61 protein-coding genes and 2 pseudogenes (2 of these 63 running past the window's edge) are annotated in these 56,003 nt (G+C 61.0%); 51 read left to right on the top strand and 12 right to left on the bottom strand.

Going from position 1 to position 56,003, the window contains the following annotated elements; genetic code table 11:
* The 43 genes and pseudogenes from rpoB to R3F07_09820 all read left to right on the top strand — a co-directional run.
* A protein-coding gene (rpoB, locus tag R3F07_10030) for a DNA-directed RNA polymerase subunit beta (protein ID MEZ5276706.1) crosses the window boundary here: on the top strand, positions 1–653 show its end. It extends 3,127 nt beyond the left edge of the window; 653 of the gene's 3,780 nt are visible here — the last part of the coding sequence; the start codon falls outside the window, past its left edge; it ends in the stop codon at positions 651–653.
* 17 nt (positions 654–670) lie between these two features.
* Positions 671–4,789, top strand: a complete 4,119-nt coding sequence (gene rpoC, locus R3F07_10025; GenBank protein MEZ5276705.1) for a DNA-directed RNA polymerase subunit beta' — start codon at positions 671–673, stop codon at positions 4,787–4,789.
* 103 nt (positions 4,790–4,892) lie between these two features.
* Positions 4,893–5,135 carry a hypothetical protein gene (locus R3F07_10020; protein ID MEZ5276704.1) on the top strand — a complete coding sequence of 81 codons (243 nt, stop codon included), beginning with the start codon at positions 4,893–4,895 and terminating at the stop codon, positions 5,133–5,135.
* On the top strand, positions 5,132–5,308 hold the full coding sequence (locus R3F07_10015; protein ID MEZ5276703.1) for a hypothetical protein: 177 nt from the start codon (positions 5,132–5,134) through the stop codon (positions 5,306–5,308). The genes R3F07_10020 and R3F07_10015 overlap by 4 nt, the downstream gene beginning before the upstream one ends.
* Before the next feature lie 368 nt (positions 5,309–5,676).
* Positions 5,677–6,054, top strand: coding sequence for a 30S ribosomal protein S12 (gene rpsL, locus R3F07_10010; protein ID MEZ5276702.1), 378 nt, complete (start codon positions 5,677–5,679; stop codon positions 6,052–6,054).
* 2 nt (positions 6,055–6,056) lie between these two features.
* Complete coding sequence (gene rpsG, locus R3F07_10005; GenBank protein ID MEZ5276701.1) at positions 6,057–6,530, top strand: 30S ribosomal protein S7; 474 nt, start codon at positions 6,057–6,059, stop codon at positions 6,528–6,530.
* Between the two features lie 10 nt (positions 6,531–6,540).
* The gene (fusA, locus tag R3F07_10000) at positions 6,541–8,703 is read left to right on the top strand and encodes an elongation factor G (protein ID MEZ5276700.1); all 2,163 of its coding nucleotides are present in this window, start codon (positions 6,541–6,543) and stop codon (positions 8,701–8,703) included.
* 14 nt (positions 8,704–8,717) lie between these two features.
* A complete protein-coding gene (gene rpsJ / locus R3F07_09995; protein ID MEZ5276699.1) occupies positions 8,718–9,026 on the top strand; it encodes a 30S ribosomal protein S10 in 309 nt (102 codons plus the stop codon).
* Positions 9,027–9,120: 94 nt separating this feature from the next.
* Positions 9,121–9,759, top strand: a complete 639-nt coding sequence (rplC, locus tag R3F07_09990; protein ID MEZ5276698.1) for a 50S ribosomal protein L3 — start codon at positions 9,121–9,123, stop codon at positions 9,757–9,759.
* 13 nt (positions 9,760–9,772) lie between these two features.
* Positions 9,773–10,408, top strand: coding sequence for a 50S ribosomal protein L4 (gene rplD / locus R3F07_09985; GenBank protein MEZ5276697.1), 636 nt, complete (start codon positions 9,773–9,775; stop codon positions 10,406–10,408).
* On the top strand, positions 10,405–10,689 hold the full coding sequence (gene rplW, locus R3F07_09980) for a 50S ribosomal protein L23 (GenBank protein ID MEZ5276696.1): 285 nt from the start codon (positions 10,405–10,407) through the stop codon (positions 10,687–10,689). The genes rplD and rplW overlap by 4 nt, the downstream gene beginning before the upstream one ends.
* Positions 10,690–10,706: 17 nt before the next feature.
* On the top strand, positions 10,707–11,561 hold the full coding sequence (rplB, locus tag R3F07_09975) for a 50S ribosomal protein L2 (protein MEZ5276695.1): 855 nt from the start codon (positions 10,707–10,709) through the stop codon (positions 11,559–11,561).
* 2 nt (positions 11,562–11,563) lie between these two features.
* Positions 11,564–11,839 (top strand): 30S ribosomal protein S19, encoded by a 276-nt coding sequence (gene rpsS, locus R3F07_09970; GenBank protein MEZ5276694.1) that lies wholly within the window; start codon positions 11,564–11,566, stop codon positions 11,837–11,839.
* Positions 11,840–11,857: 18 nt separating this feature from the next.
* Complete coding sequence (gene rplV, locus R3F07_09965) at positions 11,858–12,202, top strand: 50S ribosomal protein L22 (GenBank protein ID MEZ5276693.1); 345 nt, start codon at positions 11,858–11,860, stop codon at positions 12,200–12,202.
* A 3-nt stretch (positions 12,203–12,205) separates the two neighbouring features.
* A complete protein-coding gene (gene rpsC, locus R3F07_09960; GenBank protein ID MEZ5276692.1) occupies positions 12,206–12,838 on the top strand; it encodes a 30S ribosomal protein S3 in 633 nt (210 codons plus the stop codon).
* 14 nt (positions 12,839–12,852) lie between these two features.
* Positions 12,853–13,266: a 50S ribosomal protein L16 gene (rplP, locus tag R3F07_09955; GenBank protein MEZ5276691.1), complete on the top strand. Its 414-nt coding sequence runs from the start codon at positions 12,853–12,855 to the stop codon at positions 13,264–13,266.
* A gap of 18 nt (positions 13,267–13,284) precedes the next feature.
* Positions 13,285–13,500 carry a 50S ribosomal protein L29 gene (gene rpmC / locus R3F07_09950; protein ID MEZ5276690.1) on the top strand — a complete coding sequence of 72 codons (216 nt, stop codon included), beginning with the start codon at positions 13,285–13,287 and terminating at the stop codon, positions 13,498–13,500.
* Between the two features lie 13 nt (positions 13,501–13,513).
* Positions 13,514–13,777 (top strand): annotated as a pseudogene (gene rpsQ, locus R3F07_09945) (30S ribosomal protein S17).
* A gap of 77 nt (positions 13,778–13,854) precedes the next feature.
* Positions 13,855–14,220, top strand: coding sequence for a 50S ribosomal protein L14 (rplN, locus tag R3F07_09940; GenBank protein MEZ5276689.1), 366 nt, complete (start codon positions 13,855–13,857; stop codon positions 14,218–14,220).
* The gene (gene rplX, locus R3F07_09935) at positions 14,220–14,498 is read left to right on the top strand and encodes a 50S ribosomal protein L24 (protein ID MEZ5276688.1); all 279 of its coding nucleotides are present in this window, start codon (positions 14,220–14,222) and stop codon (positions 14,496–14,498) included. The genes rplN and rplX overlap by 1 nt, the downstream gene beginning before the upstream one ends.
* A 53-nt stretch (positions 14,499–14,551) precedes the next feature.
* Positions 14,552–15,115: a 50S ribosomal protein L5 gene (gene rplE, locus R3F07_09930; GenBank protein ID MEZ5276687.1), complete on the top strand. Its 564-nt coding sequence runs from the start codon at positions 14,552–14,554 to the stop codon at positions 15,113–15,115.
* A gap of 5 nt (positions 15,116–15,120) precedes the next feature.
* Complete coding sequence (rpsN, locus tag R3F07_09925; protein ID MEZ5276686.1) at positions 15,121–15,426, top strand: 30S ribosomal protein S14; 306 nt, start codon at positions 15,121–15,123, stop codon at positions 15,424–15,426.
* A 77-nt stretch (positions 15,427–15,503) separates the two neighbouring features.
* The gene (rpsH, locus tag R3F07_09920; GenBank protein ID MEZ5276685.1) at positions 15,504–15,899 is read left to right on the top strand and encodes a 30S ribosomal protein S8; all 396 of its coding nucleotides are present in this window, start codon (positions 15,504–15,506) and stop codon (positions 15,897–15,899) included.
* Positions 15,900–15,914: 15 nt separating this feature from the next.
* A complete protein-coding gene (gene rplF / locus R3F07_09915; protein MEZ5276684.1) occupies positions 15,915–16,451 on the top strand; it encodes a 50S ribosomal protein L6 in 537 nt (178 codons plus the stop codon).
* A gap of 40 nt (positions 16,452–16,491) precedes the next feature.
* Positions 16,492–16,854, top strand: a complete 363-nt coding sequence (gene rplR / locus R3F07_09910; protein ID MEZ5276683.1) for a 50S ribosomal protein L18 — start codon at positions 16,492–16,494, stop codon at positions 16,852–16,854.
* A 6-nt stretch (positions 16,855–16,860) separates the two neighbouring features.
* Positions 16,861–17,397: a 30S ribosomal protein S5 gene (gene rpsE, locus R3F07_09905; protein ID MEZ5276682.1), complete on the top strand. Its 537-nt coding sequence runs from the start codon at positions 16,861–16,863 to the stop codon at positions 17,395–17,397.
* Between the two features lie 24 nt (positions 17,398–17,421).
* On the top strand, positions 17,422–17,871 hold the full coding sequence (gene rplO / locus R3F07_09900) for a 50S ribosomal protein L15 (GenBank protein ID MEZ5276681.1): 450 nt from the start codon (positions 17,422–17,424) through the stop codon (positions 17,869–17,871).
* Between the two features lie 24 nt (positions 17,872–17,895).
* Entirely contained in the window at positions 17,896–19,389 is a 1,494-nt protein-coding gene (gene secY, locus R3F07_09895; GenBank protein MEZ5276680.1) for a preprotein translocase subunit SecY, read from the top strand.
* Positions 19,386–19,940 carry a nucleoside monophosphate kinase gene (locus tag R3F07_09890; GenBank protein MEZ5276679.1) on the top strand — a complete coding sequence of 185 codons (555 nt, stop codon included), beginning with the start codon at positions 19,386–19,388 and terminating at the stop codon, positions 19,938–19,940. Before secY ends, R3F07_09890 begins: the two co-directional genes overlap by 4 nt.
* On the top strand, positions 19,937–20,722 hold the full coding sequence (map, locus tag R3F07_09885) for a type I methionyl aminopeptidase (protein MEZ5276678.1): 786 nt from the start codon (positions 19,937–19,939) through the stop codon (positions 20,720–20,722). The genes R3F07_09890 and map overlap by 4 nt, the downstream gene beginning before the upstream one ends.
* 49 nt (positions 20,723–20,771) lie before the next feature.
* The gene (gene rpsM / locus R3F07_09880; GenBank protein MEZ5276677.1) at positions 20,772–21,146 is read left to right on the top strand and encodes a 30S ribosomal protein S13; all 375 of its coding nucleotides are present in this window, start codon (positions 20,772–20,774) and stop codon (positions 21,144–21,146) included.
* A gap of 216 nt (positions 21,147–21,362) precedes the next feature.
* Positions 21,363–21,749, top strand: a complete 387-nt coding sequence (gene rpsK, locus R3F07_09875; GenBank protein MEZ5276676.1) for a 30S ribosomal protein S11 — start codon at positions 21,363–21,365, stop codon at positions 21,747–21,749.
* Positions 21,750–21,782: 33 nt separating this feature from the next.
* Positions 21,783–22,394, top strand: a complete 612-nt coding sequence (gene rpsD / locus R3F07_09870; protein ID MEZ5276675.1) for a 30S ribosomal protein S4 — start codon at positions 21,783–21,785, stop codon at positions 22,392–22,394.
* 69 nt (positions 22,395–22,463) lie between these two features.
* Positions 22,464–23,465 (top strand): DNA-directed RNA polymerase subunit alpha, encoded by a 1,002-nt coding sequence (locus tag R3F07_09865; protein ID MEZ5276674.1) that lies wholly within the window; start codon positions 22,464–22,466, stop codon positions 23,463–23,465.
* Between the two features lie 19 nt (positions 23,466–23,484).
* Positions 23,485–23,835 (top strand): annotated as a pseudogene (gene rplQ / locus R3F07_09860) (50S ribosomal protein L17).
* 297 nt (positions 23,836–24,132) lie between these two features.
* A complete protein-coding gene (locus R3F07_09855) occupies positions 24,133–24,369 on the top strand; it encodes a hydrogenase nickel incorporation protein HypA (protein ID MEZ5276673.1) in 237 nt (78 codons plus the stop codon).
* Positions 24,370–24,456: 87 nt separating this feature from the next.
* The gene (gene guaA, locus R3F07_09850; protein ID MEZ5276672.1) at positions 24,457–25,995 is read left to right on the top strand and encodes a glutamine-hydrolyzing GMP synthase; all 1,539 of its coding nucleotides are present in this window, start codon (positions 24,457–24,459) and stop codon (positions 25,993–25,995) included.
* Between the two features lie 29 nt (positions 25,996–26,024).
* Positions 26,025–26,786 (top strand): hypothetical protein, encoded by a 762-nt coding sequence (locus tag R3F07_09845; protein ID MEZ5276671.1) that lies wholly within the window; start codon positions 26,025–26,027, stop codon positions 26,784–26,786.
* 51 nt (positions 26,787–26,837) lie between these two features.
* The gene (hisD, locus tag R3F07_09840; protein ID MEZ5276670.1) at positions 26,838–28,127 is read left to right on the top strand and encodes a histidinol dehydrogenase; all 1,290 of its coding nucleotides are present in this window, start codon (positions 26,838–26,840) and stop codon (positions 28,125–28,127) included.
* The gene (gene hisC / locus R3F07_09835) at positions 28,124–29,218 is read left to right on the top strand and encodes a histidinol-phosphate transaminase (protein ID MEZ5276669.1); all 1,095 of its coding nucleotides are present in this window, start codon (positions 28,124–28,126) and stop codon (positions 29,216–29,218) included. The genes hisD and hisC overlap by 4 nt, the downstream gene beginning before the upstream one ends.
* Positions 29,200–29,799 carry an imidazoleglycerol-phosphate dehydratase HisB gene (hisB, locus tag R3F07_09830; protein ID MEZ5276668.1) on the top strand — a complete coding sequence of 200 codons (600 nt, stop codon included), beginning with the start codon at positions 29,200–29,202 and terminating at the stop codon, positions 29,797–29,799. The genes hisC and hisB overlap by 19 nt, the downstream gene beginning before the upstream one ends.
* A gap of 35 nt (positions 29,800–29,834) precedes the next feature.
* The gene (gene hisH, locus R3F07_09825) at positions 29,835–30,470 is read left to right on the top strand and encodes an imidazole glycerol phosphate synthase subunit HisH (GenBank protein MEZ5276667.1); all 636 of its coding nucleotides are present in this window, start codon (positions 29,835–29,837) and stop codon (positions 30,468–30,470) included.
* Between the two features lie 163 nt (positions 30,471–30,633).
* Entirely contained in the window at positions 30,634–31,929 is a 1,296-nt protein-coding gene (locus R3F07_09820) for a citrate synthase (GenBank protein ID MEZ5276666.1), read from the top strand.
* Between the two features lie 131 nt (positions 31,930–32,060).
* On the opposite strand, the gene R3F07_09815 is transcribed toward R3F07_09820, so the two are convergent.
* Positions 32,061–32,789, bottom strand: coding sequence for a VC0807 family protein (locus R3F07_09815; GenBank protein ID MEZ5276665.1), 729 nt, complete (start codon positions 32,787–32,789; stop codon positions 32,061–32,063).
* Positions 32,790–32,864: 75 nt separating this feature from the next.
* Between R3F07_09815 and R3F07_09810 the strand changes: the two genes are divergently transcribed.
* From R3F07_09810 to dprA, 3 genes are read left to right on the top strand one after another with little or no spacing between them, the layout of a single operon-like run.
* A complete protein-coding gene (locus R3F07_09810) occupies positions 32,865–33,629 on the top strand; it encodes a pyridoxine 5'-phosphate synthase (GenBank protein ID MEZ5276664.1) in 765 nt (254 codons plus the stop codon).
* On the top strand, positions 33,616–35,235 hold the full coding sequence (locus R3F07_09805) for an NAD(P)H-hydrate dehydratase (protein MEZ5276663.1): 1,620 nt from the start codon (positions 33,616–33,618) through the stop codon (positions 35,233–35,235). The genes R3F07_09810 and R3F07_09805 overlap by 14 nt, the downstream gene beginning before the upstream one ends.
* Positions 35,225–36,346 (top strand): DNA-processing protein DprA, encoded by a 1,122-nt coding sequence (gene dprA / locus R3F07_09800; protein ID MEZ5276662.1) that lies wholly within the window; start codon positions 35,225–35,227, stop codon positions 36,344–36,346. Before R3F07_09805 ends, dprA begins: the two co-directional genes overlap by 11 nt.
* A gap of 18 nt (positions 36,347–36,364) precedes the next feature.
* Here the strand turns inward: dprA and R3F07_09795 are convergent, their stop codons facing one another.
* From R3F07_09795 to R3F07_09780, 4 genes are read right to left on the bottom strand one after another with little or no spacing between them, the layout of a single operon-like run.
* Complete coding sequence (locus tag R3F07_09795) at positions 36,365–36,709, bottom strand: histidine triad nucleotide-binding protein (GenBank protein MEZ5276661.1); 345 nt, start codon at positions 36,707–36,709, stop codon at positions 36,365–36,367.
* 11 nt (positions 36,710–36,720) lie between these two features.
* Positions 36,721–37,191, bottom strand: a complete 471-nt coding sequence (locus tag R3F07_09790; GenBank protein MEZ5276660.1) for a hypothetical protein — start codon at positions 37,189–37,191, stop codon at positions 36,721–36,723.
* A gap of 53 nt (positions 37,192–37,244) precedes the next feature.
* Positions 37,245–37,706 carry a transcriptional regulator NrdR gene (gene nrdR / locus R3F07_09785; protein MEZ5276659.1) on the bottom strand — a complete coding sequence of 154 codons (462 nt, stop codon included), beginning with the start codon at positions 37,704–37,706 and terminating at the stop codon, positions 37,245–37,247.
* Between the two features lie 14 nt (positions 37,707–37,720).
* Complete coding sequence (locus R3F07_09780) at positions 37,721–38,284, bottom strand: aminodeoxychorismate/anthranilate synthase component II (GenBank protein MEZ5276658.1); 564 nt, start codon at positions 38,282–38,284, stop codon at positions 37,721–37,723.
* A 221-nt stretch (positions 38,285–38,505) separates the two neighbouring features.
* Here R3F07_09780 and tgt point away from each other — a divergent pair, with 221 nt between their 5' ends.
* Complete coding sequence (gene tgt / locus R3F07_09775; GenBank protein ID MEZ5276657.1) at positions 38,506–39,642, top strand: tRNA guanosine(34) transglycosylase Tgt; 1,137 nt, start codon at positions 38,506–38,508, stop codon at positions 39,640–39,642.
* Between the two features lie 29 nt (positions 39,643–39,671).
* On the opposite strand, the gene R3F07_09770 is transcribed toward tgt, so the two are convergent.
* Complete coding sequence (locus R3F07_09770) at positions 39,672–40,790, bottom strand: hypothetical protein (protein MEZ5276656.1); 1,119 nt, start codon at positions 40,788–40,790, stop codon at positions 39,672–39,674.
* Positions 40,791–41,178: 388 nt separating this feature from the next.
* Here R3F07_09770 and R3F07_09765 point away from each other — a divergent pair, with 388 nt between their 5' ends.
* From R3F07_09765 to lnt, 3 genes are all read left to right on the top strand, one after another.
* Complete coding sequence (locus R3F07_09765; protein MEZ5276655.1) at positions 41,179–42,111, top strand: UDP-glucuronic acid decarboxylase family protein; 933 nt, start codon at positions 41,179–41,181, stop codon at positions 42,109–42,111.
* Positions 42,112–42,579: 468 nt separating this feature from the next.
* Positions 42,580–45,639, top strand: coding sequence for a preprotein translocase subunit SecA (gene secA, locus R3F07_09760; protein MEZ5276654.1), 3,060 nt, complete (start codon positions 42,580–42,582; stop codon positions 45,637–45,639).
* Between the two features lie 5 nt (positions 45,640–45,644).
* Positions 45,645–47,288 carry an apolipoprotein N-acyltransferase gene (lnt, locus tag R3F07_09755; GenBank protein MEZ5276653.1) on the top strand — a complete coding sequence of 548 codons (1,644 nt, stop codon included), beginning with the start codon at positions 45,645–45,647 and terminating at the stop codon, positions 47,286–47,288.
* 67 nt (positions 47,289–47,355) lie between these two features.
* Here lnt and R3F07_09750 read toward each other — a convergent pair whose 3' ends face one another.
* Complete coding sequence (locus R3F07_09750) at positions 47,356–49,845, bottom strand: glycoside hydrolase family 2 protein (protein MEZ5276652.1); 2,490 nt, start codon at positions 49,843–49,845, stop codon at positions 47,356–47,358.
* 155 nt (positions 49,846–50,000) lie between these two features.
* On the opposite strand from R3F07_09750, the gene R3F07_09745 reads away from it, so the two are divergent.
* Positions 50,001–50,864, top strand: coding sequence for a hypothetical protein (locus R3F07_09745; protein ID MEZ5276651.1), 864 nt, complete (start codon positions 50,001–50,003; stop codon positions 50,862–50,864).
* 160 nt (positions 50,865–51,024) lie between these two features.
* Here the strand turns inward: R3F07_09745 and R3F07_09740 are convergent, their stop codons facing one another.
* The 5 genes from R3F07_09740 to R3F07_09720 all read right to left on the bottom strand — a co-directional run.
* Positions 51,025–52,056 (bottom strand): sialidase family protein, encoded by a 1,032-nt coding sequence (locus tag R3F07_09740; protein MEZ5276650.1) that lies wholly within the window; start codon positions 52,054–52,056, stop codon positions 51,025–51,027.
* Positions 52,053–52,727, bottom strand: a complete 675-nt coding sequence (locus R3F07_09735; protein MEZ5276649.1) for an HAD hydrolase-like protein — start codon at positions 52,725–52,727, stop codon at positions 52,053–52,055. Before R3F07_09735 ends, R3F07_09740 begins: the two co-directional genes overlap by 4 nt.
* Positions 52,728–52,835: 108 nt before the next feature.
* Positions 52,836–53,024 carry a hypothetical protein gene (locus tag R3F07_09730; GenBank protein ID MEZ5276648.1) on the bottom strand — a complete coding sequence of 63 codons (189 nt, stop codon included), beginning with the start codon at positions 53,022–53,024 and terminating at the stop codon, positions 52,836–52,838.
* 111 nt (positions 53,025–53,135) lie between these two features.
* On the bottom strand, positions 53,136–54,293 hold the full coding sequence (locus R3F07_09725) for a hypothetical protein (GenBank protein MEZ5276647.1): 1,158 nt from the start codon (positions 54,291–54,293) through the stop codon (positions 53,136–53,138).
* Between the two features lie 19 nt (positions 54,294–54,312).
* On the bottom strand, positions 54,313–56,003 hold the 3' portion of the coding sequence (locus R3F07_09720; GenBank protein ID MEZ5276646.1) for a GNAT family N-acetyltransferase. 196 nt of this gene lie beyond the right edge of the window; 1,691 of the gene's 1,887 nt are visible here — the last part of the coding sequence; the start codon falls outside the window, past its right edge; its stop codon occupies positions 54,313–54,315.

Raw genomic sequence — 56,003 nt, 5'->3', positions numbered from 1 at the left:
TGCCTGAGGAAGACATGCCGTATCTGCCGGACGGAACGCCGATCGAAATCTGTCTCAATCCGCTGGGTGTGCCATCGCGCATGAATGTCGGGCAGGTTCTGGAAACCCACATGGGTTGGGCCTGCCAGAAACTCGGCCTGAAGATCGCCACCCCGGTCTTCGACGGTATCCCCGAGGCCCGGGTCCGCGGCTATCTGGATGAGGCCAAGCTCCCGGGATCCGGGAAGAGTCCCCTCTACGATGGCCGGACCGGCGAACAGCTCGATCAGGAGGTTGTCGTCGGCTACATCTACATGATGAAGCTCAATCACCTGGTCTCCCACAAGATCCATGCCCGTGCCGTCGGTCCCTATTCCCTCGTCACCCAGCAGCCGCTGGGGGGCAAGGCTCAATACGGTGGCCAGCGTTTCGGAGAAATGGAAGTGTGGGCGCTCGAGGCCTACGGTGCCGCCTACACCCTGCAGGAGCTTCTGACCGTGAAGTCGGACGATGTGCAGGGACGGACCAAGATCTACGAATCCCTGGTCAAGGGAGACAACTCCCTTTCGGCCGGGACGCCCGAGTCATTCAATGTCCTGATCAAGGAAATCCAGAGTCTGGGGCTCGACGTCCGCCTGCAGCGGTCCAGCGCCCTCGATTTTGACGCCAAGTAACACCTGGAAAAAAAGTCATGAGCCACACTGAAGAAGCACGTCAGGTTCTCGGCCTGGAGAAGGAAGGCAATTTCGACAACGTCACCATCTCGGTGGCCTCGCCGGACACGATCCGTTCGTGGTCCCGGGGAGAAGTTAAGAACCCGGAGACGATCAACTACCGGACTTTCAAACCGGAACCGGGAGGTCTGTTCTGCCAGCGCATCTTTGGCCCGGTCCGGGACTACGAATGCGCCTGCGGCAAATACAAGAGGATCAAGTACAAGGATGTCGTCTGCGATCGCTGCGGCGTTGAGGTGACGGTGTCGCGGGTCCGCCGCGAACGGATGGGTCACATCGACCTGGCCGTTCCGGTCACTCACATCTGGTTCCTCAAGAGCATGCCGAGCCGCCTTGGCCTGCTCCTCGACATGACGGCCCGAAGCCTCGAACGGGTCATCTACTACGAGAACTTCATGGTCATTGACCCGGGCAAGACTCCGCTCGAGCAGAAGCAATTGCTGACCGAGACCGAGTATGCCCAGGCAATTGACGAATACGGGGACGATTCCTTTGTCGCCCGGATGGGTGCCGAGGCGGTTCGCGATGTCCTCAGCACCATGGACCTGGAGGCGACCGTGATCGAACTGCAGGAAGCGATGCGCAGCACCCGCTCCAAGCAGATCAAGAAGAAGCTCTCCAAGCGCCACAAGGTGATCCAGGGTTTCATCAACTCGAAATCCCGCCCGGAGTGGATGGTCCTGGAAGTCCTTCCGGTCATCCCGCCGGATCTTCGTCCGCTCGTTCCCCTTGAAGGGGGACGTTTTGCGACCTCCGATCTGAACGATCTCTACCGCCGGGTCATCAACCGGAACAACCGGTTGAAGAACCTCCTTCTGCTCAAGACACCCGACGTCATCATCCACAATGAAAAGCGGATGTTGCAGGAGGCGGTCGACGCACTTTTCGACAACGGTCGCCACGGTCGTCCCGTCACCGGTGCCGGCAACCGCCCGTTGAAGTCGCTCAGCGACATGCTGAAAGGCAAGCAGGGTCGCTTCCGGCAGAACCTCCTGGGCAAGCGGGTCGACTATTCCGGCCGTTCCGTCATCGTCATCGGTCCCGAGCTCAAGCTCAACCAGTGCGGTCTCCCGAAGAAGATGGCCCTCGTCCTCTTCGAGCCCTTCATCATCCGGCGCTTGAAGGAGCTGGGATTTGTCCATACGGTGCGCGGCGCCCGCAAGATGATTGAGAAGCAGTCGCCGGAGGTCTGGGATATCCTGGAAGAGGTGACCAAGGGGCACCCGGTCCTGCTCAATCGGGCGCCGACCCTGCACCGACTGTCCATTCAGGCCTTTGAACCGGTCCTGATTGAGGGTGAGGCGATCCGGGTCCATCCGCTGGTCTGCACCGCCTACAACGCCGATTTCGACGGTGACCAGATGGCGGTGCACGTGCCGCTCTCGCTCGAGGCCATCATGGAGTGCAAGCTCCTCATGATGTCGACGAACAACATCTTCTCGCCTTCGAGCGGAAAGCCGATTCTGACCCCGTCCCAGGATATCGTTCTGGGCGCCTACTACCTGACGGTGGAACCCCGGGAGCCTGCCACGGCCGACAAGCGGGTCTGCCTATTCGGGACTTCCGATGAAGTGGTCTTTGCCGAGCTGGACGGTGCGATTTCGGTCCATGACTGGATCGACATCAGGAACCCGGATTACGGAAAACAGACCGTCTACGGGAACAGCGAGCGCAAGATCCTTCGGACCACGGTCGGCCGGGCCAGGTTCAACCAGATCTGGCCTTCCGGTCTGGGTTTCATCAATTTCCCGGTGCCCAAGAGCAAGTTGGGTGACCTGATTCTCAACACCTACAAGGTGGCGGGTGAACAGGCCACCGTGGTCACGCTCGACGCTCTGAAGGAGCTCGGCTTCGCTGTCGCGACCAAGGCGGGCATCAGTATCGGGATCGACGACATGATCATTCCGACCGCCAAGGGCGATATCGTGATTGCGGCCCGCAAGCGGATCGAGGAGGTCGAAGGCCAGTACAAGCGCGGTATCATCACCACCGGCGAGCGCTACAACAAGATCATCGATATCTGGACCAGTGCCACCGACCAGATCGCCAAGGCCGTGTTCGAGAAACTCGAATCGAATGACGGCAAGGGCGGTGTCAATCCCGTCTTCCTGATGATGGATTCCGGGGCCCGGGGAAATCGCCAGCAGGTCCGTCAGCTTTGCGGAACCCGCGGTCTGATGGCCAAACCGTCCGGTGAGATCATCGAGCGCCCGATTCTTTCCTCCTTCCGAGAGGGGCTGACCGTTCTGGAGTACTTCATCTCGACCCACGGCGCCCGCAAGGGACTGGCCGACACGGCTCTGAAAACGGCCGACGCCGGTTACCTGACCCGCAAACTCTGCGATGTCGCCATGGATGTCATCATCACCGAGGAGGATTGCCTCTCCCGGGACGGTATCTGGAAGCGAGCCATCTTCGAGGGTGACGACGAGATCGTGAGCCTGCGCGAGCGGGTGGTCGGGCGTTTTGCCAGCGAAGACGTGTTCAACCCATCGGATCCCGACGAGATCGTCGTTGCGGGCGGTCAACTCATCACCGAGGAAATCGGCGAGCGGATCGACGAGTGCGGGATCGAGCGGGTCAAGGTGATGTCACCTCTGACCTCCACTTCCCGCAACGGGATCGATGCCAAGTCCTACGGGATCAACCCCGCCACCAATGAGGTGGCCGCGGTCGGAGCATCAGTCGGAATCATCGCCGCCCAGTCCATTGGTGAACCGGGCACCCAGTTGACCATGCGGACCTTCCATATCGGCGGTATTGCGAGCCAGATCTTCCGCACGCCGGAGATCCGCGTCCGTAATTCCGGCCGGGTCCGTTACCGCGGGCTGCGCCTTGTCTCGACCTCCGAAGGGGCCAATATTGTCCTGAACAAGACCGGCACTCTTCAGATTCTCGATGAGAGTGACCGGGAGCTCGAGGTCTACAATATCGTGGTCGGGTCCGTCCTGACCGTGGGCGACGGCGAGATGATTGAGAAGGGTTCGGTTCTCGCGATGTGGGATCCCTACAATATCCCCGTCCTGTCGGAGAAGGCCGGCACGGTCGGCTTCCGCGACATGATTCCGGGCGTCACCGTCAAGCGGGAGCTTGACGAGGAGACGGGTCGGATCGCCACGGTGGTGATCGAGCACAAGGAGGACCTCAATCCCCAGGTGGTCATCCACGATGGAACCGGGAAATCAGTCGCGGCCTATTCAATTCCGACCGGGGCCCAGGTGGCGGTGGCCGAAGGTGACATCATCAATCCTGGAACCCTGCTGGCCAAGACGCCGCGTCAGGCCTCCAAGACTCGTGATATCACCGGTGGTCTTCCCCGGGTGGCCGAGCTCTTCGAGGCCCGCCGGCCGAAAGAGGCCGCCGAGATGGCCCGGATTGACGGTGTGGTTTCCCTTGGGGGAACGGTTCGGGGCAAGCGCAAGCTGATCGTGACGAACAATGACTCCGGCCAGGAAGAGGAACACCTCATCCCGCACGGCAAGCAGATCATCGTTCAGCCCGGCGACCTCGTATTCAAGGGACAGCACCTGACGGAAGGTTCGGCCGATCCTCATGAGATCCTGGAGATTCTCGGGCCCAGCGCCCTCTACGATTTCCTCATCTCGGAGGTGCAGGAGGTCTATCGTCTCCAGGGTGTCACGATCAACGACAAGCACATCGAGACGATCATCCGCCAGATGTTGAGGAAGGTTCGGATCACCGATCCGGGCGACACCGAAGCATTCTGGGGCGAGCAGATCGAGCGGTCCCAGTTCCGCGAGGAGAACGAGCGGGTCATCGAGGCGGGCGGCAAGCCGGCCGAGGCTGAACCGATCCTTCTCGGAATCACCAAAGCCTCGATCGAGACGGAATCCTTCATTTCCGCGGCGTCCTTCCAGGAAACCACCCGTGTCCTGACCGATGCGGCAACCCTGGGCAAGTCGGACAACCTGAAAGGGTTCAAGGAGAATGTCATCATGGGTCACCTGATCCCGGCCGGAACCGGCCTGCCCAAGTATCGCAAGCTGCGCATTTCCCTGCCCTTTGGCGCGGAATTGATCGAATCAGTCGAGACGAAGGGCGAGGAAGTCGGCTGATCCGCCCCGAAATCCGAAATTCCAAGCCCCGGCCGTTGCGACGGCCGGGGCTTTTTCGTATAGGGATTGCCGTCCCGGGGCTGACGGGTTCAGATTCGGCGGTATGTCATCATCGAATCCATTGATCAAGGGATGCGGGTTTCACCACGTGGCGATCAAGACGGCGGACTGGAACGCCACGATCCGGTTTTATACCGAGGCCATCGGTTTCCGGGAAAAAATCAGTTGGGGAGGGGATGGCAGACGAGCGATCATGCTCGACACCGGGGACGGCAATTACCTCGAGGTTTTTGAAGATCTCGAGTATCGCCCGGATCCCCGCGGGGCGTCATCCATTTCGCCTTGAGAACGGATGATTGTGACGCCGCCCTCGAACGTGCCCGGGCGGCCGGAGCGAAAGTCACGATCGAGCCGAAGTCGATCGATATTCAGTCGACTCCGCCCACGCCGGTTCGGATCGCCTTCTGCGAGGGACCGGAGGGGGCCGTGATCGAGTTTTTTCAGAACGAGGTCACCTGACCGGTTCAGGCTCCGGGGCAAAGCGGGGCTGGAGTCGGTGACCGGGGCGTCCTGGCCAGCGCCGGATCCGGCGCCGTCCGGTCAGCGCCACCGCAAACACAGTCCCGAAAAAAAAGCGCTTACCGTGAAGATTGTGGAAAAACAGGCTTGATCGGCGAATCGGGGACGGCTTTATTGGTCGTTTTCTCTCGTTTCTCCTGATGGCAATCAGTCAGGTCCAAGGAAGGAGAGGCCATTTTTCTCAGCTGTTTCCACGTTTCCCGAAGTACGATTTGGGGTTTTTGCCTCAGTTTGTACTTGCGAGGGGGTTGCGGTGCTCTAGCGTCCTCCCTTTTTCCTCTTCTTTCATCACTTTCCCGTCTCGAATCATGCCAACCATCAATCAACTCGTCCGCAAAGGACGTCGACCCATCAAAGCGAAGTCGAAATCGCCGGCCCTGGCCGGCAATCCGTTTCGCCGTGGTGTCTGCGTTCAGGTGATGACCCGCACCCCGAAGAAGCCGAATTCGGCTATTCGCAAGGTGGCCAAGGTCCGCCTGACCAACGGCAGTGAAGTGATTTCCTATATTCCGGATGAAGGTCACAACCTGCAGGAGCACAGCATCGTTCTGGTCCGAGGAGGACGGGTGAAGGATCTTCCGGGTGTCCGCTACCATATCGTTCGCGGTACGCTGGATGCGATGGGGGTCGAGAAGCGTCGCCGGAGTCGCTCGAAATATGGGGTCAAACGTCCGAAAGCGAAGTAACCATGTCACGCCGTAGAAGAGCAACCAAACGGGTCACCAAGCCCGACGTCCGCTACAACAGCACCCTGGTGGCCAAGCTGGTCAACATGGTCATGCAGGCGGGCAAGAAATCTGTCGCTGAACGCATCGTTTACGGAGCGTTTGAGCGTGTCTCCGAGAAGCTGGAGAAGGGTGATCCGGTCGATCTTCTTCTCGGTGCTCTCGAAAACATCCGTCCCCGCCTCGAGGTCAAGAGTCGCCGTGTCGGCGGCGCGACCTATCAGGTGCCGGTGGAAATCCCCTTCGAGCGCCAGGAAGGCCTCGGCTTTCGCTGGATGGTGGCCGCGGCCAATGGCCGTAAAGGGGTCCCTTTGCGCGAAGCCCTCGCGCTTGAAATCATCGATGCCTTCAACAACACGGGCTCGATCGTAAGAAAGAAGGACGAAGTGCACAAGATGGCCCAGGCCAATCGTGCGTTCGCCCATCTTCGCTGGTAATCCAAAGACCATGGCTGTCGTATCCAGGGACAAACTGTCCTCCGCGAACTCGTCGAAGCGCGAATACCCACTTGAGTGGACGCGCAACATCGGCATTGCCGCGCATATCGATGCGGGCAAGACGACCACGACCGAGCGCATTCTCTACTATACCGGTGTCGTTCACAAGATGGGCGAAGTGCACGAGGGCACGGCCGTGACCGATTGGATGGAGCAGGAGCGCGAACGCGGCATCACGATCACCTCCGCAGCCATTTCCTGCAGCTGGACGAACGTGACGGGTCCGTTCGCCGACATCAAACACCGGATCAACATCATCGACACCCCGGGCCACGTGGACTTCACCGCTGAAGTCGAGCGCTCCCTGAGGGTTCTCGACGGAGCTGTCGCCGTCTTCTGCGCGGTGGCCGGTGTGCAGCCCCAGTCGGAAACCGTCTGGCGCCAGGCCACCAAATACAACGTCCCCCGGATCGCCTTCGTCAACAAGATGGACCGGACGGGTGCGGATTTCTTCAGTGCGATTGACGACATGCGCACCAAGCTCGGCGCCAACGCTCATCCACTTTTTCTGCCGATCGGCGCGGAGGAGAACTTCAAGGGAATGGTCGATCTGGTCACCCTGGAGGCCTACCAGTTTGACGAAACGGACGAGATGGGCGTCAAGTCGATCGCGATTCCGATTCCGGATTCGATGAAGGACGACGTCGCCGCCTACCGCGACGCCCTGATCGAGGCTGTCTCCGATTTCGATGACAACATCGCCGAGAAGTATCTGGGCGGCGAGGAGATCTCGAGCGACGAACTCAGGCTCGGTATCCGCAAGGCCACGATTTCACTCGCGTTTGTCGGGGTCATTCCCGGTTCGGCCTTCAAGAAAAAAGGGGTGCAGCGCCTCCTCGACGGAGTCATCAATTACCTTCCGAGCCCGCTCGACCTGCCCCCGGTCAAGGGACAGAACAGCGAGGCGGAGCCGGTTGAAGTGGTGGCGGATGACGCCGGAAAGGCCTCGGCCCTGGCCTTCAAGCTCTGGAGCGATCCCTTTGTCGGCAAGCTCGTCTTCATCCGGGTCTATTCCGGCTGTATCAAGAAGGGCAGTACACTTTACAACCCCCGGACACGCCGCAGCGAGCGGGTCAGCCGTCTCATGGTGATGAAGGCGGACAGCCGGGACGACGTGGAGGCGGTTTATTCGGGGGACATCTGTGCCGTGATCGGCCTCAAGGACGTCATCACCGGTGACACCCTTTGCGACGACGGCCTCGACCTCCGTCTCGAGCCTCCGACCTTTCCGGAGCCGGTCATTTCGATGTCGGTTGAGCCGAAGACGAAGGCTGACCAGCAGAAGATGTCCATCGGCCTGGGCCGCCTTTCCGAGGAGGATCCGACCTTCCGGGTCACCACCAACCAGGAGACCGGCGAAACCATCATCGCCGGAATGGGCGAGCTTCACCTGGAGATCATCCGCGATCGCCTTTTCCGCGAGTTCAAGGTCGAGGCCGATTCCGGCAAACCGCAGATCGCCTACCGCGAGACCATCGCGGGCTCGTCCGAAGGGGTGGGCAAGTTCATCCGCCAGAGCGGCGGCCGCGGCCAGTACGGTCATGCCGAGATCAAGCTTGAGCCCAACGAGAAGGGCAAGGGCATCGAGGTGGTCAACGCGATCGTCGGCGGCGTCATTCCCAAGGAATACATCAAGCCGACCATCGAGGGCATCATGGAGGCGTCGAACAACGGTGTGGTCGCCGGCTATCCGGTCATCGATTTCAAGGCGACCATCGTTTTCGGCAGTTTCCACGAGGTCGACTCCTCGGAAATGGCCTTCAAGATGGCGGGCATCTTCGCCCTCAAGGATGCCATGGCGAAAGCTTCGCCGATTCTGCTTGAGCCGGTCATGAAGGTCGAAGTCACCACTCCGGAGGAGTACCAGGGCGAGGTCATCGGCGATCTCAATCGCCGCCGGGGTCGTATTCAGGGCATGGATGCCAAGGGCAATGTCTGCATTGTGACCGCCTTCGTTCCGCTCGAAACCATGTTCGGCTATGCCACCGATGTGCGCTCCCTCTCGAAAGGGCGTGCCAGCTATTCGATGGAGCCATCCCACTTTGAACAGGTGCCCGCGGGCATCCTCTCGAAGATCGTAGAAACCACTTCCCGGGCTCCAGCCCGCACCTAACCAGGGTTGCCATCATGAAAGGCCAGAGAATTCGCATCAGACTGCAGGGTTTTGATTACCGGGTAATCGACCAGTCCGCATTGGAGATCGTCGACACGGCGAAGCGATCGGGAGCCCGTGTCTCCGGACCGGTTCCTCTGCCCATCCGGATCGAGAAGCTTTCCGTCAACCGCTCCCCTCACGTGGACAAGAAGTCGATGGAACAGTTCGAGATCCGGACGCACAAACGTCTCCTCGACATCATCGAACCGACCGCCCAGACCGTCGACGAATTGAAGAAGCTCAACCTTCCTTCGGGCGTCGATATCACGATTAACGTATGACCCGATAAAGGAAGCAAGGCCGATGGCTCCGCACGGGCGGAACCTGGCTAATGTAGGTTTCAAACGGAACCATCCACCTACCGCTTAGCATCAAATGATCCAAACAATTTTAGGCACAAAGCTGGGCATGACCCAGATCTACGACGAGAACCATGTTCTCGTTCCGGTGACCGTGGTCCAAGCCGGCCCCTGTCCGGTGGTGCAGGTCAAGACCGTCGAGAACGACGGATACTGCGCCGTCCAGATCGGCTACGGGGTGACCCGTGAGCATCGTTCGACCAAGGCGGAGATAGGCCACCTGAAGAAGGCCGATCAGGGACCGCTCTCCCGGTTGACCGAAGTCCGCTGTGCGACCGCACCCGATTGCAAGCCGGGCGACGTGATCACGGTGGCGGCTTTTGCGGAAGGCCAGATGGTCGACGTCGTCGGCGTGACCAAGGGCAAGGGCTTCCAGGGCGTCATGAAGCGTTTTCGCGTTGCGGGCGGTCCGGCCAGTCACGGATCGATGTTTCATCGCCGGATCGGTTCGGTCGGCATGCGCCAGACCCCCGGCCGGGTCTTCAAGAATCAGAAGATGCCGGGCCATATGGGCTCAAAGCGCCGCACGGTTCAGAATCTGCGCATCGTCAAGATCGATGCGGAGCAGAACGTTATCCTGGTACGCGGGGCTCTCCCGGGCTCCGTGGGAAGCGCCGTCATGGTCCGGGCGGCCATCAAGACCCGGAAGGCATAAGGGGGACGTGGATATGAAACTCAAGGTTTTCAAGACAGATGGTTCCTCGAGCGAGGAACGGGAATTCGAAGGTCTGCCGGTCTTCGAGGGTATCAAAGGCCAGCAGGCCCTCAAGGAAGTCGTGGTGGCCCAGGCGGCCAACGCGCGCCAGGGGACCCGCTCGACCAAGACGCGCGGCGAGGTCAGCGGTGGCGGCAAGAAGCCGTGGCGGCAGAAAGGCACCGGGCGCGCCCGGGCCGGTTCGAATCGCTCCCCGATCTGGGTTGGCGGCGGTGTGGTCTTCGGACCCCGTCCTCAGGACTTTTCCAAGAAAATGAACAAGAAGGTCCGTCAGCTGGCCTTCCGTCGGGCCCTTTTTGACCGGGTCCAGGCGGGCGAGCTCGCGGTGATCGAGTCGTTCGACCTCAACCCGGCGAAAACCCGGGTGATGAATGATCTCGTCGGCCGGATTGCCCCGAAAGGGACGGTCCTCCTGGTGGACGACACATTCTCCGACGATGCGGTCCGGGCGGGTCGCAACATCAGGCGGATTGATTTCGCCGAGGCCGCCCATCTCAACACGACCGAACTCTGTCTCTTCGACCATCTGATTGTGACCGAGCGGGGGCTCCAGAGTCTTCTCGCCCGCGTGAACGGAGGTGCCGCATGATTCATCCCGATACCATTCTCAAGACACTCCGCCTGACGGAGAAATCCAACAAGGCCTCCGCCGAGTTGGGTCAGTACACCTTCGAGGTCTATCCGAAGAGCAACAAATTCGCCGTCCGTGAAGCGGTTGAGCGGACTTTTGGTGTCACGGTGACCCGGGTGAATATCATCAACGTGAAGGGCAAGATGGTCCGGAGCCGCAAGGGCGGCGTCGGCTACAAGCCCGAGATCAAGAAGGCGATCGTCACCCTTAAGGAGGGCGACAAGATCGAAATCCTCTAAACGGGGCTACCCACGCCATGGCCATCAAGCATTCCAATCCCCTCACGCCGACCCAGCGTTTCCAGCAGCTCAATCATCAGCCGCACCTGGAAAAGAAGCGCCCGGAGAAGCGCCTCACCAAGTCGTTCTCGAAATCGGCCGGCCGAAACTGCCACGGGCGGTTGACTTCCCGGCGACGGGGCGGCGGGCACAAACGCCTTTATCGGGTCATCGATTTCAAGCGGTCCAAGCTGGATATTCCAGCCAGGATCCAGGCCATCGAGTATGATCCGAACCGCTCGGCCAACATCGCTCTGCTGGCCTACGCTGACGGAGAAAAGACCTATATTCTGGCTCCCCGCGGTCTTCGCCCGGGGGATCAGGTGATCTCCTCGGCGGTGGCTGACTTTCAACCCGGCAATTCCATGCCTCTGGCTGTGATCCCGCCCTCGACCCGCGTGCATGCGGTGGAGCTTTATCCGGGGCGCGGGGCCCAGATCGCCCGGTCCGCCGGCAACGCGGTTGAACTGATCGGCGTGGAGGGTGGTGTCGCCACCCTGAAGATGCCGAGCGGAGAAATCCGCGTGGTCCGCTCGGATTGCCGCGCCACCATCGGTGAAGTCGGCAACAACGAACACGGCAACATCAAGCTGGGCAAGGCCGGTCGCAACCGCTGGCTGGGCAAGCGACCGCGTGTCCGCGGCATGGTGATGAATCCGATCGACCATCCGAACGGTGGTGGTGCCGGCAAGAGCAAGGGCGGCGGTGGCCGTCAGCAGCTCATGTCGCCGTGGGGCCAGCTGGCCAAGGGTTTCCCGACCCGGCGCAAGTCCAAGGAATCGAACAATCTGATCATCACGCGGCGCAACGGTCGCAAAACCAAGTCCAAGTAAACATGGCTCGCTCAATCAAGAAAGGGTTCTTTGTCGATCCGCATCTCGCGGACAAGATCGAGGCTGCGGCCAAGAGCAGCGCCCGGCGTCCGATCACGACCTGGTCGCGCCGCTCCACCATCACGCCCGATTTCGTGGGCAATACCTTCAACGTTCACAACGGCAAGAACTTCATTTCGGTCTACGTGACCGAGAACATGGTCGGCCACAAACTGGGCGAATTCGCGCCGACCCGGACCTTCCGATCCCACGGCACCCACACCAACAAGACGGCTTGATCGACAACTTCTGATCACATGGAAATCCAAGCACTAACCCGCTACGCCCGCATGTCGCCGAAGAAGATTCGGGAGGTGGCGCGCGTCATCGTGGGCCGCCCTGCTTCCGAAGCGATGGAACTGGTTCGGTTCATTCCGCGGAAGTCCGCCCGCCTGGTCGCCAAGACACTGAAATCGGCCATCGCCAACGCGGAAAACAACAATGAGCTTTCGGTCGAGAATCTCGTGGTGACCAAGGCCATCATCGAGGAAGGACCGGTCCTCAAACGTTTCAAGGCTGCCGCCCGCGGTTCTGCGGCTCCCCGCAAGAAGCGCATGTCACATATTCGCATCATCCTCACGGATAAAGCAGGAAGCAACTGACCCATGGGACAAAAGACACATCCGATCGGCTTTCGTCTGGCCGTCCATCGTAACTGGCAGTCGCGTTGGTACGCGAACAGGAAGGACTTTCCGAAGACCCTTCTGGAAGACCATATCATCCGCTCGACGCTCTTGGAGAAGCTGCGCTTTGCGTCCGTCCCGCGGATCTTCATTGAGCGCGCCTCGAACCGTGTCCGGGTCAAGATCTTCACCGCCCGGCCGGGCATCGTCATCGGTCGCAAGGGACAGGAGATCGAGAAGATCAAGGAAGACCTCGCCAAGATGACCGGCAAGGAGATCCTTCTCGACATCCAGGAGGTCAAGAAGCCGGAGATTGAGGCCCAGCTCGTCGCCGAGAACGTCGCGCTCCAGCTTGAGCGCCGCATTTCCTTCCGACGCGCCATGAAGAAGGCCATCCAGATGGCCATGAGTCTTGGCGCGGACGGAATCAAGATCCGGGTATCCGGCCGCCTCGGCGGTTCGGACATCGCCCGGACGGAAACCCAGCGCGAAGGAAGTGTTCCGCTGCACACCCTGCGCCAGAACATCGACTACGGCCAGACCGAGGCGCGGACCATTGCGGGCATCATCGGGGTCAAATGCTGGATCTGCAAAAAGGATTCGGACACGAACTGAGGTAACTATTAGTCATGCCACTCACTCCTTCACGCACCAAGTACCGCAAGACCCAGAAGGGTTCCCTGGCTGGAAACGCCAAAGGGGGCAACACGCTGGCCTTCGGCGATTTCGGCATCCAGGCCCTCACCCGCGGTTACCTGACGTCCGCCCAGATTGAAGCCGCTCGTGTCGCCATCAACCGTCACATGAAACGGCGTGGGAAAGTCTGGATCCGGATCTTCCCGCACAAGCCCGTCACCAAGAAGCCCCTGGAAACCCGAATGGGCAAGGGGAAGGGACCGGTGGAATACTATGTCGCCGCGATCAAACCCGGCGTGGTCCTCTTTGAGCTTTCCGGTGTCTCGCTGACCCTTGCCCGCGAGGCCTGCCGTCTTGCCGACAACAAAATCCCGCTCCGCTGCCGCTTTCTGCAGCGTGCGGACTGAACCGCCGGCCAATTGTCCATGAATACCAAGGAAATCCGCGAACTCGCACCGACCGAACTCGAAAAGACGATTCGGGACACCCGCGAGAAACTCCTGCACCTGCGTCTGCGCAAGCAGACCGGACAGGTCGAGAAAACCAACGAATTGCAATCCCTGCGTCGCGACATCGCCCGCCTGGAAACCATCCATTGCGAAAAGCAGCGTGCCGGTCAGGCCGCCGCTTCCCAATCCTGAACCGATGCCTGACATGGAATCGCCGACCCGCAACACACGCAAGAAGCTCCAGGGCACTGTGACCAGCCGCATGGGCGACAAATCGGTCAAAGTGACGGTCCCCTACAAGATCCCGCATCCCCTTTACGGCAAGGTCATCAACCGGAAGACCGTCCTTCATGCCCACGACGAGAAGAACGAGACCCGGCCGGGTGACCTGGTCGAGATCATGGAAACGCGGCCGCTCAGCCGCCTGAAGCGTTGGCGCGTCATCCGGGTGGTCGAGGCCGCCCCGGTTCTCGACGCGACGACCCCGACCGAGGCCGACGTGGTCGCGGCGGTTGATGAGAAGCAATCAACCGAGGCTTCAAAGTCATGATACAACTCCTTTCCACTCTGCAGGTCGCGGACAATACGGGAGCCCGCAAGGCCTCTATGATCCAGCGTCTCGGCCAGCGCAAGAAGACTGCCTCGGTCGGCGACATCATTGTCGTCAACATCAAGGAGAGCAGTACGGATGCCAGCGTGAAAAAGGGCGAGGTCGCCCGCGCGGTGGTGGTCCGGACGAAAGCACCAATTCGTCGGGCGGACGGCTCCTACCTGCGCTTTGATTCGAATGCGATCGTGATCATCGATGCCCAGGGCAACCCGAAAGGGACCCGCATCTTCGGTCCGGTTGCCCGCGAGCTGCGCCAGAAGCAGTTCATGAAGATCGTATCACTTGCTCCGGAGGTACTCTGATGATCAAGACCCATGTGAAAAGAGGCGACGAAGTCGTCGTATTGGCGGGATCGAGCGCCGGCAAACGCGGCCGTGTCCTGGAGGTGATCTCCCGGAAGCACCGCGCGGTGGTTGAGGGGCTGGCCATGATGAAGAAGCATCAGAAGAAGACCCAGGATCAACCCGAAGGGGCCATCATCGAACGGGAGGGTTCCATCCACCTTTCGAATCTCATGCTGGCCTCGCGTTTCGACGCCCGCCAGGAACGCCGCAAGCCAGCGGGCAAACCCGCGAAATAAACCCATTCCATCCGGAGCCGAAACCGTCAGGTCGGTAATCTGACAAATCATCCATGACTCCCTTTCTCAAAACATTCTACGCCGAAGAGGTCGTCCCCGCCCTGATCAAGAGCCGGGGCTACAAGAACCCGCACGAAGTGCCTCACCTGGAGAAGATCGTTCTCAACACCGGCATCTCGGCCGCGGCCGACAAGTCGGTCATGGCCGATGCCCAGAAGGATCTGAGCCTGATCAGCGGCCAGCAGGCGGTGGTGACGACGGCCCGGACCAGCATCTCGAACTTCAAGCTCCGTCAGGGCATGCCCATCGGATGCAAGGTCACCATGCGTGGTGACCGCATGCTCGAGTTCTACTACCGTCTGGTTTCGATCGCTCTGCCGACGATCCGCGACTTTCGTGGCGTTTCCTCGAAGTTGGACGGACACGGCAACTACAACCTCGGTATCGCCGACGTCACCATTTTCCCCGAGATTTCGATCGAGGGGCACAAGACCCCGATGGGTCTCGATATCACCATCGTTACCTCCGCCAAGACCGACGACGAGGGCAGGGAATTGCTCAGACTCCTGGGGATGCCTTTCCGCCGTCCAGAAACCGCCAAAGTGAACGCAGCCTGATTGATATGGCCAAGAAGTCATCCATTGAAAAGAATCTCCGCCGTCAGAGACTGGTCGAGCAGTACGCGGCCAGACGGGCCGAACTCAAGTCCATCCTCGCGAATCCGGAGAGCACCGACGAGGAATTCTTCAACGCGCAGCGCAAGCTCTCCAAGCTGCCGCGCAACTCGTCCAAGATCCGCCTGCGCAATCGCTGCTCGATCACCGGTCGTCCGCGCGCCTTCATCCGCCGCTTTGGCCTTTCCCGCCTGACCTTCCGGGAGATGGCCCTTGAGGGCAAGATCCCCGGAGTCACCAAGTCCTCCTGGTAAACACCCATCCATTTCCGCCCCGGTTTCGGGGCAACCCGGTGGAAGTCCTGATATGATCCACCGACTCTCAGCAAACCATGAATACCGATCCCATCAGTGATTTCCTGACCCGCATCCGCAACGCCTCTCAGGCGAGGCTGGCGCAGTGCTCGGCTCCCCACTCGAAACAGAAACTGGCGATTGCCCGGATTCTCAAGGAGGAGGGCTATATCGCCGACGTGACCGAGGCGAACGATGACCGCGGGCACAAGACGATTGTCGTCCGCTTGAAATACCTCGACGGTCAGCCGACCATCACCGGCCTGAGCCGGGTCAGCAAACCGGGCCGGCGCGTCTACATCGCCGCGACCGACATTCCCAGGGTCCTCAACGGCCTTGGACGCAATATCCTGTCCACGTCCCATGGACTGATGAGCGGTTCGATGGCCCGCCGGAAGAATCTCGGCGGCGAGATCGTCTGCAACGTCTGGTAAGAGGAGAATCCCACCATGAGTCGAATTGGAAAAAACCCGGTCGGAATACCGGACAAAGTCAAGGTCAGCCTGAGCGGGACGGAAGTCTCGGTCAAGGGGCCCAAGGGCGAGATTTCCCAGTCGTTCAACGCCGCGATCAGTGTTGCGGAGGAAGACGGAAAGATTGTGGTCAAGCCGACCAACACGTCCCGTTTCGCCAACGCGATGACGGGGACGGCCCGCTCCATCATCAACGGAATGGTCGAGGGCGTGACCAAGGGTTTCTCCAAGGAGCTCGAGATTCACGGAGTCGGCTTTCGCGCCGCCCTCAAGGGCAAGTTCCTCGATCTGAGTCTCGGCTATTCCCACCCCATCAATTACCCGATTCCGGATGGCATCACCATCACGGTGACCGACAACACCAAGCTGAAAGTTGAAGGAATCGACAAGCAGAAGGTGGGTGCCGTCACCGCCGCCATCCGGCGCTTCTACCCGCCGGAACCCTACAAGGGCAAGGGTGTCCGCATTGTGGGTGAGCGGGTCCGCCGCAAGGAGGGCAAGACGGTCGCCTGATGCCCTTCGGCACTTAAGCGATCGAAGAAAAGGATCCAGCATGAAAATCATCAAGAAACGGCTACTGGAACAGAAGCGGCGCTGGCGCGTCCGCCGGAAGGTCTCGGGCACGGTCGAACGGCCCCGCCTTGCGGTTCATTTCAGCAACAAACACATCTACGCACAGTGCATCAACGACGAGAACGGGACCACCCTGGTCAGCCTCTCGACCTTGGACAAGGCGCTGCGCAGCGACAAGAATGCAGCCAATGTCCAGGGCGCGGTTTCCCTGGCAAAGGCCTTCTCGGAAAAAGCCAAGGCCGCGGGCGTCACCAAGGTCGTCTTCGACCGGAACGGCCGTCGTTATCACGGCTGCGTCAAGGCATTTGCCGACGCCGCCCGTGAAGTGGGACTCGAATTCTAATCTATTATGAACTACGGACAACGTGGAGGCCGCGACAATCGCCGTGGCAATCGGGGGCAGCCCAGGGACGAGACCCCACCGGAATTTTCCGAGAAGGTCGTCTTCATCAATCGCTGTGCCAAGGTGGTCAAAGGCGGACGGCGTTTCAGTTTTTCTTCTCTGGTCGTCACCGGTGACCAGAAGGGTCGGGTCGGCGTCGGTTACGGCAAAGCCAATCAGGTTCCCGAGGCGATCCGGAAGGGTTCGGAGCAGGCTCGCAAGAACATGATTCCGGTCCGACTCAAGGGGGACACCATTCCCCATGAGGTCATCGGGCAGGCCGACGGCGGACGCGTGCTTCTGCGTCCGGCCACGACCGGAACCGGCGTCATCGCCGGCGGCGGCGTGCGCGCCGTGCTCGAGGCGGCCGGGGTGAAGAATGTCCTGTCCAAGTCCCTTGGCTCGAACAACCATATCGCGGTCGTCCAGGCGACCCTCGACGGTCTCCGGCAGCTCAAACTCGCCGAGGACTACCAGAAACTCCGCGGCGTAGGCGCAGCCTGAGCGGACTTGTAACCACTACACATCATGCGATTGCACGAACTTTCCAATCGACCCGGCGCGGTCAAGCGCCGCAAGCGTGTCGGCTGCGGCGAGGGTGGCGGCCACGGCAAGACCAGCGGACGCGGCGGCAAGGGCCAGACTGCGCGGTCCGGCAGCAGTATCCGCCCCGGTTTTGAGGGTGGCCAGATGCCCCTTTACCGCAAGCTGCCTCATCGCGGTTTCAACAATGCGAACTTCCGGACCTCCTATGACACGGTCAACCTCGGCGAGCTCGCCCGGCTGGACGAGTCCATCGTTGAGGTGGATCGCGACGTCCTGATCAAGGCCGGTCTCATCCGCGGCGAGTTTTCCGGACTCAAGGTCCTCGGTGGCGGTGAGTTGAACCGTCGCCTGAAGGTCACCGCGGCCAAGTTTTCGGCTGCAGCCAGGGAAAAAATCGAGAAAGCGGGCGGCGAGTCCTTGGTGGCCTCCTGAGGCGACGGTTGAACCTGATATCCGATGCTCTCAGCCTTCACCAATTGCCTTAAGATTCCCGAGCTCCGCTCGAGAATCTTTCTTACCCTGGCGCTCCTGTTTGTCGCCCGGGTGGCGGCCAATATACCGCTTCCAGGGTTGGATCCGGCTCCGCTGCAGAGCTTCTTCGCGGCGCAGACTTCCGCGGGCGGCGGCAGTGTGGTCGGCCTCTACAATATGTTCACGGGTGGCGCCCTCCTGAAGGGTGCGGTTGGGGCCCTCGGCATCATGCCGTATATCTCCGCCTCCATCATCTTCCAATTGATGGCTGCCGTGGTGCCGTCGCTTGCGCGCCTTCAGCAGGAGGGCGATGTCGGCCGGCAGAAGCTCGCCCAGTACACCCGCTACGCGACCGTGGTCATCTGTCTGGTCCAGGGAGTTCTCCTCCTCCTTGCCCTGGAGAATCCGGCCAAGTTGTTCCCGGGGTATGACGTCAATCTCTACGGGTCGATCGTCATCACGGGCAAGGCCATGTTCCTGGTCAATTCGACGATCATCCTGACCGGCGGAACACTTCTGCTCATGTGGCTGGGAGAACAGATCACCCAGCGGGGAATCGGAAACGGAATCTCCCTGCTCATCACGGTCGGCATCCTCTCGGATCTGCCCGGGGCAATCGCGGCCACCTACCAGCTCTTCTTCGCCCCGGTCGGAGTCAACCGGCTCGGTCTTCCGGAAGGCGTTTTGATGCTCTTCCTCCTGCTCGCGGTCACCGCCGGCATCGTTGCCGTGACCCAGGCGCAGCGGAAAATTCCGGTGCAATATGCCAAGCGCGTGGTCGGGCGGCGCGTTTATGGGGGCCAGAGTTCCTTCCTGCCCCTGAAGGTCAATTATTCGGGAGTCATGCCGGTGATCTTTGCCAGCGCCATCCTCCTCTTCCCGCAACAGATCTTTTCCCAGTTGGGGGCGGCCCTCAACCTCCGCTGGCTGACCGACATCTCCAACAACCTCGGACGCGGGCATTGGATCTACTACCTGACGATGTCGTCGCTGATCCTCTTTTTCAGTTATTTCTGGGTCTCGGTCATGTTCAAGCCGATCCAGATTGCGGACGACCTGAAGAAGTACGGCGGCTATATCCCGGGTGTGCGCCCGGGGGAACCCACTGCGCGATTCCTCGATTTCATCATGACCCGGCTGACTCTGGCCGGTGCCATCTTCCTCACCGCCATCGCGATTTTTCCGGACGTCCTGCTCTTCGAATACAACGTCCCCTATCGCATCGCCGTCTTCTTTGGCGGGACCGGCATGTTGATCACCGTGGGTGTTCTCCTCGATACCATGCGGCAGATCGAGACCTTCCTCCTCCAGCGTCACTACGACGGATTTCTGAAGAAGGGGCGGATTCGGGGCCGTGGGACCAGTCGACAGACTGCGCTGGGCGCAGGGGTCGGATTCAAGAACGTGGCCGTGCTTTATGCTGTCCTTGGAGCGATCTTTCTGGTGGGAATTCTTGCCTGGGGGTTGCAGAAATTTTGAGTTCCCTCTTTACATCGGCACCTGACCGTGCCAATTCGGTTCCCTTTGCGGCGCTTGCATCCTCGCGGTCACGCGTCGTCCTTCTTGGGGCCCCGGAATCCGGTCACGACCGGGATCTGGAGCCTCTTCGTTCTTTGACTTTTGAGCACGTTTCGGTTTCCCGCCTGCTGCAGGCGGAGATCGAGCGCAATACCTCCTTTGGCATCCGTGCCGCCCGATCCCTCATCGAGGGCCGTCCGGTCGCGGCCGACATCCTGTTGGCCGTGGTGCGGAAATGGTTCTGGTCGCGACGCTCAGGCCGCGGCTTTCTTCTCGAAGGTTTCCCGACCAACTTGGGCCAGGCCCTCATCCTCGACGAATGGCTCGAGGCCCGGGGAGAATCCCTCGATCAGGCGGTTCTCTGTTCCTCCGACGGATTTGGAGTGGACGGAGCCGATCCGGTCATCCGTCACTACGACCGCCAGGCCATCCTGACCCGGCTTTCTCCTGAAACGAACCGTTGCGACGACCTCTTCGAAGAGGAACCGGATCTCGTCCCCACCTGCTCATGATTCCAATCAAGAGTCAGGACCAGATCGAACGGATGCGCGAAGCCTGTCGGGTTGCCGCGGAGGTTCTCGACGCCCTGAAGGGTTATGTCCGGCCCGGGATTTCCACCTTTGAATTGGACCAGATCGCCAAGAATCTGATTTTCGAAGGAGGAGCGGTCAGTGCCTGCCACAATTACAAGGTGGGCTCGCGCCGGTTCCCCAGCTACAGCTGCCTCTCGGTCAACGAGGAGGTGGTTCACGGAATCGGTTCGATCAATCGGGTCCTCCAGGAGGGTGATGTCGTGGCCCTGGACGTGGTGGTCTCCTACCAGGGGTTCATCGGCGACAATGCCTGCACCGTTCCGGTTGGAGAGGTTCCGGCTGGAACGCAGAAGCTTCTCGAAGTGACCGAGGAGGCTCTGCGTCGGGGAATCGCCCGGGCCGTCGCTGGAAAGCGGGTGGGCGACATTTCGTCCGCCGTCCAGCGTCACGTGGAGTCCAATGGGTTTTCTGTCGTCCGTGAATTCGTGGGTCACGGTGTGGGGGTCAGCATGCACGAGGAGCCGCAGATTCCCAATTTCGGGCGCCCTGGAACGGGTCCGAAGCTGAGGCCGGGAATGACCCTGGCGATCGAGCCCATGGTCAACCTCGGTGGACCCGAGGTCGAAGTCCTGGCCGACGGCTGGACCGTAACGACCCGCGATCGCACGCCATCCGCGCATTTCGAACACACCGTGCTCATTACGGAAGGGGCTCCCGAAGTCCTGACCGTTCCCGTCAAGAAGCCCATGATCTCGGGCTGATGAGATCAATCAACCATCCTCTTTCAAGAAATCAGTAACCCATATCATTATGCCACGCTTACTTGGTGTCGACATTCCCGGAAAAAAGAAAATCGAGTATTCCCTGCGTTATATTTACGGGATCGGCCCGGCGCGTTCCCGCGAGATCGTCGAAACGCTCAAGTTGGATCCCGACATGCGGGCGGATGATCTGACCGAGGAACAGATCAACCATATCATGGCCGCCATCTCCGAGAAGCGGTACATGGTCGAGGGTGATCTTCGCCGTGATATCACCAGTAATCTCAAGCGCCTTCAGGCGATCAACTGTTATCGGGGGATCCGTCACCGTCGCGGTCTTCCCGTTCGTGGTCAGCGCACCAGCACCAACAGCCGGACCCGGAAGGGCGCACGTCGCACCGTCGGCGTTGTCCGCAAGAAATAAACCCATTCAGCCATGGCCGAGGAAAAAGACACTCCCCAAACCGCCCCCAAGGGCGAAGAATCCGTAAAGACGGCACCCGCCAAGGGCGGTGCTCCCAAAGCGGAGAAGCCGCAGGCCGAAGCGCCCGACGCCGAAAGAGCGGAGGAAAAGACCGAACCCGAGACCATCGGCGGTGTGCCCAAGGCGCCGACCGCCCAGGATCTGCTCAAGGACGAGATCGGCCTGATCAAGGTCCGCAAGGCCAAGGGCAGCAAGAATATCTCTGCGGGGGTGGTTCACATCGTGGCCACCTTCAACAACACGATCGTTTCGATCACCGACCAGAAGGGAAATCTCATCTCCTGGTCCAGCGGCGGGAAAATGAATTTCCGCGGATCCCGCAAGTCGACTTCCTACGCGGCCCAGGTAGTTGCCCAGGACGCCGCCCGCGCCGCCATGGCCCACGGCCTCAAGGAGGTCGTCATCCGGGTCCGCGGCCCGGGGATGGGACGCGATTCCGCCATCCGGGCGATGCAGGCGGTCGGTCTTGAGGTCACTTCCATCATCGATGTCACGCCGGTGCCCCACAATGGCTGCCGTCCGCCGAAGCGCCGCCGCGTCTGATCCTTTTCAATCCGTCTTTTTTCCCGACACACCATGGCTCGTTACACAGGTCCCACCACTCGCATCAGCCGCCGGTTCGGCCAGCCGATCTTCGGTTCCAGCAAGGCGTTTGAAAAGCGGAGTTATCCTCCAGGAATCCACGGCCCCCGCTCCCGCCGCAAGCACAGCGAGTATGCGATCGGTCTGATGGAGAAGCAGAAGCTCCGCTACATGTATGGCCTGCTCGAGCGCCAGTTCCGCCGGACCTTTGAGAAGGCCAAGCGCGAGCGTGGTGTCACCGGCGAGCGATTCCTCCAACTGCTCGAGACCCGCCTTGACAGTGTCATCTATCTTCTGGGTTTTGCCCGAACCCGCCGGGCCGCCCGGCAGTTTGTCAATCACGGCCATGTGCGGGTGAACAACCACAAGGTGGATATCGCCAGCTACCAGGTGAAGGCCGGCGACGAAATTGAAATCCGCGCCAACACCTCGGCCCGCCAGCTGGCCACCCGCTGCATGGAGGAGACCCGCATGCGGGCGATCCCGGCCTGGCTTACCCGCCATGATGATTCATTCCGTGCCACCGCCAACCGGCTGCCCACCCGGGAGGAGATGGAGCCCTCGATCAACGAACAGCTGATTGTCGAGTTCTACAGCCGGTTCTAGTCGACCACTCATGCCTCTCCCGAAGGAAGAGGTCCCCCACGTTCGTTCTGCCACCATACCATCATCGCCATGCCAAAACGTATTGGAAAATTCGAATTGCCGAACCGACTCGTCAAAATCGAGGAAGGCGCGACCGATACCTACGCCAAATTTGTCGCCGAGCCCTTTGAGACCGGTTACGGCCATACCATCGGGAACTCGCTCCGCAGGGTCCTGCTCAGTTCGATCGAGGGTGCGGCCATCGCCTCGATCAAGATCGACGGAGTCAACCACGAGTTTCAGAGTGTGGACGGAATTGTTGAAGACGTCACCGATATCGTCCTCAACCTGAAGAAGATTCTCTTCGTTTCGCATAAGCGCGAGGTCGTGAAGATGCGGATCAACGTCACCCGCGCCGGTGCCGTCACGGCCGGTGACATCGAGCCCGATGCCAATATCCAGATCGTCAATCCGGATCAGGTCATCTGCACCTTGGACAAGGAGATGACGTTCTCGGCCGAACTTGAGGTTCAGGTCGGTCGTGGCTATTGCCCGGGTGAGAGCAACAAGTCGGAGGATCACCCCATCGGGGTCATCCCGGTCGACTCCCTCTTCAGTCCGGTCCGACTGGTCAAGTATGTGGTCGAGAACACCCGGGTCGGGCAGATTACCGATTACGACAAGCTGATCCTCGAGGTCTGGACAGACGGTCGGATCAATCCGGACGATGCGCTCAAGCAGGCGGCCGCCATCCTCAAGCATCACCTCGATGTCTTCGACCGGGTCTCCGAGGAGGCCTACGAGTTTGAAGACGAGGGGGCGGAGGTCAGCGAAGAGCAGAACAAACTGCGCAAACTGCTCAACATGAGCGTCAATGAGATCGAGCTCTCGGTCCGTGCCGCCAACTGCCTGAACAATGCCAACATCACCACGGTCGGAGAACTGGCCATGAAAACCGAGCAGGAGATGCTCAAATACCGTAATTTCGGCAAGAAGTCCCTCAACGAGATCAAGGACAAGCTCGAAGCTCTGGGCCTCTCCCTCGGGATGAAATTCGACGAGCGCCTGCTCGACACCAGGAAGGAAGCCTGAAGCCACCGGCGAGAACACCATGCGTCACCGCAAACACAATCACCAACTCGGCGTCAAGAAGGAGCACCGTGAGGCTCTGATGGCCAATCTAGCCTCTTCGCTGATCAAGAAGGGGCGGATCCAGACCACCCTGGCCAAGGCCAAGGCGTTGCGTCCCTTCGTCGAGCCCCTCATCACCCTGGCCAAGAAGGGTGACCTCCATCAACGGCGTATCGCGCTTGCCCGACTGCGTGACCAGGAAGCTGTCCGCCTCCTTTTCAGCACACGGGTGACCGAGTTTGCCAAACGCAACGGGGGCTATACCCGGATCTACAAGCTGGGCGAACAGAGAATCGGCGACGCTTCCGAGATGGCGCTGATCGAGTTTGTCGGCGCCGAGGATGCCGGCTACAAGAAGTCCCGGCGGCGGCCCAAGTCCCGCCAGGCCGCTCCCCCGGTGACCGAGGCTGAAGTGGTCAGCGAGTCGACGACGATCGAGGCGGCGGATGAAGCCGGAAAGCCGGCCGAAAAAGCCGACGCCTGATCCAGCGTTTCACCCGGCCATCACTTCAGGGCCCAAAGACCATTTGCCTTCTTCGAAGGGCGCGCCCAGAACTATCGGGGACGCGCCCTTTGCTTTTGGGGCCGCCCCCGGCGATCACGGAAAGACCCACTCGATCCATTCAAGGTGCCCATAACCGTCAATCTCAGCATTGGTGCCCTGATCTACACGGTTTCGGCCATCGTCCTCGTTTTCAGCCTGTGGATCTACTACGATGTGCGGGACCGCAAACTGATCGATGCCAAGCGGCGTCGGGTGGTCTTTCACTGCATTCGCTGCGACAAGCTCTACAGCGCCTCCGAGGGCACGGAAGTCTGTCCCTGTCCCCGTTGCGGATTTGAGAATGGGCGACTCAGGTTCTGAGGCATCCTCGCGAGGGTTTGCCACCGCCATCCTTGCCAATCTCCCTGATATTCCTTTCCTTCGTTTCTTTTCCCTTCTTCTCCCATCATGCATCAGACGATCGGCGTCCTTGATTTCGGCTCCCAGTACACCCAGGTGATCGCACGACGCATTCGCGAGTGCTCGGTTTTTTCCAAGATCTACCACTATTCCACGACGGCCGCGCAGCTGAAGGCGGACGGCGTTTGCGGGATCATCCTGTCGGGCGGCCCTTCCAGCGTGCTCTCGAAGAATGCACCGATCCCGGATCCGGAGATCTATCGGGCAAAAATCCCTGTCCTGGGCATCTGTTACGGCCTGCAGTTGATCGCCCAGCAACTGGGCGGCCGGGTCACCCCGTCGAAAAAGCGTGAATACGGCCACGCCGAACTCAAGATCATGAAAGGGGACGTGCTTTTCCGCGGCATGCCGGAGACCATCCGGGCCTGGAATTCGCACGGCGACCAGGTCATGCGCATGCCCCGGGGGTTCCGCTCCATCGGTTCGACCAGCAACTCGCCCTTTGCGGCGATCGAGCATCCGACCCGCAAGATCTACGGAATTCAGTTTCACCCCGAGGTCAACCACACCGAACAGGGGCTTCACATCATCGACAATTTCCTCAAGCGGGTTTGTGGTTGCACCGGGGATTGGTCGATGGCGGACTTCATCGATCAGTCGGTCGCTTCGATCCGGGAAACGGTCGGCGACGGCCACGTCATCCTCGGCCTGAGCGGCGGAGTCGATTCATCGGTCGCGGCGGCCCTGATCCATCGTGCGATCGGCCGGAATCTCAAATGCGTCTTCGTCGACAACGGGCTCCTGCGCAAGGATGAGCGCGCCTATGTGGTCGATCTCTTTCAGCGGAACTTCCGCATCGACTTGAGGGTCGAAAAGGCCGGACCTCTCTTTCTCGGCAAACTCCGTGGCATCACCAATCCTGAAACCAAGCGCAAGATCATCGGGCGGACTTTCGTGCAGGTCTTCAACCAGTCCCTCAAATCGGTTGGACCGGCGGAATTCCTCGCCCAGGGAACGCTCTATCCCGATGTCATCGAGAGCGTGGCCATCGCGGACAACCCGGCTGCGCTGATCAAGAGCCACCACAATGTCGGGGGGCTGCCCAAACGCATGAAACTCAGACTGCTCGAGCCTTTGCGCGAACTGTTCAAGGACGAGGTCCGGGCGGTGGGCAGTGCCCTGGGTCTGCCCAAGGAGGTTGTCTGGCGGCAGCCCTTCCCGGGACCCGGTCTGGGTGTCCGGGTGGTGGGGGAGGTCACCGCCCGCCGCCTGCGCATTCTCCGGGGTGCCGACGCCATCCTTCAGGAAGAGATGATCAACTCGGGTTATTACTACAAGGTCTGGCAGTCGTTCTGCGTGCTGGTTCCGGTGCGCACCGTCGGCGTGATGGGCGATGAGCGGACCTACGAATATGTCATCGCGATTCGGGCGGTTGAGAGCGTGGACGCCATGACCGCAGACTGGGTCCGTCTGCCCTACGACCTCCTCCGCACCGTCTCCAGCCGCATCATCAACGAGGTCAAGGGCGCCAACCGCGTCTGCCTCGACATCAGTTCAAAACCGCCCAGCACCATCGAGTGGGAGTGAACCCTCCCGGTGCCCGAACGATTCCCACCATGAAACAGTCCCTCTTCAATCTCGTGTCCCGATCGGGTTTTCTCCTGACCGGATTTCTCATTCCGACCCTGGCTTCCGGACTGATCGCGGATGACCGCACCGACGCCATCATCCAGCGGGCCCGAGCCTTCGTCGGTTCGGAGGAGGCTCTCAACCGGATCACCTCGATCCACTATACCGGCCGGTTGCAGTCGGAAGAAGGCACCACGGGAAGGGTCGATATCATCTTCCAGAAGCCCTATTTCCAGTCCATCGTGGTTGAAGTCGAAAACGTCAGGGAAACCACCGCCTTGAGTGGCTACGACGGGTGGCGGAAAATCGAGGATGTCACCAATGAATCCGACTGGGAACTGACTCTGCTGGAAGCACCCCAGATCCGGCGCCTTCAGGCCAATACCCTGGAGAACCTGAGCTTCTACCGTCCCGGCGAGAAGGATCCGGTTCAGGTGATCGATGACGGGGAAGTCGAAGTCGACGGCATCACTTGCGATAAGCTGGTTTTTCGTCACAGCGCTTCCATTCAGTTCATCCGCTATTTTGATGCCGCCTCCGGCCGCCTCGTCCTGACTGAGACCGAGCAGGGCGGGAGCATTCGCGAACTCGGTGAGATCCTCGTCGACGGGGTCCGTTTTCCCGAAAGAGTCATCACTCGGGTCGGCGACCAGAGCAGTACGATCATTTTCGAGTCGGTCGAGGTGAACACCGTTTTCGACGAGGACCGGTTTGATGTGCCCATGCTCATGCCGAAATCTTCCTCCTGACCGGCTCATGTCGGACGGTGAGAATCGATTGGACTGCCGTTGACCGCCCACATGCGCATCCTCGAATTTGCGTCTCCGGGTTTCACCCGCAGTTTCAGGGCTTTCTGCCGGAACGCGGAGCCTTCCGTGTCGCTGCGTCAGTCGGTCGCGAAGATTCTCGAAGATATCCGCCTTGGAGGTGATCCGGCCGTTCGGATCTGCCTCGAAACCCATGACAGGGTTCATCTCAAGACTCGTGATCTGGGAATCGACGCTTCCGAGATGCGGGCGGCGTGGAGCCGGCTGTCCTCGGGCGACCGCCGTGCGATGAAAGACGCCCTGCGCAATATCCGGATTTTCAATCGCGAGGGTCTGCCGGCCGACTGGGTGGGGAGAAATGCGCACGGAGCCCGGGTTGGCGAGCGCTTTCATCCTCTCGATCGAGTCGGCATCTACATTCCTCGCGGGTTGGTATCCACGGTCCTGATGACCTGTGGGCTGGCCCGCCTGGCCGGTGTCCCGGAAATTGCCGTGTTCACCCCGTCCGATCCCGAGGGAAACGTTGGTGAGGGCCTCCTCGGAGCTCTCCATCTGTGCGGAATCACCGAGGCCTACCGGATCGGTGGCGTTGCGGCGATCGGTGCGATGGCCTTCGGCACCCGCACGATTCGACCGGTGGCCAAGGTCTTCGGTCCGGGCAACGCCTATGTCGTTGAGGCCAAACGCCAGGTGTTCGGGACAATCGGGGTCGATCTTCTTCCGGGACCGAGCGAAGTCATGGTCATCGCCGACGCCTCATCGGCCCCTTCCGTCATCGCGGCCGACCTCCTCGCCCAGGCCGAACACGGCAGTGGTCAGGAGCGGGTCTTTCTGGTCTCTCCCTCGATGGCACTGATCCGCCGCGTTCATGACCGCATTCGGGAACGCATGGTTTGCCTCCCCAGGAAGGACGCCATCTTCAAGGTGGTGACGAACGGATTCCTCAGTATTCGGACCCGGGATCTGGCCGACGCCGCCGGGCTGGCCAACGAGGTCGCGCCCGAACATCTGGAGTTGGCCCTGCCGTCGAATGAGGCGAAGCGCATGCTCAAGCGGATCACCACGGCCGGTGCGGTCATGATCGGCCATTGGTCGGCGACCGCGTTGGGCGACTTTGTCGCCGGCCCAAGCCACGAACTGCCGACCGGAGGCGCGGGACGGTATGCCTCGGGTCTCCAGGTTCGTGATTTCATGCGTCGTTCCAGCCTGATTGAATACGATGAGGCCTCCCTCAAGGAGGCGGCCGCATCGGCGGCAGCCTTCAGCCGGATGGAGGGACTCGACGGACACGGCCGGTCGGTTGAATCGAGGTTTGAATCGTGAGCCGGACCTTTGATCCGTATTCAATCGCCCATGACACAATCCGGGCACTCAGTCCCTACACTCCCGGGTTCCAGCCGAAAGGGGAGGGGTGGGTCAAGCTCAACACCAACGAGAGTCCCTACCCGCCAAGCCCCCGGGTGGCGGCCGCGGTCGAAGCCGAGATCGACCGTCTGCGCCTCTATCCGGATCCGCGCAGCAGCCGATTGCGGGAATTGGTGGCTGCGCGGATCGGGTGCGGCGCGGATCAGGTCATCATCGGAAACGGCTCCGACGATATCCTCAACCTCCTCGTTCGGGTCTTTGGCGGGCCCGGACATTTGACCGGCTACACGGTTCCGGGATATTCCCTCTACCCCATCCTCATCGCGATGGCCGGCGGCCAGGCGGAGGTGGTCGAGTTCGACCGCTCCATGAGTCTGCCGGTCGAGGCGATTGCCGGCTCCGGTAGCGGACTTTTTTTCCTGACCTCACCGAACGCCCCCACCGGTGTGTCGTTCCCGGTCGCCGGGATCGAGAGTATCCTGCGGGCCTTTCCCGGTGTTCTCGCCGTGGATGAAGCCTATGCGGATTTCGCGGAGGAGACGGCGGCCGGATTGCTCGTCGATCACCCGAACCTGGTCATCGTCCGAACGCTTTCCAAGTCGCATGGACTGGCCGGCCTCCGGGTGGGCTATGCCGTCGGCTCGACCGAGGTCATCGGCCTCCTGGACCGGGTCCGGGACAGCTACAACGTGAGTCGGATCGCCCAGGCCGCGGCGGCCGCTTCCCTTGAGGACGAGGCGTATCTCCGCGCATCAGTTTCCCGCATTCGAAAGACCCGGGAAACCTGCCGCGGGATCTACGAGTCATTCGGGTGGTTTGTCTACCCGTCCTCGACCAATTTCCTGTTTGTGGAACCGAGGGATGCCGGAGGGCGGACGGGTCCGGCGGTTGCGGAATCGCTTTATGATCACCTGGTTTCGGGCAGGATCCTCGTCCGCCGCTTTCCGAGTCATGCCTTGACCGCGGGTTTTCTGCGATTCAGTGTGGGCGCCGATTCTGAAATGCGGGTCCTGAACAACGCGGTCGAATCATGGCTTCGAAACGAATAGCATCGCTCAGTCGAAGGACGACGGAAACCGAGATTGAACTGACTCTCGATCTTGATGGCACCGGCAAGGCACGGTTGGCCACCGGCATACCCTTTTTCGACCATCTGCTCGAACTCTTCGCCCGTCACGGACTCTTTGATCTGGAGGTCAGCGCTCGCGGCGACGTCGATGTGGATTACCATCACACGGTGGAGGATGTCGGCCTGGTTCTGGGGAATGCCTTTCGTGAGGCCCTTGGCGACAAGGTGGGGATTCGGCGCTACGGCTTTTTCATCCTTCCGATGGATGAATGTCTTTCCCGGGTCGCCATCGATCTGAGCAATCGCCCGTTCCTCGCCTACGATGTCGTGGTCGAGGACAGCTATGTGCGGGATTTTAATATCCTCCTGATCAAGGAATTCTGCCGGGCCTTTTCCAATTCCCTGGGGGCTAATCTTCATGTGCGCCTCGAGTATGGCGAAGAAGCCCACCATGCCGTGGAATGTGTCATGAAATGCCTTGCCCGGGCCCTCGACGTGGCCACTTCCATCGACCCCCGCGCGGCCGATGCACTTCCCTCGACCAAGGGGACGTTGACTTGAGGCCTGGCGCCTGAAGGCGTGGGGTTTGCACCAGGATGGATCCTCGAGAGCACGAGATCGCCGTGATCAACTACGGCATGGGAAATCTCCGGAGTGTCACCAAGGCCCTCGAGGCGGTCGGCGCCAGGGTCCGCCTGGTTGAGCGACCCGGGGAGGTGGAAGGAGCGGCCGGGATCGTTCTTCCCGGGGTTGGCGCGATCGGTGATTGTATCGATGCGCTCAACCGCAGTGGTCTGGCGGATACGATCCGGGAGTGGATCGCGGCCGACCAGCCCTTCCTGGGGGTCTGTCTGGGATTGCAGGCCCTTTTCGAGGCATCGGAGGAGGGCGGGGTTCGCGGGTTGGGCATCTTCCCCGGGCAAGTCATCCGGTTTCGGAGCCGGGATCTCAAGATTCCGCACATGGGATGGAATGACGTGGTGTTCCGGCCGGCGGCCTCCCCGCTGACGGCGGAAGTCTCCGCGGGGAACGGGCAGTTCTATTTTGTACACAGTTATTATGTCCGGCCGGAGGATCCGGATCTCATTGCGGGTGAGACGGACTACGGCGGGCGCTTCACGTCGATGATCGCCCGCGGACGCTGCTTTGCCACCCAGTTCCACCCGGAGAAGTCGCAGCAGGCCGGACTGGCGCTTTATCGTGGATTCGTCGAGATGGCCAAAGGGGCATAAGTTGACCTAATATCATTCATTGAATTGCCTTACATCAGGTCGCTTTGCAGGTGACATCGGCATTACCTGTTGGCATATTCCTCGAAAAGCTTCTCAATGGATCCGGTCGCCTCTGGTTTCCCGGGGGGGCATCCCACTGCCGCCGTAATTGATTGTCTTTGTCATGTCTGAAAACGCTGTTCTTAAGCTCAATGGTCGGAGTCTCGAGTTCCCCTTGATGAAGGGGTCGGAGGGCGAGGAAGCGGTTGATTTCCGCAAGCTTCGCGAGGCCTCCGGTGGGTTCATAACCTTTGACGAGGGCTACGGGAATACCGGCTCGTGCGTCAGCAACATCACCTTCATCGATGGAGACAAGGGCATCCTCCGTTACCGTGGATACCCCATCGAGCAACTTGCGGAGAAGTCGGACTTCATTGAGACCGCTTATCTGGTGATGTATGGCGAGTTGCCGACAAAGGAGCAGCGGGTCGCCTTCTCCACCCGTCTGGCGGATCAGGCCGGCATTCATGAGCGGATGCTCCACCTTTTCGAGGGATATCCCCGTGACGCACATCCGATGGCCATCCTCGGAGCCATGGTCAGCTCGCTCGCCTGTTACGACCCCCACCTCGCGACCAATGACCATAATCGCGACCTGGAGAACTTTGACGAAGCGGCGGCCATTGCTCTTTCAAAAGTGCGGACAATCGCGGCAGTCGCCTACCGGATGAGCCGTGGCCTGCCCACCATCTATCCGGACAGGAACCTCCGCTACTGCGAGAACTTCCTGCACATGATGTTTTCGGACCCTTATCGTCAGCATGTGGCTTCGGACGAAGTGGCCCGCGCGATGAACCTGATTCTGCTTCTGCATGCCGACCACGAGCAGAACTGCTCGACCTCCACGGTCCGCATGGTTGCCTCCAGCGGCGCCAACCTCTTTGCCTCAACGGCCGCAGGCATCTCTGCGCTTTGGGGGCCTCTCCATGGCGGTGCCAACGTCGCGGTGATCGAGATGCTTCAGTCGATCTACGACCGGGGAGACGATGGTTCCCGTTTCATTGATGCGGCCAAGTCAGGAGAAGCACGGCTCATGGGCTTCGGTCACCGGGTTTACAAGAATTACGACCCGCGCGCCAAGATCATCGGCAGGGCCTGCGAGACACTTCTGGCCAGCCTGGGTCATGTCGATCCCCTGCTCGATATCGCCCGCCACCTTGAGAAGGCGGCCCTTGGGGATGATTATTTTCTGGAGCGGAAGCTCTACCCGAACGTGGACTTTTACAGTGGAATCATGATGCGTGCCATCGGGATTCCCCTCAACATGTTCACGGTCATGTTCTCCATCGGACGCATGCCGGGCTGGATCGCGAATTGGCACGAGGTCGCTTCGGACAAGAAGGGTCGCATCTACCGTCCGCGCCAGATCTACGACGGTCCCGTCCTGCGGGATTATATTCCTGTCGACAAGCGGGCTTGAACCGGACCTGCCGCGGTTGCGTGAACGGGGTGGATTTCTGCTCCTTTCAGAGTTCCATCATCGGGTGACTTCCCCTCTCCGGGACCCGCGACCCAATGGATCGGAGAGCCGGCCGCTGGGGTGGTCTCCGCCTATTTCTTTTTTTCCGGTTGGGTCTTCAGGATATCGTCAAGTTCGAGTCCGGTCAGTTTCTTGATGCCATTGATCAGACGCCAGAGGGCGACGATCATGACGACGAGGACGGGAATGGTGATGACCGGCCAGCTCAGCGCTGTCATCCGTCCGAGTTCGGCCGCGAATTCCGGGGAGCCGCCCGGGCTCTTGATCACAAAGCGGGCGAGGGCGAAGTTGAGGACCGCGCTGACGAAAAACGCTGTGGCCAGGAGGTAGGTTGAGGTGGTCAGGAGACGTTCAAACGACTCGTGGTGAGTCAGTCGGTCCAACTCGGCGTCAACCCGGGCGACATTGATCATCCGGTCGTTGTAGAGAAAGGTCCTGACCAGGGGAAACGGGGTGAAGAGGGAACCGAGGACGGCCAGGCCGAAGGTCAGGGGGATGGCCGCCTCCTTGACCGCGAACCAGAAAGGCGAGATACCGAGAAGCCCGAGCCCACCCGTCAACAGGATGCTGATCAGGCCGAGGATGGAGAAGAAGTTCCATTTGCGGCGGACGACCAGATCATAGATCCCGTATCCCAGGGGCAGGCTGACGCCGATGATCAATGCCCAGACCGGTCCGAGTCGTTCCGGTTTGCTCAGGGTGGTCAGGATCAGTGCCGGAACCACGATATTGCAGAGAAGATTGAGCCAGAGATTCTCCTGGCGCACCTCGGTCGGATTGGTCTGGGCGGGATGGGTCATGGTTCGACGGAGATCATCGCGGAATGCAGTCGTTTCCGGCTATTCAAACTTCTATCTTCTGTTATTGTGACGGGTATGACTCCCGATCACGTTCTGCTTGGCGTCAACATCGATCATGCGGCGACCCTCCGGCAAGCCCGATATCGGGAATCGGGCCGCTCTTCGGGTTTTGTCGTCGAGCCCGATCCGGTCCTGGTTGGTCTGCTTGTGGAAAAGGCGGGAGCGGACGGAATCACCGTTCATCTGAGGGAGGATCGCCGCCATATTCAGGACGAGGATGTGCGCCGTCTTCGTCAGAGCATAGCCACGCGGTTGAACCTCGAAATGGCGGCAACGGACGCCATGATCCGCTACGCCCTGGATCTGGGACCGGATTCGGTTTGTCTGGTTCCCGAGAATCGGGAGGAGGTCACTACGGAGGGTGGGCTCGACGTCGTGGCCGCGTCCTCCCGGGTCGGAGAGGTGGTCGCGGCGATGAGCAGGGCGGGCATCCAGACGAGCCTCTTCATCGATCCCGATCCCGAGCAGGTTGAGCAGGCGGCGGCGTTGCAGGCGCCTTGGATCGAATTGCACACCGGTTCATTCGCCAATGCCATCGGCGCGTCACGGCGGGAGGAACTCGAGCGATTGCAGCAGGCGGCCGAACTCGGCGCGTCGCTCGGCCTGGTCATCAACGCGGGCCACGGTATCAACTACGTGAATATCTCCGAGATCATGCGGATCCCCCATCTGCACGAACTCAATATCGGGCACAGCATCATGGCGCGGTCCCTCCTGTTCGGACTCGACGAGGCGGTTCGCGAAATGAAGGCAAAGATGAGGATTCATGCCGGCGCCTGATCCACCGATGATGGATGCGGACGGAAGCCTGCCATCCGCGTTCGCGGACCCCATCCTCAGTTGCGCCGAGGCGCGGCGCTGGGAGGCGGATCTCCTGGCGGACGATGATGCTGCCACGTGGAAGGCCATGCAGGCCGCGGGCCGGGCTGTCGGGGCGAGCATTTTTCAGGACCTGCAGGAAGTGGGACTTCCGACCGTCGGCCGGATCCTTGTTCTGGTGGGGAAGGGGCACAACGGGGGCGACGCCCTCATCGCCCTTTCCACCCTGCTCGAGCGGAAACCGGAATGGCGCGCCCTGATCGTCCTTTCCTCCGGCACCGCGTCGCTCAGGCCTCTGACCCGCCGGGCGCTCGAGATGCTCGATTTGAATCGGAATCCAAGGATCGAACTCGCGGTGGCGGCCGGCAAGGGGGGCGATCGAGTGGCCGACAGTCTGAGTGAAGAATCCTTTGACCTCTGCCTCGACGGGCTCCTGGGGATGGCCTTCAAGCCGCCCCTGAGTGGCGCGACCGCCCGGATCATTGAATGGGTCAACCGGAACCCCGGAATCGCACTCCGGGCGGCTGTCGATCTGCCCAGTGGAATCGGCGATGCATCCGACCCTGGGGCGTTTCGGGCGGATTTCACCTACGCAACCGGCATCGTCAAGCGTCCGGTCGTCCTGGAATCGAACCGCGATAGAGTGGGGCGGTTCCGCTACCTCGACCTTGGTTTCTTCCGGGAGCGGCGGCCGACGGCGGAATCCTTGGTGCTCAAGGACGCCATCCTTGATCCGTTGCGCGCCCTTCGCCCGCCCGCAACGGACAAGCGGTCGTTCGGCCATGTCTTCGTCCTGACGGGAAGCCGGCCTTATCCTGGCGCCCTTCTTATGGCGGTCCGCGCGGCCCTCCAATCCGGTGCCGGCCTGGTCACGGCCTTCGCGCCGGAGTCCCTGGCGGCGGCCCTTCCCGCGCATGCGCCCGAAGCGATCTGGGTGCCCTGGCCGGAGACGCTGGCGGGCTCCCTCGCACTGGAGGGGCGCCACCTGCTGGTCTCCCGGAGGGAACGCTGCGGGTCCCTCGTCATGGGTCCGGGTTTGGGCCGGGAAGAGGAAACCCTTCGCCTCGTGGCCGAGGCCGACCGTCTGGTCGACGTGCCGGTCGCTCTCGATGCCGATGCCTTGCAGAAAGGGCTGGTCGACGAGCTCGCCGGTCGTAGAGACCGCGTCGCGCCCCTCGTGTTGACGCCCCATGCCGGCGAATTCGCCCGGATAGCGGAGGAGGATCCGAATGATCGGTCCCTGCTCGGTTATTCCCAGCGTCTGGGAGTGATCACCTGTCTGAAAGGACCGGTCACGCGGATATCCAATGGAAACCGGATCTATCTGAGCCCCTACGGCGGACCGGTCCTCGCGCGGGGCGGAAGCGGCGATCTGCTGGCCGGTATTCTTGGAACGGCTCTGGCCGGTTGTCCGGGCGCCATCCTCGAGGCGACCTGCCGCGCTGTTGTCTGGCATGGACGGGCTGCGGATCTGCTGGCCCGGTCCCGCGGACCCGTGGCCGTTCGCACCGGCGAGGTGCTTGATTTTCTGTCCCCCGTCCTCAGGCGATCCGACCATGGCTGTTGAGTTGACCCGCCGACAGGCCTTCATGGTTCTGAACGGACTGCCCTCGCTCGGCCCCGTCACCCTCAAGCGGTTGCTCGACGCTTTTGATGATGACCCGGTCGCGGTCCTTGCGGCCCGGCCGGCCGATCTGCGGGGTATCTCCGGGGTGGGTCCGGTCATCGGTCGGACCATTGAGGACTGGCCGACCCACTTCCGGCTGGACCGCGAGGAAAAGAAACTCGAAACAAGCGGAGCCCGTTTCCTGACCAGGGAGGACAAGGATTATCCGGTGCTGCTCAAGGAGATCCATGACCCGCCGATCGGACTGTATTCACTTGGGAATTACACATGGGCCGAGCGGGCCATCGCCATTGTCGGGTCCCGGCGGTGCACCCTCTACGGCCAGGCCGTGGCCAGGCGGTTCGGGGCGGAACTGGCCCGGGCCGGATTCTGCGTCTTCAGTGGTCTCGCCCGGGGGATCGACACCGCCGCCCACGAAGGTGCCCTCGGGGTGAAGGGCGGGACCGCCGCCGTGCTCGGTTGCGGGCTGGACATCATCTATCCGGCGGAGAACCTCGACCTCTATCGCAAGATCGGCGAATCCGGTATCGTCCTGTCGGAGTTTCCCTTCGGGCGACGGGCGGATCGCCAGAGCTTTCCCATGCGCAACCGCGTCGTCGCCGGTTCCTGCCAGGCGGTGGTCGTGATCGAGTCCGACCTCAACGGGGGTTCCATGATCACGGCCCGGTTCTCCGGGGAACAGGGCCGGATGATCTTTGCGGTTCCCGGAAGGATCGACCAGGCGAGCAGCCGGGGATGTCATGCCCTCATCCGCGATGGTGCCACCCTGGTCACCTCGGTCGATGAGATCCTCGAGGAGTTCAGCTATCTCGGAGGAATGCGCCCGCTGCCGATCGGCGCGGCCGGTGGCGGGGTCACCGCGCGGCCCGAACTGGACGGCGACGAATCCGCCCTCTACGCCTGTTTCCGGGGTGGGAGTATTCTGAACATCGATACAATGGTCGGTCTGACCGGGCTCCCCCTGCCCGCCGTCTCCGCCGCCCTCATGTCGATGGAACTCAAGCGGGTTGTCCGCAAACGGGCTGACGGCTGTTTCGAAGCCTGTCCGTGAGCCTTTCGCCCCATTGCCTCAGCCCGGCGGCCAGGACATCTGTCTTCCGGCGAGGAGGTGGATGTGGAGGTGGGGGACGGACTCGCAGCCGTGGGGTCCGTTGTTGATGACGAGGCGGAAACCCTTTTCGAGGTCGAGCTTGGCGGCGACCAGGCGGGAAACCCTGAGGAGGTGACCGAGGGTCCCGGTATCCTCGTCGGAGGCCGCGCTGATCCGGTCAATGCGTTTCTTCGGGATGATCAGGAGATGAACCGGGGCCTGCGGGCTGACGTCGTGGATGACCACGCAATGCTCATCCTCATATTCCATCCGGGCCGGGATCTCCCGGTCGATGATGCGGCTGAAGATCGTTTTGTCGGTCATGGGGAAAGGGGCTAGACGAGGAGGAGGTTGACCGGGCGGTGGGGCAGGGAGCGGGCGCGGACCAGATCACGCAGCCAGGCCACGGTTTCGGTGTAGGCTTCGCGGCGGGAAGGTGTCCAGCGTTTTCCGGGCGGCCGGAACAGGTCGGTCAGGTTGGCGATGAGCAGGGTTCCCTCCGGATGCCGGGCCAGTCGTTTCAGGCGATTGATGACCGAGGCCCGCAGCCAGAGCAGGCCGGCCAGACCGGGTTCCCGGCGTGCGTCGATCCAGGTGAAGCGACCAGCCTCGGGGCTCGGCCCGAAGTCCGCGGCCAACCGGTCCAGGGCGGCCTGATAGTCGGCTTCGGTGGGTTCCACCCGTTTCGCCAGGCTGGCCTCAACGGCATCACGGATTTGCCGGGCGAGATAGGGGTCGTCGCCGGTCAGGTGGGCGAAGAGGTCCTGAATCCGGAGGTTCCGGATGAGTTCTTCCGATCCTTTCATGCCGTCCGGCAGGCTGTCTCAAGGTTGATGAAATGTGACACGATTCAGAGGATTCATGGCAGCCTCGAATTCTCGAGAGCGGAGATTTCCTCGATCAATTCGGAGAGGTCGCGGAATTCCTTATAGACGCTGGCGAAGCGGATATAGGCGATCGGATCGATCCGTCGAAGGTTTTCCATGATCTTCTCTCCGATGGCCCGGCTGGGGATCTCGTAGTCGTATTGCTCCTCAAGGGCATCAATGACGTCCTCAATCAGCATGTTGAGCTGTTCAATGTGGATCGGTCGCTTTTCGCAGGCCTTCCGGATTCCAGTGAGGATCTTGTTGCGATCGAAGGGTTCCCGGCGCCCGTCCTGCTTGATCACCATGATGCCTTCGCGCAGCACCTGTTCGGTCGTGGTGATCCGGTGCCCGCAGGCGAGGCATTCACGGCGGCGGCGGATGGTGGCGCCGTCTTTGCTGATTCGGGAGTCGACAACCTTGTCGTCAAGGGAGTTGCATCGTGGGCAACGCATGGTGATTGGAGTGGCTAGAGCGCCAAAAAGTTCCGCAGCAGGGTCATTCCGTGCTCGGTTGCGATCGATTCGGGATGAAACTGGACCCCCCAGAGCGGAAGCTCGCGGTGGCGCAGCCCCATGATCTCGCCCTCTTCGGTTTCGGCCGTGATTTCCAGGCAGTCGGGCAGGGATTCACGTTCGACCAGCAGGGAATGATAGCGGGTGGCGTTGAAAGGGGAGGGCACATCGCGGAAGAGATCCGTGCCGCGATGGTGGATGGGTGAGGTTTTGCCGTGCATCAGCCGCCCGGCCCGGACGACTTTGCCGCCGAAATACTGGCCGAGACACTGGTGGCCCAGACAGACCCCGAAAACCGGTTTCCGACCGGCAAACGCCTCGACCATGGCCAGGCTGTTGCCGGCCTCGTTTGGAGAACAGGGACCGGGAGAGATCAATACCCGGTCGGGGTCCAGTGCGACGGCCTCCTCCGGGCTGATGGCATCATTGCGGACCACATGCTGGCGCACTCCAATCTGCCCGAAATACTGGACCAGATTGAAGGTAAAGGAATCGAAGTTGTCTATAACCAACAACATGGGTAACCGCGGTTAAATGACCAAACCACCCAAAGGTCAAGCGTGACGCTGTGGGCCGGGAATTGTTTTTTAGAATGCCACAAGATTTCCAACGGATGCCCCGACCTGCTCCATCTCAATAGCTTGCCCATCTCTCAGCTTCCCATTGCATGGTTCGGGCATATTGGTGGACGATCCCCGTCCATCCGGCCATCCATTCTTCCACCTCTCCTTACTTTTCCGTGTCCACCCAACATTTCCAGATTCTGGCCCGCGATCCAGTGACGGCGGCTCGACGGGGTCGGCTGCAGACGGCCCATGGGGTCGTGGAGACGCCGATCTTCATGCCGGTGGGAACCCAGGCCACGGTCAAGGCGATGACCCCGGCGCAGCTCGAGGAGATCGGAGCCCAGATCATCCTGGGGAACACCTACCATCTGGCCCTCAAGCCCGGACCGGAGCTGATCCAGCAGTTCGGCGGACTGCATCGGTTCATGCATTGGGAGCGGCCGATCCTGACCGACAGCGGTGGATTCCAGGTCTTCAGCCTGGCCAAACTCCGTCGCATCCGGGACGACGGCATCTTCTTTCAGTCCCATCACGATGGGCGGGAGTTCTTTCTGGGGCCGAAGGAAGCGATCGCCTGGCAGACGGCCTTTGGATCGGATATCGCCATGGTGATCGACGAATGCCCCCCCTATCCCTGTGAACGGGATGCGTGTCGCGAGGCCGTCGACCGGAGCCGCCGCTGGGCCCGGGAGTGTCTTTCCCTGGCCGGTGACAGTGGCATGCTCGAGCGGAGGAGTCACCTTTTTGCCATCGTCCAGGGATCGGTCTATGATGACATGCGGCGTGAGGAGGCGGAGGCGCTTGCGGCGATGGGCTTCCCGGGTTACGCCATCGGGGGAGTCAGCGTCGGGGAGCCGGAGGAGGAGATGCTGCGTCAGGTCGGGGTGACGACTCCCCATCTGCCCGAGGATCGTCCGCGATACACCATGGGGCTGGGGACACCGGCCCAGATCCTCAAGATGATCGCGCTCGGGGTGGACATGTTCGACTGCGTCATGCCCAGCCGGCTGGCTCGAAACGGTACGGTCTTCACGCCGGACGGGGTGATCAATCTGCGCAACGAGCGCTTCCGGGATCTGGATGTTCCCCTGGTCGAGGGTCTCGACAACTACACCTGCCGTCACTTTTCGGTGGCCTACCTCCGCCACCTCATCATGGCCAACGAGATTCTCGGCTCCACTTTGCTCACGCTCCACAATATCCATTTCTTCCTCGATCTCGTCCGTCAGGCCCAGGTGCACATCGAGGCGGGGGACTTCGGTCCGTGGCACCGCGCCTGGATCTCGCGCTACGAGTCGGGCGCTTCCTGAAGCCGGCAGACGGCCTGTTCAGCCGACGCTCAGGTCTGGCCATCCGCCCTCAGTCGGTGGCGCCAGAGAACCACTGCGATGAGGATTAGTGAGAGAATACTGATGACCCAGACCGGTTCAGGCACGGCATTGAGGGTGGCGAGGATGATGAAATCGTTGAAATCCCGGTAGGTGTTGTCGTTGGTGTCATCCAGCATCCAGAGAATGTATTTACGACCGGCATCGGTCGAGACATAGGTCCGAACATGGACATTGTCGGATAGAGGCACCAACTGGGACGTTCCATCGCCCAGGTCGACCGCGAACCCGAGCGCCTCGGTGCCGGACACTGGAAGATCAATCGTCGCGCTCTGTTTCGGATTGAGATTGGTCAGGAGAGCCTGGTAGCCGCCGTTCTCGTCAAGGAGACCGAAGCCGTTCTCGAATTTGGATTGCGCAAAGAGGCTCTCGATCAGCAGAGCTGTGCCTTCCGCAGAGGCGGACCAGTTGTCGTCGATCTCATCGTTGCGAACGAAGTCCGCATAGGGGGTCGAGAATTCCAACCCCTCTTTGATAAACCACCAGTTGGAAACACCGTAGTATCGAAGTTGATTGGCGAGCCGGGAACCTGGGCCCTCTAGGTCGGAAACGAGGTATGTTGTACCGTTCGAAAACTCCACGGTGTTGCTGTCGAGATTGTCTTGAAGGAACCAGGTCGAACCCTTCGCGAATCCGTCGATCGTCAGGACTCGATCGATGCGGTCCTCCTCCACCAGATACCGACTGTGCTCCACCAAACCCTGGTAGTATATCCAGCTCAGAATGCCGTTGTTGAACTTCAGTGATGGGGGACCGGAATACTCGAACCGATCGGCTATACTGAACGGCGTCTCGTCGATCGTAACGGTGAGCCAGCTGAAACCATCATATTCGGAGGGTCCCATCGGCCGGTCCTTATCCAGTTCACTGTCGAGCCTGAGCAGGAATTCGATGCCCGAACCCGTGAGATGGCGCTGGTCATAGCTGATATATCCGTCAAATTGCCGGCCTGCCAATGAGCCGCTGTCAAATTCCGTCGTGATGCCTTGGTAGACAACGAATCCTTCCGCTGTCGGAAGACTCCATTGGATCGCGGCCATTGCCGCCGATAGGAAGAGGCGACTTTTCATGGTGAATAATGGTTCTGGTTCTTGAACGCGTCCAAATCCCCGGTCGTCGGGTTTGAGGTCCAGCAACCCCAGTTGCTGTGAGCCAATCGGCGCACAGGGGTGGTTGAAAACGGGCACCGACCCGATCCACCGACGCAGAGATTCTGGACCATGCGGTAGAGCCAATTATCCCCAAAGAGAGAGGACAATCAAATGCCCAAGGCCCGTAATTAGCCGTCGTGATAGGGGTCGGTATATCGGTTAATCCTCCGGGACCGACTGCGATCGGAAATTCCCTGGCCTGGATGGGGCAGTCTCCACCTCCCTCCGCCGGCATGGCCAGGAGTTGGTCTCTTCGGCGATTGACACATTTCAGCTGACCTCGACCCTGTCCGATAGGAAGAAAACCATGCGTATACTTGTGACCGGCGGGGCCGGATTCCTGGGCAGTCATCTGTGCGAACGTCTCCTCAAGGACGGCCATGAGGTCATCTGCATGGATAATCTCTTCACCGGCCGGAAGGAGAACATCGCCCACCTGATGGACAATGTGCGTTTCGAGTTCATCCGGCACGACGTCATTGACCCCTTCAAGGTGGAGGTCGACCAGATCTATAACCTGGCCTGCCCGGCCTCGCCGGAATTCTACCAGTACAACCCGATCAAGACGGTCAAGACTTCGGTCATGGGTTCGATAAACTGCCTCGGGCTGGCCAAGCGTCTGCGGGCGCGGGTCTTCCAGGCCTCGACTTCGGAAATCTACGGCGACCCGCTCGTCCATCCTCAGACCGAGGCTTATTGGGGCAATGTGAATACGATCGGCCGTCGTTCCTGTTACGATGAGGGCAAGCGCTGCGCCGAAACCCTCTTTTTCGACTACCACCGGGAGAACGGGGTCGATATCCGGGTCATCCGCATCTTCAACACCTATGGTCCACGGATGCTGGCCAACGACGGGCGGGTCGTGTCCAATTTCATTGTCCAGGCGCTGATGGGACAGGATCTGACCCTCTACGGAGACGGCGACCAGACCCGGTCCTTCTGCTTTGTCGACGACCTGATCGAGGGTTTCGTCCGATTCATGGACCAGACCGAGACGGTTGGACCGATGAATCTGGGCAATCCCGGGGAGTTCACCATCCGGGAACTGGCCGAGCACGTCATCCGGCTGACGGGGTCTTCGTCGAAGATAGTCTTCAAACCCCTGCCGACCGATGATCCGAGGCAACGCCAGCCCGATATCTCCCTCGCCCGCCGAGTCCTCGGCTGGGAACCAACCATTCAGCTGGAGCAGGGATTGGGACGGACGATCGAGTATTTCCGCGGGCGCATCGGTGGCTGACGGTAAAGGGCGTTCAAGAGAGTTCCGAGTTGGAGCCACGCCGCTGTGTCGGCGTGTTGACCCCCAGGGCATGATCTCCGGTGCATCGCTGCGGTTCCGCCCAATGAGGAAGGAACCGTCGACTTCCCGGGTCCGCACCGTTATTGACATCGAGGGGGGCGAAAGAGGTCGACGTTCGTAATCCAGCTTTCCCGCGGTGAGGATTTGGAAAACGGCGAAACGGAGGGTTCGGGTCGAGTATCTTCGTTTTCTCGAGCACGTTCGCCGCGAAACTCGGATAGCTGAATACCGAACGGTGACACCTTTCCGTTACCCCTGAGGCGGGCCAGAGAGGTCCCGCCTCACCATGAAACCGAATCGGCGATCCGCTGTCCGACCTCTGACAACGATCTCCGTTCCTCCGACCGCCGCCCCTCCATTTGTCCGTTGCCAAGGGGGGACGGTGGGTGATAAGCGTTCTGTTTTTCCATGTTTTCTTCACTTTTCAAGCGATTCTCCGGCCGTCATCACCGCAAGTTCGTCAAGCGGTGCCAGCCTCTTGTGGACCGGATCAACCGGCTCGAGACCGAATACCAGGCCCTTTCCGAAGAGGAGCTGAAGGCAAAGACGCCGGAGTTCAGGAAGCGCATCGCCGAGGGCGCCACGGTGGATGACCTTCTCCCGGAGGCCTTTGCGGTGGTCAAGAATGCGGCCCGTCGCCTATGCGGCACCATCGCCACGGTTTGTGAGCACGAGTTGGAGTGGGAGATGGTTCATTTTGATGTGCAGTTGATCGGCGGGATTGCCCTGCATGAAGGCCGGATCGCGGAAATGATGACCGGTGAAGGCAAGACCCTGGTCGCGACCCTGCCGCTCTACCTCAACGCGCTGACCGGCCGCAACACCCAGCTGGTCACGGTCAACGACTATCTGGCCCGACGCGACTCCGAGTGGATGGGGCACCTCTACAAATTCCTCGGGCTGACGGTCGGCTGCATTCAGAACTCGATGGGTCCGCCGGAGCGCAAAGCGGCCTACGCCTGCGACATCACCTACGGGACAGCCTCGGAATTCGGGTTTGATTACCTGCGCGACAACGGCATGGCCATCCGCATGGAGGACCAGGTTCAGCGGGACCATTTCTACGTGATTGTCGATGAAATCGACTCCATCCTCATCGATGAAGCCCGCACCCCGCTGATCATCTCGGGCCCGATGGCCATCCAGCGCGAGCAGCCCTTCACCCGGCACCGGCCGGGCATCGAGCAGCTGGTCCGGGCCCAGGCCAAGATGTGCAATGAGCTGGTGACCGACGCCCGGACCGAGCTGGAAATGCCGGAGGACAAACGGGCGGAGCGGGATGCGGAGATCAAGCGGATCGATCAGGAGAACAAGGCCCGGGCATCCAGAGGTGAGGCGCCCCTCCCTTACCCCCAGGTTGTCGATTCCATGGTCAACCTTCTCAAGGTCAAACTGGGCATGCCCAAGAACAAGCAGTTGCTCCGATTGATGGAGACGCCCCAGTTCCGCAAGCAGCTCGACAAGTTCGATCTCGAGATGAACAGCGACATGAACAAAGAGCAGCTCTACCGGATGAAGGAGGAGCTCTACTTTGTCATCGACGAGAAGCAGCATCAGGCCGACCTGACCGAGCGTGGTCGGAACACCCTGCAGCCGGACGACCCCGATGGTTTCATGCTGCCGGATCTGCCCACCCTGTTCAGCGAGCTGGACAAACGGACGGATCTGGCTCCCGAAGAGCGTGAAGCGCAGAAACAGAAGGAGCAGGAGCACTTCGAGAAGACGAGCGAGGACATCCACGCCATCAGTCAGTTGCTTCGGGCCTACTGCCTCTACGAGCGTGACGTTGAATACGTCTTGCAGGAGGGCAAGGTCGTCATCGTTGACGAAAACACCGGGCGGATCATGCCGGGGCGCCGGTGGAGCGACGGTCTTCACCAGGCGGTTGAGGCCAAGGAAGGGGTCACGATCGAGCGGGAAACCCGGACCTACGCCACCGTCACCATCCAGAACTATTTCCGGATGTATCAGAAACTGGCCGGGATGACCGGAACGGCCGAGACCGAGGCAACCGAATTCTTCGACATCTACAAGCTGACCGTGGTGGCGATTCCGACCAACAAACCGGTGGCGCGGATCGACCTCAACGATGTCATCTACAAGACCCGGCGTTCCAAGTTCAATGCGGTCGTCCGTGACGTGGAGGAAGCCCACCGGCGCGGTCAGCCCGTCCTGGTCGGCACCGTCTCAGTGGAAGCCTCGGAAATCCTCGGACGCATGCTTCGCCGGGTGAACATCCCCCACACCGTTCTCAACGCCAAGTATCACCAGCAGGAGGCGGAAATCGTTTCGCGGGCCGGCTATCCGGGTGCGGTCACCATTGCCACCAATATGGCGGGCCGCGGCACCGACATCAAACTGGGGGAAGGGGTGAAGGAAAAGGGTGGTCTCTGCGTGATCGGAACCGAGCGGCATGAATCCCGCCGGATCGACCGTCAGTTGCGCGGCCGTTGTGCGCGTCAGGGAGACCCGGGGTTGACCAAATTCTTCATCTCACTCGAAGACGACCTCATGCGGCTTTTCGCCTCGGCCGGCCCGCTTTCGCGGCTGATGGAGCGGTCCCTGAAAGAGGACGAGGAACTCGAGCACCCCCTGCTCAACCGCTCGATCGAGTCGGCACAGAAGAAAGTCGAGCAGCAGAATTACTCCATCCGGAAGCGACTCCTCCAGTACGACGACGTCCTCAACCAGCAGCGTGAGATCATTTACGGGATACGCAACGATGCCCTCCACATTGACGAGCCGAGCAAGGTCATCTTTGAAATGGTCGAGGAGGAGATCAGCACCCGATTGGAGCCGGCCGGCCTCAATGGCAAGTCGCCGGAATCCGGCCAATCCCTCGAGGGATTCATCGGTTGGCTGAACGGCCACTTCCCGGTCGCGCTGAAACGTGCGGAAGTCGAGTCCCTTACCTTCGACGCGGCTGTCGACCTGATCCTCGAACGGATCCGCAAGGCCTATTCCCTCAAGCAGGCCATCGAACAGGCAGAGGCGCTCAAGGGTCTCGAGCGGTATCTCCTGCTCAACGCGATCGACAACCACTGGCAGGAGCACCTGACCGAGATGGAGGATCTGCGCCGCAGCGTCGGCCTGCGGTCGTATGGCCAGAAAGACCCACTTGTTGAATACAAGAGCGAGGCTTTCGGCTATTTCGAGGAATTGATGGACAATGTCCGTCTCAAGGTGTGCACCAGCCTGTTCCGCTCGGCCACCAACCTGGTGGCTCTTGAGAACATCAAGGCGATGCTGGCCCGAAATGCGCGGACCGAGGGGCCGGGCACGGAGTCGGCCTCGCCCTCGGCCTCCGCCGCCGGCAGTGCGGGCGGAGCGCGTCCGGGTCCCGGACCGGGGCGACGCGAAGTCACCCTCCCGAAGATTCCGGTCAAGCGCGACGTTCCGAAAGTCGGACGCAACGAGCCGTGCCCCTGTGGCAGCGGCAAGAAATACAAACACTGTCACGGGGCCTGACCTGCTTGGCCCCACTGGTCAAGGCATCCCCAGGGGTCGCCGGAGCGCCGGGCGCGTCCGGCCGCCCACTCGTCCTTTTGGCGGTCGGCGTGGCGGTGGCCACGGTTGTGCTGGTGGTGGCCTCGTTTCCTCCGGGTCGCTTTCCCGAGGCGGCCTATGTCTTTGCCGTGCCCGGTTTGCTCTGGGCCCGCCGGCGGCCGGCCTGGCCGATCTACCTGGGGGCCCTGTTTGCCGGTCTCTACATCGGGTGGTTTGTGCTCCTCTGGTGGTTGCGGCACGTGACCTGGTTCGGTCTTTTCGGGCTGACCGGGGTCGTCGCGATCTATCCCTTAGGCTGGTTCGCCGCGGCCCGTTGGGCACTGCCCCGAATGCAGCAGGCCGATGCGGCGGCGCGCCTGATCGGTGCCCTCGGTCTGGCCGGGCTCTGGGTGGCACTCGAAGCGCTTCGCATGCACCTCTTCACGGGTTTTCCCTGGTTGCCCCTGGCCGCCAGTCAGTGGGAGCGGCCGATTCTTCTGCAGAGCGCGGCTTGGGCGGGGGCCTGGAGCGTGTCTTTCATCCTGATCTTCTTCAACCTGGCGCTGGCGGCCTATCTGGTGCGCCTGGTCAATTTCGTCAGGAGACGGGAGAGCCGCTTCTGTCCGGAGTTTTACCTGGCGCTTGCCTTCGTCTTTGCCGGTTCCTTCGGGCTTTACCGGGCCGCGGTCGGTCAGGAGCGCGAGCCGCTCATGCGCGCGGGGGTGACCCAGCCCTACATTCCCCAGGTGATCAAGTGGGATCCGTCCGAGGCGCGTGGCATTCTTGACACGATCTACCGGACAACGATGAACCTGAAACCACTGGAGGCCGACGTCATGTTCTGGCCCGAGGCGGTCACTCCGCTGGCCGTGGTCGGGAATGCGTCGATGACCGGTTGGGTCGAAATGGTCTCGAGTGATCTGGGCGCCCCGGTGATCTTCGGAGGGATCGCCTTTGAGCGGCCGTCCCCGGCCGGAGGCGGGGAAATCTGGCATAACGCGGTCTTTCTGGTGCGGCCGGAGACCGGGCTGGCTCCGGATTACTACGCCAAGCGGCATCTGGTTCCATTCGGTGAATACATACCGTTCCGACGATTCTTCCCGTGGATGGAGAAGTTTGTTCCAATCGGCGGAGATTTCATTCCGGGCACGGATTCGGGTCTGATCTCGGTCAATCTTCCCGGGCGGACCCTGACGATCGGTCCGCTTGTCTGCTACGAGGACGTCTATCCCTCGTTGGCTCGGGAAACCACCCGTGACGGGGCGGCCCTGCTTTTCGTGGCGACCAACAACGCCTGGTACGGCGAGGGAGCGGCGGCCTACCAGCATGCCGCTCATTCCGTTCTCAGGGCGGTTGAGAACCGACGACCGCTCCTGCGGTCGGGCAATGGCGGATGGAGCGGATGGATCGACGAGTACGGCCTGATCCGCAATGTCCTTCTCAACGACAAGGGATCGGTTTATTTCCGTGGGGGGACCGTCTTCGAGATCGACCGGGATCGCCGCTGGGTCGGCCGGCTTTCATTCTACACCCGGCACGGGGACTGGTTTGTCCTGGTCTCCCTCGTGCTTGCGCTGATCGCGGCCCTGCAGTTGCGGGGCCTGCCGACGTTGTCACCCGATTCCCGCTAGGTTCTGCCGTTGACGGACCCTTTCCTGCAGGAGTCGTCGGTCGGTCGAAGTTACGGGAGGTTCCGGGTCACGGCTGGACATAGGTGTCCCTGAGACTGCGGACCCGGAGTTGACTTCTGAAGTCGGCCAAGCAGATCGGAGCGGCAGGTCGGGCGGTCACGGTGGTTGGGTTGTCCGGCCGGAGATGGAGGAAATTGTCGGAAAAGCGGCAATCCGTCCCGGTCAGTTCGAGCCAGGTCCAAAGGGCGGGGGCCTGCGCCTCGATTGTCACGGCAAAGGTGTCGCCGTCCCGGACGATCGAGGCCCGCAATTCCGGGTTGACCCATTCGATCTTCTTGGGACGGACAAAAAGAACAACCGACCGCGAGGTATGTCCGGCCCCGGTGGCGAGGTCGAGGAAGAGGATGACGCGATCGGGACCGTGTTCCCTGAGGAAGCCGGAGAGATCGAGGGTGGTCAGGCGGGTGTTGCGTCGTGGAGAGATGGATACGTTGAGTTCCCCTGAATCGAGGGTGCCGCCCTCCGGCGTGAAGACCTGCCAGCGGACGTGACCCCCGTCCTCGTGCAGGAGGTCGCTGGTCAGGTCGATCTCAACCGTTCCTTTGGCCCGATCCTCCACCCCGGAGATGATGACCGGGGAAAAGAACCGCTTGGCCATGTAGTGGAGGGCCTTCCAGCGGCCATACCCGTCGATCGAAGCCCAGCTGGTGACCGGCCAGCAGTCATTGAGCTGCCAGTAGAGGGTGCCCATCCCCCGCGGCATGCTGCGGCGCCAGTGTTCGACTCCATATTGGATGGCCAGCCCCTGGACGATCTGGGAGACGCGCAGGGTCGTCTCGAAGTCGACGGGCAGGCGGAACCAGTCGAGCATTTGGTGGAAGATCATCGAGTTGCCGGGCGGGCTCTTCTGATGCCACTCCATGACCGGCGAGGTGATGTTGTGATCCCGCGGCTCGGTGAAGCTTTCTACCGTGCGCAGCTCGGGAAAGGACTGGAAGCCGAACTCGCTGTTGAAGCGGTGTTCGCAAGTATGGTACCACTCGAACGGAGTGTGGGAGAACCAGACGTTCCAGAGATGGGCGTCCCCTCGGGTCGGGTCGTTGTGATTGCCTCGGTTCTCGCCCGGAGTGTGTGCGCTCGAAGGCCAGTAATCGCGCTGGGGATCGGTCTCGGAGACAACCTTCCCGAGGGTTCCGTCGAAGAATCGCTTGTAGTCTTCCCAGGGCATGCTCTCCGGCCATTGCCCGCCGTTCATGCCCTGTTCGATCTCGTTGTTGCCGCACCAGAGGGCAAGGGAGGCGTGGTGGCGGATTCGCCGTACATTGTCGATTGCCTCCAGTCGGCCGTTTTCGACGAAGGCGGGATCCCAAACCGGATAGGTGGAGCAGGCATACATGAAGTCCTGCCAGACACAGAGCCCGAGCTCATCGCAGGCGTCGAAGAAATGATCATGCGGGTAGTAGCCGCCGCCCCAGACCCGGATCATGTTCATGTGAACCTCAGCGGCGTCTTCAAGCAGTCTGCGGGTCCTGTCCTTGTCTCCCGGAGAGGTGAAGGCTTCGACCGGAATCCAGTTGGCTCCCTTGGCAAAGAAGGGAACTCCATTGGCGGAGAAGTGAAAACTCTCGCCCCACTGGTCCGGCCGGCGTTCGAGGCGCAGGGTGCGAAGTCCTATCCGCCGGGTCGTGCGGTCGATTTCTTCGCGGTTGGCATCGAGGAGGGAGACGGTCAGTTCGTAAAGGGGCTGTTCACCCATCCCCGCCGGCCACCAGAGTTCGGGGGCGGCGACGGTGATCCCGCCTTCGCCATGACCGGACGGAAGGTCGAACTCGCAGGACCCGACAGACCTGCCCTTACGTTTCAGTTCGCAGCGGGCGGACAGAGCTGAGGTGGTGACCGATTCGGTTGCGACGCGGAGGGAGAGGGCAACCCGGCCATCGGGACGGTGATCCTGGAGAATGAGGAGGTCGGAAAGTCGGGCCAGGTCGTAGGCCACGATCGAGATATCCCGCCAGATGCCGTAGGAAATGAGGTCGGGGCCCCAGTCCCAGCCGAAGTTGCAGGGTTGTTTGCGGACATAGGCCCGGCCGTAAAGGCCCCGGTATTCATTCCATGCGGCCAGCTTTCTCTCGGCGGTCTTTTCCGCCATATAGGGCAGGACGGAATCAAAGGCGATCTCGATGGTGTTGTCCGTTTCGAGAAGGCCGCCGACTTCGAATTCCCAGGTCCGGAACATATTGTCGGTGCGTCCGACAGTCTGACCGTTGAGCCGAATGGTGGCAAAGGTATCGAGACCCTCGCAGCGGAGGAGGATCTTTTGTCGCTTCCGCAATGCCCCGGTCAGGGTGAAGGCGCGCGAAAAGGTCCAATCCTTGGCCCCGACCCATTGGGCTCTGGCCTCATTGTCGCGGTAATAGGGATCCTCGACCCGCCCGGCCCGGATCAGATCGGACATGACCGTGCCGGGCACTTCGGCCGGAACCCTATCAGTCGAACAGGTCTGGGACAATTCCCAGCAGCCGTTCAGGGAGAAGACTTCGAGAAGCGTCGCAGGCATCCGCCCAGATCATGGGTGTGCGGCGGAAGGACAAGCCCCGATTCAGTCAAACGATGGTGCACCTGATTGTCCGCATCAGTTCCTCGACACTTGCAGGATGAAGACCTCCGTGCATGATCCGATTGAATGAAATCGGAAGAGGACGGTTTCGGATCATGCTATCCCCATTCGGAGCGCAAAAGCTGATTCTCGGCGGCCACACCTTCCTGGAGGAGTTGGGAAACGATCCCGCGGCGTCTCCCGATGAACAGATCGCCGTGGTTTCGGCCTGCCTGGAAGGGGGCGTCCGGGTGGTCGATACAACCTATGCAGTTGAGCGCCGGGGCTTGCGGACGGTTCTGATGGCGATCGATGACCCGGGTATCCGCCCGGTCATCTGGAATTTCTTCGACCATCCGGAGATGGATGGAAACTTGCCGGGTCCGGATCCGTGGACTGACGAACGCTTTGAACAGGCTCTGGTCGAGTTGGGTTTGACCGAGGCCCCTTTTGTGGTGGTCCATGCGGTTGGCGATGCGGTCGCCGACCGGGCCCAGATCGAGGTTGTGCGTCGATTGAGGGAAGAGGGCAGGATCACTCATCTGGGTTTCTGGGCGAATCTGGACGCGGATTCGAAGCAGGGTCGGGAGGCGCTCCTCCAGTGGGATCGGTTTCTTGAGGTGGAGAACCTCTGGAGATTTGTGGTGACGCCCTGGAATGTGATGACCTATCGGGAAAATGCGGAGATCCTCAAGGTGGCCAAGGCCCAGGGATGGACCACCTTGGGCACATCGCCTTTTGTCAGAGGATGGGAACTGGAGAGGAGGGCAGTTCGGGTCGCGGGGATTCGCCAGATCGGTCTCTCGGCAGCGGTCGCGCAGGTGGCCGATCATATGCTGCGTTTTTCCGCCTTTTCCCCGGGCGTGGACCATGTGGTGAACGCCATCCGCGCCCGGCGCCACGTGCGTCCGAATCTCGAATCGATTCGTCAGGGTCCGCTCGCGCCGAATGAGAGAGAATGGATTCTCGGACTCGGTTAGCCGGAGTTTGAACTGCCCGTTGGATGGCTGCCTTCCCCGGTCCTGTTCTGGATCCCGGTACAGGCCCGCTGAACCGCATCGCGCCGGGCATCGAATCAGGCGGGAATCCGATCGAGCGCAGTTGCACCGTCGATGAGGCGGGTTCGTTCCCGAACCGTCCTCAAGACTTTTCCAGAAGGAGGTCCTCGGGGCGAAACGCGTAGCCCCGGATTTGTCCGGTGGGGGCGTCGTCGAGGATGTAATTGACCACGTAGATCTCTCCGTCTTCGAACTGAACCCAACCGCTGTAGCCGGTATCGCTCTCGGGTGACCGGTCAAAATCGAGCGGCATGATCCGGGTGTGCGATTGTTCCCGCGTCGCTGCGAGGGCGGATTCGCGGTCGGTGACGGCGGCGAAGAGGTTCTGGGTCCACCAGCCGATCCAACCCTGGCCTCCCTGCATGAACCGATGGGTGATCAGGATGCGGCCATCCCGAAGAAAACCGGCCACCGGGCGATGACAGGCGGGAAGTGGAAAGCGTATGGGTTCTCCCCACGACTCTCCCCGATCGGTCGAAAGGGTCTTGTAGCAGTCCCAGCCCTGGCCCGAGTTCTCCCGGTGGAAGGCGACGAGGGTTGCACCGACTTCGAGAATCGAGACCTCGCAGAGGTTCAGACCGTCCTTCCGGCCGACAATGACGGGTCCGTTCCAGGTGGTCCCAAGGTCGTCGGAATACCAGAGGCGTTGTTCGAGGAACGCGCCGCCATCATAGCGGTCGTGGCAGCTGAGCAACCAGCGTCCGGACTGCAGTTCGACCAGTCTGTCCGGAACGATTCCCTCGGCGGGAGTCCGGACCGGCTCGGACCAGGTGGCGCCGTCATCGCTGCTGAAGAAGAGGAAATTCTCACCTCGCGATTCGTTGGCATCATTGATCCGGTCGGCCAGCGCGGCGATTCGACCGTCCCTCAATTGAATGATCCGTGCGCAGTTCCAGTAGGGCATGCCGTGGGTTGCCCCGGTCAGCGGTCGTTTTGGTGACCAGGTCCGGCCGCGATCCACGGAGTCGGTCAGAACCAATCGGGTATAGGACCGGTCCCGGTGGTGGGTACACTCCGCGAATATACAGATCAGTCTTCCGGACGATGTCAGGACGATATCGGGAAACGCTTCATAAATGGAGTCGTCGCGGCTGATGGTGAATTTCTCGATCATGGCTGGTTGGGTTTCAGGTTTTGCAGAAAATCCAGGATGGCGTGCGGCTCTGCAAAATCCGGAAACGCGGCAGCCGCGCCGGCTTGGCGGAGTCCTGCCCACCCCGCTCCGATGCCGACAAACGGGATGCCCAGCTTGCAGGTCGCCCGGTAGTCCCAAAGGGCGTCACCGAGATAGACCGCTTCGGTCAGGGACCGGCGGGCCCGTTCGGCTGCTAGGGCGATGATCTCTGCTCGTTTGTCGCGGTCGGCCGATGAGGCAAAGGCGAATCCATTCTCCGGAAAGCCGGCCAAACGGAGCTTGAGGCGGGCACTTTCCGACCAGCCTCCGGTCGCGATGGCCAGATCCCAACCCGGCCGAGTGAGGATCATGGAGAAAAACTCGACCGCTCCGGGAAGAGGGCGGATGACATCGGGGCGGGCGTCTGCTTCGGCCCGGAGGCTTTCGACAAAATGGTCCCGAATGGCCCGCTCGATTGCCGTGATTTCGTCATGCGGGCGGCCTTGGAGCAGGTGGCTGATGATGGCGGAGTCCGTGGTATCAGGGAAATCGTTCCAGTCGACGTCGCCCAATTCGATGTCCGCGATGGTGCGCAGTGACTCAAGAAAGAAGCGGGTGTCGGACTCCATGGTGTCACACAGAGTGCCGTCGATATCGAAGATGATGAGCATGGAGAAATGAGGAATCCGCAATGAAGACTGAAGAGGCGGGACCGATCCACCGAACGGCTTCCTTTGACCCTGGCCAGTGCGCCGCTCCTGAATTGTCGTTCCGCAATCTCAACCCATCCAGAACCCCTTCCGGTGGCTGACACCGAGAACCTTGCGGCAATGTTCGCAATAATAGACGAAGCGAACGCCCAGCGTCGCCTCCACTTTCCTGGCGTAGAGGCTTCTGATCTCCTTCTCGCAATGCGGGCAGATCGGATCCGGTGTATCCTGCTCCCGGATTCTGGTTTTTTCCGACATCAGGTCATTCCTTTCCAGGTTGGTTTTTCGTCGTTGTTTTGGGGTTCTTTCTTCCGTTGGCGGCAAGACGGCTCGCGCTGGAGCGGGGGCCATCCTGCAGATTGACAGGTTTCAGGTGTCCGGGTCGAGGCTGATTGAGCAAATCTGGGAAATCCCGTCGATCAATTCGGTGAAGTAGATCCGGTCCCGTTCGGTCGACATGAACGGATGGGCGTGGCAGTATTGGCCGGGCTGGTCTTTGGGATAGGCCGGCATTGTCCGGAGGACTTCCAGCGACTGGCGGACGGGATCTCCGAAGTGGTGCACGCGAACGAGCTGATGGGCATCGCCATGGTGCTCGAAGAAAGCGACCTCGCCAAGCGGGTCGAACCCGACGTGAACATAACCGGAAAACGGCAGTTCGGTTTCCGCGAAAGTGTCGGTCGGGATATCATACCGACCGAAGACTGATCGGTGTACCCGGCCGCTGATGGAGACCGCTTCATAGAAGATGCCCCGGGCGGTGACAACCTGGTGGACCACCCGGCCGTTGGCGTCGGCCGGTCGAAGGGTGCGTCGCCGGGTGCCATCGAGCCGGACCACCCACATGCCGGTGGAATCGCGGATGTGGTTGATCAGGAGGGTCTCGTCATCAACGAAAATCACGTGGTGCACGTGGAAATCGATCTCCAGCACATCCCGGCAGGCTCCGGACTCACAATCAACGACTCCGATCGTGGTGGGAACGGTGTTGCGCCACGGATCATGATGGGTCCAGTCCTGGTCCCGACGCCGGAGAGCCTCGTTGAATCCATTTCTGGCCGTGTGGACGAAGGCCAGCAGTCGGCCATTCGGGGAGGTGGCATTCTGGCTGATGCAGAGCCGGTCGCCTAGAGCGTGAACCCGCCGGTTATTCAGGGTGTCGAGATGGGTGGCCCTGATCTCGTCATCCTGGAAGTAGAAGACCTCGCGGCGCGGCCCGTTGAGAACACTGAGGTGGTCGTAGATACCGCTGGTGGGGCGCGGGCACCAGATCTTCCAATTGGAGTCGGGGGTTTTTCCATCGGTCAGACAACGGATGGCGCCGGAGGCGAGGTCCAGGCTGTAGAGCTGAACGGAGCCGCCGCGTTCGCTGTGGAAGACGATGCGGTCCCCTTCCTTGGTGATGCTCGGAATGAAGTAGTAGAGGGGGTAGCTGTGGGCGTGGGCCGAGGTGTACTGCCTGAGCGTCCTCCCGGTGACGGGATCCCGGTGGACCCTCCATTCGGGCGGCAGTCGATCTCCGATCATTCCGGGAAAGGGCAGCGCCCTAGAAATCGAACTCCAGGCTGACCACGCCGCCGCTCGAGTGACTGCGCTTCTTGAGTCGTGACTTATTGAATACATTGAGCATGGCGCTGTTCTCGCTCAGGACCTCGGCCGTGAAACCCTTGATTCCGTAGCGCCTGGCAATCCGGCTCATGTGCTTGAAGAGGAAGGTGCCGATGCCCTTGCGCTGCCAGTCATCCCGGACGGTGAACGCGATCTCGGCCTGATTGGTCTTGGGGTCAAGGAAGTAGCGACCGACCGCGATGATCTCTTCGCCCGCCGGGGTGGGGATGGTCCCGACAATGGCGACGTCGTTGCGGTGGTCCACGTAGATGAAATCCTCCAGCTGCTTGCGCGGCATCCGTTTCATATAGCGCATGAAGCGGTAATAGACGGTCTGTTGGGAAAGCGCATAGAAGAGGTGGCGCATCTTCGGCTCATCCGTCGGATGAATGGGTCGGAAGGTGATGCGGGTCCCGTCTTCGAGGTTCATGGCGGTCCGCATGCTGCGTGGTCCGATGATGAAGCGCTCGCCCTTGTCGGAAAGCTCGACCGACAGGTACTTGGCCTCGATGGCCTCCCGGAGCAGCCCGGCCCGGAAATCGGGGTGGGCGATGCAGATCAGGGCGACGGCACGTTCCTGAATGCTTTTCCCGTGCAGATAGGCAATGCCGTATTCCGTGGCGACGTAGTGGACGTCGGCCCGGGTGGTGACCACTCCGGCCCCGGAGGTCAGCTTGCTTGTGATCCGTGAGACCGTGCCTCCCCGGGCGGTGGAAGGCAGGGCGATGACGGCCTTGCCGCCCTTGGAACGGGCGGCTCCACGGTTGAAATCGACCTGACCGCCGACACCCGAGAAGAATCGCTGGCCTATCGAGTCGGCGCATACCTGCCCGGTCAGATCCACCTCGAGGGCAACATTGATCGCGACCATCCGGTCCTGCTGACTGATGATGAAGGGATCGTTGACGTACTCGGTCGGCTGGAAAGAAAAGACGGGATTGTCGTCCACGAAATCGTAGAGTTTCCTTGAGCCGAGGCAGAAGCTGGCGACAACCTTGCCCTTGTCCAGGGTCTTGAACTTGCCGGTCACGACTCCCGATTTGATCAGATCGACGATTCGGTCGGTGATCATCTCGGTATGGATGCCGAGGTCTTTCTTGTCCTTGAGAAAGGCCATCAGGGCGTGGGGGATCCTTCCGATGCCCAGTTCGAGCGTGGAGCCGTCATCGATGAGGGGGGCGATGTACTCGGCGATCTGCTCGGTCTCGGGAGTCACTTCGACCGGAGGGCGTTCGATGATCGGTGTGTCGGTCTCGACGAGAATGTCCAGGTCGTCAATGGAGAGGCTGGAGTTCCCGTGCGTGCGCGGCATATGGGGGTTGACCGCGGCGATGACCAGCTCGGCCGACTCACTGGCGCTTTTCACGATGTCCACCGAAACGCCGAGGCTGCACATCCCGTTTTCGTCTGGCGGGGTCACCTGGATAAGGGCGGCGTCGAGGTGGATTTCTCCCTGGGTGAAGAGCCGCGGGATGTCGGAGAGGAAGATGGGTGTGTAGTCGCCGAGTCCTTCGTTGATGACCGAGCGGACGTTCTCGGAAATGAAGAAGCTGTTGACCCGGAACGACTCGCTCAGGCGGGTGTGCGCGTAGGGTGCCTCACCGAACGTGAGGAGGTGGATGATCTCCA

The sequence above is a fragment of the Opitutaceae bacterium genome, from assembly GCA_041395105.1.
Taxonomy (GTDB): domain Bacteria; phylum Verrucomicrobiota; class Verrucomicrobiia; order Opitutales; family Opitutaceae; genus B12-G4.
This window is presented reverse-complemented; position numbering and strand designations above follow the sequence as displayed.

Coding starts and splice junctions, on each gene's coding strand:
- rpoC (MEZ5276705.1), top strand. CDS start 671: ATGAGCCACACTGAAGAAGCACGTCAGGTTCTCGGCCTGGAGAAGGAA.
- R3F07_10020 (MEZ5276704.1), top strand. CDS start 4,893: ATGTCATCATCGAATCCATTGATCAAGGGATGCGGGTTTCACCACGTG.
- rpsL (MEZ5276702.1), top strand. CDS start 5,677: ATGCCAACCATCAATCAACTCGTCCGCAAAGGACGTCGACCCATCAAA.
- rpsG (MEZ5276701.1), top strand. CDS start 6,057: ATGTCACGCCGTAGAAGAGCAACCAAACGGGTCACCAAGCCCGACGTC.
- fusA (MEZ5276700.1), top strand. CDS start 6,541: ATGGCTGTCGTATCCAGGGACAAACTGTCCTCCGCGAACTCGTCGAAG.
- rpsJ (MEZ5276699.1), top strand. CDS start 8,718: ATGAAAGGCCAGAGAATTCGCATCAGACTGCAGGGTTTTGATTACCGG.
- rplC (MEZ5276698.1), top strand. CDS start 9,121: ATGATCCAAACAATTTTAGGCACAAAGCTGGGCATGACCCAGATCTAC.
- rplD (MEZ5276697.1), top strand. CDS start 9,773: ATGAAACTCAAGGTTTTCAAGACAGATGGTTCCTCGAGCGAGGAACGG.
- rplW (MEZ5276696.1), top strand. CDS start 10,405: ATGATTCATCCCGATACCATTCTCAAGACACTCCGCCTGACGGAGAAA.
- rplB (MEZ5276695.1), top strand. CDS start 10,707: ATGGCCATCAAGCATTCCAATCCCCTCACGCCGACCCAGCGTTTCCAG.
- rpsS (MEZ5276694.1), top strand. CDS start 11,564: ATGGCTCGCTCAATCAAGAAAGGGTTCTTTGTCGATCCGCATCTCGCG.
- rplV (MEZ5276693.1), top strand. CDS start 11,858: ATGGAAATCCAAGCACTAACCCGCTACGCCCGCATGTCGCCGAAGAAG.
- rpsC (MEZ5276692.1), top strand. CDS start 12,206: ATGGGACAAAAGACACATCCGATCGGCTTTCGTCTGGCCGTCCATCGT.
- rplP (MEZ5276691.1), top strand. CDS start 12,853: ATGCCACTCACTCCTTCACGCACCAAGTACCGCAAGACCCAGAAGGGT.
- rpmC (MEZ5276690.1), top strand. CDS start 13,285: ATGAATACCAAGGAAATCCGCGAACTCGCACCGACCGAACTCGAAAAG.
- rplN (MEZ5276689.1), top strand. CDS start 13,855: ATGATACAACTCCTTTCCACTCTGCAGGTCGCGGACAATACGGGAGCC.
- rplX (MEZ5276688.1), top strand. CDS start 14,220: ATGATCAAGACCCATGTGAAAAGAGGCGACGAAGTCGTCGTATTGGCG.
- rplE (MEZ5276687.1), top strand. CDS start 14,552: ATGACTCCCTTTCTCAAAACATTCTACGCCGAAGAGGTCGTCCCCGCC.
- rpsN (MEZ5276686.1), top strand. CDS start 15,121: ATGGCCAAGAAGTCATCCATTGAAAAGAATCTCCGCCGTCAGAGACTG.
- rpsH (MEZ5276685.1), top strand. CDS start 15,504: ATGAATACCGATCCCATCAGTGATTTCCTGACCCGCATCCGCAACGCC.
- rplF (MEZ5276684.1), top strand. CDS start 15,915: ATGAGTCGAATTGGAAAAAACCCGGTCGGAATACCGGACAAAGTCAAG.
- rplR (MEZ5276683.1), top strand. CDS start 16,492: ATGAAAATCATCAAGAAACGGCTACTGGAACAGAAGCGGCGCTGGCGC.
- rpsE (MEZ5276682.1), top strand. CDS start 16,861: ATGAACTACGGACAACGTGGAGGCCGCGACAATCGCCGTGGCAATCGG.
- rplO (MEZ5276681.1), top strand. CDS start 17,422: ATGCGATTGCACGAACTTTCCAATCGACCCGGCGCGGTCAAGCGCCGC.
- secY (MEZ5276680.1), top strand. CDS start 17,896: ATGCTCTCAGCCTTCACCAATTGCCTTAAGATTCCCGAGCTCCGCTCG.
- map (MEZ5276678.1), top strand. CDS start 19,937: ATGATTCCAATCAAGAGTCAGGACCAGATCGAACGGATGCGCGAAGCC.
- rpsM (MEZ5276677.1), top strand. CDS start 20,772: ATGCCACGCTTACTTGGTGTCGACATTCCCGGAAAAAAGAAAATCGAG.
- rpsD (MEZ5276675.1), top strand. CDS start 21,783: ATGGCTCGTTACACAGGTCCCACCACTCGCATCAGCCGCCGGTTCGGC.
- R3F07_09865 (MEZ5276674.1), top strand. CDS start 22,464: ATGCCAAAACGTATTGGAAAATTCGAATTGCCGAACCGACTCGTCAAA.
- guaA (MEZ5276672.1), top strand. CDS start 24,457: ATGCATCAGACGATCGGCGTCCTTGATTTCGGCTCCCAGTACACCCAG.
- R3F07_09845 (MEZ5276671.1), top strand. CDS start 26,025: ATGAAACAGTCCCTCTTCAATCTCGTGTCCCGATCGGGTTTTCTCCTG.
- hisD (MEZ5276670.1), top strand. CDS start 26,838: ATGCGCATCCTCGAATTTGCGTCTCCGGGTTTCACCCGCAGTTTCAGG.
- hisB (MEZ5276668.1), top strand. CDS start 29,200: ATGGCTTCGAAACGAATAGCATCGCTCAGTCGAAGGACGACGGAAACC.
- hisH (MEZ5276667.1), top strand. CDS start 29,835: ATGGATCCTCGAGAGCACGAGATCGCCGTGATCAACTACGGCATGGGA.
- R3F07_09820 (MEZ5276666.1), top strand. CDS start 30,634: ATGTCTGAAAACGCTGTTCTTAAGCTCAATGGTCGGAGTCTCGAGTTC.
- R3F07_09815 (MEZ5276665.1), bottom strand. CDS start 32,789: ATGACCCATCCCGCCCAGACCAATCCGACCGAGGTGCGCCAGGAGAAT.
- R3F07_09810 (MEZ5276664.1), top strand. CDS start 32,865: ATGACTCCCGATCACGTTCTGCTTGGCGTCAACATCGATCATGCGGCG.
- R3F07_09805 (MEZ5276663.1), top strand. CDS start 33,616: ATGCCGGCGCCTGATCCACCGATGATGGATGCGGACGGAAGCCTGCCA.
- dprA (MEZ5276662.1), top strand. CDS start 35,225: ATGGCTGTTGAGTTGACCCGCCGACAGGCCTTCATGGTTCTGAACGGA.
- R3F07_09795 (MEZ5276661.1), bottom strand. CDS start 36,709: ATGACCGACAAAACGATCTTCAGCCGCATCATCGACCGGGAGATCCCG.
- R3F07_09790 (MEZ5276660.1), bottom strand. CDS start 37,191: ATGAAAGGATCGGAAGAACTCATCCGGAACCTCCGGATTCAGGACCTC.
- nrdR (MEZ5276659.1), bottom strand. CDS start 37,706: ATGCGTTGCCCACGATGCAACTCCCTTGACGACAAGGTTGTCGACTCC.
- R3F07_09780 (MEZ5276658.1), bottom strand. CDS start 38,284: ATGTTGTTGGTTATAGACAACTTCGATTCCTTTACCTTCAATCTGGTC.
- R3F07_09770 (MEZ5276656.1), bottom strand. CDS start 40,790: ATGAAAAGTCGCCTCTTCCTATCGGCGGCAATGGCCGCGATCCAATGG.
- R3F07_09765 (MEZ5276655.1), top strand. CDS start 41,179: ATGCGTATACTTGTGACCGGCGGGGCCGGATTCCTGGGCAGTCATCTG.
- secA (MEZ5276654.1), top strand. CDS start 42,580: ATGTTTTCTTCACTTTTCAAGCGATTCTCCGGCCGTCATCACCGCAAG.
- R3F07_09750 (MEZ5276652.1), bottom strand. CDS start 49,845: ATGCCTGCGACGCTTCTCGAAGTCTTCTCCCTGAACGGCTGCTGGGAA.
- R3F07_09745 (MEZ5276651.1), top strand. CDS start 50,001: ATGCTATCCCCATTCGGAGCGCAAAAGCTGATTCTCGGCGGCCACACC.
- R3F07_09740 (MEZ5276650.1), bottom strand. CDS start 52,056: ATGATCGAGAAATTCACCATCAGCCGCGACGACTCCATTTATGAAGCG.
- R3F07_09735 (MEZ5276649.1), bottom strand. CDS start 52,727: ATGCTCATCATCTTCGATATCGACGGCACTCTGTGTGACACCATGGAG.
- R3F07_09730 (MEZ5276648.1), bottom strand. CDS start 53,024: ATGTCGGAAAAAACCAGAATCCGGGAGCAGGATACACCGGATCCGATC.
- R3F07_09725 (MEZ5276647.1), bottom strand. CDS start 54,293: ATGATCGGAGATCGACTGCCGCCCGAATGGAGGGTCCACCGGGATCCC.